Origin of the sequence: Burkholderia sp. SRS-25 (assembly GCF_004343765.1) — a bacterium.
Classification (GTDB): Bacteria; Pseudomonadota; Gammaproteobacteria; order Burkholderiales; family Burkholderiaceae; genus Burkholderia; species Burkholderia contaminans.
Genome location: NZ_PTXM01000026.1, coordinates 1 through 57,032 on the forward strand (window position 1 = coordinate 1; position 57,032 = coordinate 57,032).

General features: G+C 65.3%; 49 protein-coding genes, 1 tRNA gene and 1 rRNA gene (1 of these 51 running past the window's edge). 36 read left to right on the forward strand and 15 right to left on the reverse strand.

Annotation, left to right across the window (positions count from 1 at the left end):
* The 3 genes from rrf to C5O79_RS31565 form a co-directional block, all read left to right on the forward strand.
* A 5S ribosomal RNA gene (rrf, locus tag C5O79_RS31555) occupies nt 1-100 on the forward strand; the annotation flags it as partial.
* A gap of 437 nt (nt 101-537) precedes the next feature.
* A complete protein-coding gene (locus tag C5O79_RS31560) occupies nt 538-2,613 on the forward strand; it encodes a molybdopterin oxidoreductase family protein (RefSeq protein WP_131932030.1) in 2,076 nt (691 codons plus the stop codon).
* Between the two features lie 136 nt (nt 2,614-2,749).
* On the forward strand, nt 2,750-4,423 hold the full coding sequence (locus tag C5O79_RS31565) for a long-chain fatty acid--CoA ligase (protein WP_046544865.1): 1,674 nt from the start codon (nt 2,750-2,752) through the stop codon (nt 4,421-4,423).
* A 277-nt stretch (nt 4,424-4,700) separates the two neighbouring features.
* On the opposite strand, the gene C5O79_RS31570 is transcribed toward C5O79_RS31565, so the two are convergent.
* Nucleotides 4,701-5,852, reverse strand: coding sequence for a porin (locus C5O79_RS31570; RefSeq protein ID WP_131932032.1), 1,152 nt, complete (start codon nt 5,850-5,852; stop codon nt 4,701-4,703).
* A gap of 276 nt (nt 5,853-6,128) precedes the next feature.
* On the opposite strand from C5O79_RS31570, the gene coq7 reads away from it, so the two are divergent.
* From coq7 to lpxC, 18 genes are all read left to right on the forward strand, one after another.
* On the forward strand, nt 6,129-6,755 hold the full coding sequence (gene coq7, locus C5O79_RS31575) for a 2-polyprenyl-3-methyl-6-methoxy-1,4-benzoquinone monooxygenase (RefSeq protein ID WP_046544867.1): 627 nt from the start codon (nt 6,129-6,131) through the stop codon (nt 6,753-6,755).
* A gap of 386 nt (nt 6,756-7,141) precedes the next feature.
* Nucleotides 7,142-7,570 (forward strand): division/cell wall cluster transcriptional repressor MraZ, encoded by a 429-nt coding sequence (gene mraZ / locus C5O79_RS31580; protein WP_006487094.1) that lies wholly within the window; start codon nt 7,142-7,144, stop codon nt 7,568-7,570.
* A 23-nt stretch (nt 7,571-7,593) separates the two neighbouring features.
* Nucleotides 7,594-8,535, forward strand: coding sequence for a 16S rRNA (cytosine(1402)-N(4))-methyltransferase RsmH (rsmH, locus tag C5O79_RS31585; RefSeq protein WP_011350832.1), 942 nt, complete (start codon nt 7,594-7,596; stop codon nt 8,533-8,535).
* Entirely contained in the window at nt 8,532-8,873 is a 342-nt protein-coding gene (gene ftsL, locus C5O79_RS31590) for a cell division protein FtsL (protein WP_009694564.1), read from the forward strand. Before rsmH ends, ftsL begins: the two co-directional genes overlap by 4 nt.
* Entirely contained in the window at nt 8,870-10,717 is a 1,848-nt protein-coding gene (locus tag C5O79_RS31595) for a penicillin-binding protein 2 (RefSeq protein WP_046544868.1), read from the forward strand. The genes ftsL and C5O79_RS31595 overlap by 4 nt, the downstream gene beginning before the upstream one ends.
* Nucleotides 10,714-12,252, forward strand: coding sequence for a UDP-N-acetylmuramoyl-L-alanyl-D-glutamate--2,6-diaminopimelate ligase (locus tag C5O79_RS31600; RefSeq protein ID WP_122473546.1), 1,539 nt, complete (start codon nt 10,714-10,716; stop codon nt 12,250-12,252). The genes C5O79_RS31595 and C5O79_RS31600 overlap by 4 nt, the downstream gene beginning before the upstream one ends.
* Nucleotides 12,249-13,655 (forward strand): UDP-N-acetylmuramoyl-tripeptide--D-alanyl-D-alanine ligase, encoded by a 1,407-nt coding sequence (gene murF / locus C5O79_RS31605; protein WP_122473547.1) that lies wholly within the window; start codon nt 12,249-12,251, stop codon nt 13,653-13,655. The genes C5O79_RS31600 and murF overlap by 4 nt, the downstream gene beginning before the upstream one ends.
* Nucleotides 13,656-13,671: 16 nt before the next feature.
* A complete protein-coding gene (gene mraY, locus C5O79_RS31610) occupies nt 13,672-14,841 on the forward strand; it encodes a phospho-N-acetylmuramoyl-pentapeptide-transferase (RefSeq protein WP_006477019.1) in 1,170 nt (389 codons plus the stop codon).
* A gap of 28 nt (nt 14,842-14,869) precedes the next feature.
* The gene (gene murD, locus C5O79_RS31615; RefSeq protein ID WP_047851646.1) at nt 14,870-16,384 is read left to right on the forward strand and encodes a UDP-N-acetylmuramoyl-L-alanine--D-glutamate ligase; all 1,515 of its coding nucleotides are present in this window, start codon (nt 14,870-14,872) and stop codon (nt 16,382-16,384) included.
* Nucleotides 16,381-17,664, forward strand: a complete 1,284-nt coding sequence (gene ftsW, locus C5O79_RS31620; protein WP_046544872.1) for a putative lipid II flippase FtsW — start codon at nt 16,381-16,383, stop codon at nt 17,662-17,664. The genes murD and ftsW overlap by 4 nt, the downstream gene beginning before the upstream one ends.
* 121 nt (nt 17,665-17,785) lie before the next feature.
* Nucleotides 17,786-18,889 (forward strand): undecaprenyldiphospho-muramoylpentapeptide beta-N-acetylglucosaminyltransferase, encoded by a 1,104-nt coding sequence (gene murG / locus C5O79_RS31625; protein ID WP_122473548.1) that lies wholly within the window; start codon nt 17,786-17,788, stop codon nt 18,887-18,889.
* Entirely contained in the window at nt 18,886-20,283 is a 1,398-nt protein-coding gene (gene murC / locus C5O79_RS31630; RefSeq protein WP_047851645.1) for a UDP-N-acetylmuramate--L-alanine ligase, read from the forward strand. Before murG ends, murC begins: the two co-directional genes overlap by 4 nt.
* 1 nt (nt 20,284) lies before the next feature.
* On the forward strand, nt 20,285-21,226 hold the full coding sequence (locus C5O79_RS31635; RefSeq protein WP_039353151.1) for a D-alanine--D-alanine ligase: 942 nt from the start codon (nt 20,285-20,287) through the stop codon (nt 21,224-21,226).
* 19 nt (nt 21,227-21,245) lie between these two features.
* A complete protein-coding gene (locus C5O79_RS31640; protein ID WP_011350842.1) occupies nt 21,246-21,998 on the forward strand; it encodes a cell division protein FtsQ/DivIB in 753 nt (250 codons plus the stop codon).
* 26 nt (nt 21,999-22,024) lie between these two features.
* Nucleotides 22,025-23,257 carry a cell division protein FtsA gene (gene ftsA, locus C5O79_RS31645; protein WP_046544874.1) on the forward strand — a complete coding sequence of 411 codons (1,233 nt, stop codon included), beginning with the start codon at nt 22,025-22,027 and terminating at the stop codon, nt 23,255-23,257.
* A gap of 193 nt (nt 23,258-23,450) precedes the next feature.
* Complete coding sequence (ftsZ, locus tag C5O79_RS31655; RefSeq protein WP_011350843.1) at nt 23,451-24,647, forward strand: cell division protein FtsZ; 1,197 nt, start codon at nt 23,451-23,453, stop codon at nt 24,645-24,647.
* A 188-nt stretch (nt 24,648-24,835) separates the two neighbouring features.
* A complete protein-coding gene (locus C5O79_RS31660) occupies nt 24,836-25,342 on the forward strand; it encodes a peroxiredoxin (RefSeq protein WP_046544875.1) in 507 nt (168 codons plus the stop codon).
* Between the two features lie 240 nt (nt 25,343-25,582).
* Nucleotides 25,583-26,500 (forward strand): UDP-3-O-acyl-N-acetylglucosamine deacetylase, encoded by a 918-nt coding sequence (gene lpxC / locus C5O79_RS31665; RefSeq protein ID WP_011350845.1) that lies wholly within the window; start codon nt 25,583-25,585, stop codon nt 26,498-26,500.
* 88 nt (nt 26,501-26,588) lie between these two features.
* On the opposite strand, the gene C5O79_RS31670 is transcribed toward lpxC, so the two are convergent.
* Nucleotides 26,589-27,065, reverse strand: a complete 477-nt coding sequence (locus C5O79_RS31670; protein ID WP_039353137.1) for a DUF721 domain-containing protein — start codon at nt 27,063-27,065, stop codon at nt 26,589-26,591.
* 256 nt (nt 27,066-27,321) lie between these two features.
* Between C5O79_RS31670 and secA the strand changes: the two genes are divergently transcribed.
* The 4 genes from secA to C5O79_RS31690 all read left to right on the forward strand — a co-directional run bounded on the left by secA (nt 27,322) and on the right by C5O79_RS31690 (nt 32,835).
* On the forward strand, nt 27,322-30,120 hold the full coding sequence (gene secA, locus C5O79_RS31675) for a preprotein translocase subunit SecA (RefSeq protein WP_046544877.1): 2,799 nt from the start codon (nt 27,322-27,324) through the stop codon (nt 30,118-30,120).
* A 144-nt stretch (nt 30,121-30,264) separates the two neighbouring features.
* Complete coding sequence (gene argJ, locus C5O79_RS31680; protein ID WP_122473549.1) at nt 30,265-31,506, forward strand: bifunctional glutamate N-acetyltransferase/amino-acid acetyltransferase ArgJ; 1,242 nt, start codon at nt 30,265-30,267, stop codon at nt 31,504-31,506.
* A gap of 19 nt (nt 31,507-31,525) precedes the next feature.
* On the forward strand, nt 31,526-32,395 hold the full coding sequence (locus C5O79_RS31685; protein WP_046544878.1) for an ATP-binding protein: 870 nt from the start codon (nt 31,526-31,528) through the stop codon (nt 32,393-32,395).
* Nucleotides 32,392-32,835, forward strand: coding sequence for an NUDIX domain-containing protein (locus C5O79_RS31690; protein ID WP_039353126.1), 444 nt, complete (start codon nt 32,392-32,394; stop codon nt 32,833-32,835). The genes C5O79_RS31685 and C5O79_RS31690 overlap by 4 nt, the downstream gene beginning before the upstream one ends.
* A 60-nt stretch (nt 32,836-32,895) precedes the next feature.
* On the opposite strand, the gene C5O79_RS31695 is transcribed toward C5O79_RS31690, so the two are convergent.
* The 9 genes from C5O79_RS31695 to C5O79_RS31735 all read right to left on the reverse strand — a co-directional run bounded on the left by C5O79_RS31695 (nt 32,896) and on the right by C5O79_RS31735 (nt 40,774).
* On the reverse strand, nt 32,896-33,096 hold the full coding sequence (locus tag C5O79_RS31695; RefSeq protein WP_039353122.1) for a DNA gyrase inhibitor YacG: 201 nt from the start codon (nt 33,094-33,096) through the stop codon (nt 32,896-32,898).
* Between the two features lie 25 nt (nt 33,097-33,121).
* Nucleotides 33,122-33,877 (reverse strand): cell division protein ZapD, encoded by a 756-nt coding sequence (gene zapD, locus C5O79_RS31700; protein WP_039353119.1) that lies wholly within the window; start codon nt 33,875-33,877, stop codon nt 33,122-33,124.
* Between the two features lie 109 nt (nt 33,878-33,986).
* A complete protein-coding gene (gene coaE / locus C5O79_RS31705) occupies nt 33,987-34,595 on the reverse strand; it encodes a dephospho-CoA kinase (protein ID WP_122473550.1) in 609 nt (202 codons plus the stop codon).
* 1 nt (nt 34,596) lies between these two features.
* Complete coding sequence (locus C5O79_RS31710) at nt 34,597-35,508, reverse strand: A24 family peptidase (protein ID WP_047851643.1); 912 nt, start codon at nt 35,506-35,508, stop codon at nt 34,597-34,599.
* A 44-nt stretch (nt 35,509-35,552) separates the two neighbouring features.
* Nucleotides 35,553-36,764: a type II secretion system F family protein gene (locus C5O79_RS31715; protein WP_122473551.1), complete on the reverse strand. Its 1,212-nt coding sequence runs from the start codon at nt 36,762-36,764 to the stop codon at nt 35,553-35,555.
* Complete coding sequence (locus C5O79_RS31720; RefSeq protein WP_046544882.1) at nt 36,761-38,035, reverse strand: ATPase, T2SS/T4P/T4SS family; 1,275 nt, start codon at nt 38,033-38,035, stop codon at nt 36,761-36,763. Before C5O79_RS31720 ends, C5O79_RS31715 begins: the two co-directional genes overlap by 4 nt.
* A gap of 83 nt (nt 38,036-38,118) precedes the next feature.
* A complete protein-coding gene (locus C5O79_RS31725; protein ID WP_046544883.1) occupies nt 38,119-39,411 on the reverse strand; it encodes an HlyC/CorC family transporter in 1,293 nt (430 codons plus the stop codon).
* Nucleotides 39,412-39,552: 141 nt separating this feature from the next.
* Nucleotides 39,553-39,629 (reverse strand) — tRNA-Pro (locus tag C5O79_RS31730).
* Between the two features lie 149 nt (nt 39,630-39,778).
* Nucleotides 39,779-40,774, reverse strand: a complete 996-nt coding sequence (locus C5O79_RS31735; RefSeq protein WP_122473552.1) for a polyprenyl synthetase family protein — start codon at nt 40,772-40,774, stop codon at nt 39,779-39,781.
* A gap of 210 nt (nt 40,775-40,984) precedes the next feature.
* Here C5O79_RS31735 and rplU point away from each other — a divergent pair, with 210 nt between their 5' ends.
* The 4 genes from rplU to proB all read left to right on the forward strand — a co-directional run bounded on the left by rplU (nt 40,985) and on the right by proB (nt 44,094).
* The gene (gene rplU / locus C5O79_RS31740) at nt 40,985-41,296 is read left to right on the forward strand and encodes a 50S ribosomal protein L21 (protein WP_006025184.1); all 312 of its coding nucleotides are present in this window, start codon (nt 40,985-40,987) and stop codon (nt 41,294-41,296) included.
* 24 nt (nt 41,297-41,320) lie between these two features.
* The gene (rpmA, locus tag C5O79_RS31745) at nt 41,321-41,584 is read left to right on the forward strand and encodes a 50S ribosomal protein L27 (RefSeq protein WP_006476999.1); all 264 of its coding nucleotides are present in this window, start codon (nt 41,321-41,323) and stop codon (nt 41,582-41,584) included.
* Between the two features lie 188 nt (nt 41,585-41,772).
* Complete coding sequence (gene obgE / locus C5O79_RS31750; RefSeq protein WP_131932034.1) at nt 41,773-42,885, forward strand: GTPase ObgE; 1,113 nt, start codon at nt 41,773-41,775, stop codon at nt 42,883-42,885.
* Nucleotides 42,886-42,975: 90 nt separating this feature from the next.
* Nucleotides 42,976-44,094 carry a glutamate 5-kinase gene (proB, locus tag C5O79_RS31755; RefSeq protein ID WP_039353092.1) on the forward strand — a complete coding sequence of 373 codons (1,119 nt, stop codon included), beginning with the start codon at nt 42,976-42,978 and terminating at the stop codon, nt 44,092-44,094.
* Nucleotides 44,095-44,187: 93 nt separating this feature from the next.
* Here proB and C5O79_RS31760 read toward each other — a convergent pair whose 3' ends face one another.
* Together C5O79_RS31760 and C5O79_RS31765 are read right to left on the reverse strand one after the other, a co-directional pair.
* On the reverse strand, nt 44,188-44,796 hold the full coding sequence (locus C5O79_RS31760) for a CNP1-like family protein (RefSeq protein WP_131932036.1): 609 nt from the start codon (nt 44,794-44,796) through the stop codon (nt 44,188-44,190).
* A 13-nt stretch (nt 44,797-44,809) separates the two neighbouring features.
* Nucleotides 44,810-45,457 (reverse strand): RNA pyrophosphohydrolase, encoded by a 648-nt coding sequence (locus tag C5O79_RS31765; RefSeq protein ID WP_039353086.1) that lies wholly within the window; start codon nt 45,455-45,457, stop codon nt 44,810-44,812.
* A gap of 218 nt (nt 45,458-45,675) precedes the next feature.
* On the opposite strand from C5O79_RS31765, the gene C5O79_RS31775 reads away from it, so the two are divergent.
* Both C5O79_RS31775 and C5O79_RS31780 read left to right on the forward strand, forming a co-directional pair.
* The gene (locus tag C5O79_RS31775) at nt 45,676-47,412 is read left to right on the forward strand and encodes a proline--tRNA ligase (protein WP_122473553.1); all 1,737 of its coding nucleotides are present in this window, start codon (nt 45,676-45,678) and stop codon (nt 47,410-47,412) included.
* A 21-nt stretch (nt 47,413-47,433) separates the two neighbouring features.
* Nucleotides 47,434-48,036: a MarC family protein gene (locus tag C5O79_RS31780; protein ID WP_011350864.1), complete on the forward strand. Its 603-nt coding sequence runs from the start codon at nt 47,434-47,436 to the stop codon at nt 48,034-48,036.
* 92 nt (nt 48,037-48,128) lie between these two features.
* On the opposite strand, the gene C5O79_RS31785 is transcribed toward C5O79_RS31780, so the two are convergent.
* A complete protein-coding gene (locus C5O79_RS31785) occupies nt 48,129-48,680 on the reverse strand; it encodes a hypoxanthine-guanine phosphoribosyltransferase (protein WP_046544886.1) in 552 nt (183 codons plus the stop codon).
* 94 nt (nt 48,681-48,774) lie between these two features.
* On the reverse strand, nt 48,775-50,142 hold the full coding sequence (gene ffh, locus C5O79_RS31790; RefSeq protein ID WP_089424440.1) for a signal recognition particle protein: 1,368 nt from the start codon (nt 50,140-50,142) through the stop codon (nt 48,775-48,777).
* 89 nt (nt 50,143-50,231) lie between these two features.
* Here ffh and ccsA point away from each other — a divergent pair, with 89 nt between their 5' ends.
* From ccsA to C5O79_RS31820, 5 genes are all read left to right on the forward strand, one after another.
* Nucleotides 50,232-51,125, forward strand: coding sequence for a cytochrome c biogenesis protein CcsA (gene ccsA / locus C5O79_RS31795; protein ID WP_046544887.1), 894 nt, complete (start codon nt 50,232-50,234; stop codon nt 51,123-51,125).
* Nucleotides 51,126-51,138: 13 nt separating this feature from the next.
* The gene (locus C5O79_RS31800) at nt 51,139-51,459 is read left to right on the forward strand and encodes a PP0621 family protein (RefSeq protein ID WP_122473554.1); all 321 of its coding nucleotides are present in this window, start codon (nt 51,139-51,141) and stop codon (nt 51,457-51,459) included.
* Nucleotides 51,456-52,046 carry a 1,6-anhydro-N-acetylmuramyl-L-alanine amidase AmpD gene (ampD, locus tag C5O79_RS31805; RefSeq protein WP_046544889.1) on the forward strand — a complete coding sequence of 197 codons (591 nt, stop codon included), beginning with the start codon at nt 51,456-51,458 and terminating at the stop codon, nt 52,044-52,046. Before C5O79_RS31800 ends, ampD begins: the two co-directional genes overlap by 4 nt.
* A gap of 451 nt (nt 52,047-52,497) precedes the next feature.
* Nucleotides 52,498-55,491, forward strand: coding sequence for a ribonucleoside-diphosphate reductase subunit alpha (locus tag C5O79_RS31810; RefSeq protein WP_047851642.1), 2,994 nt, complete (start codon nt 52,498-52,500; stop codon nt 55,489-55,491).
* A gap of 365 nt (nt 55,492-55,856) precedes the next feature.
* Nucleotides 55,857-57,032 carry the 5' portion of a ribonucleotide-diphosphate reductase subunit beta gene (locus C5O79_RS31820; RefSeq protein ID WP_039353057.1) on the forward strand. Its footprint extends 36 nt past the window's final position, so the window shows 1,176 of its 1,212 coding nt (coding positions 1-1,176); its start codon is at nt 55,857-55,859; the stop codon falls past the right edge of the window.

The window sequence follows — 57,032 nt, forward strand, 5'->3', positions numbered from 1 at the left end:
GCGAGTCGGTCCCACCCCTTCCCATCCCGAACAGGACCGTGAAACGACTCTACGCCGATGATAGTGCGGATTCCCGTGTGAAAGTAGGTAATCGTCAGGCTCCCTAAGCCAAGAACCCCCGCCCGAAAGGCGGGGGTTTTTGCATTGGCGCGACGGAAATACGCGGAGGTGCGGGATGACGGCCTGGCTGGGGTTTCCATATCACCTCTCCCAAGTACAACCACTCGCAGCTCTCTGCACGCCAATTGGCCTAGTATCATCCGCGATCGCTTGGCCTATTGCTCCTATCTCCGTTCAAAGCTCCAATTCCTCTCCCGGCGTATCGGTTTGCGCTGTCGTGCGCGAACTGCTTCCCAACGCCGACAAGATTGTCGGGTTGGCAATGCAAGCCCTCCCGCAGCAAGCGTACCGAACCACCGAACTTCGCTGCTGCCTGACATCGCTTTTCGGCCAAATATCTCGGAACCGTACGAAATGAACGCTTTATTCGGCGTGTCCACGTAAAATTTGCGAATCCCCACCTCTGCACACAAAACGATGAACGCCGCCATTCAGGTAGCTCGGGCCGTTTGCCCGCATGATTGTCCAGACACGTGCGCAATGCGTGTGACCGTCGAAAATGGCAAGGCGATCAAGGTCACGGGCGATCCCGACCATCCGCCGACACAAGGCGTGTTGTGCACGAAAGTCAGCCGATACGCTGATCGCGTTCATCACCCTGACCGCCTCACCGTCCCGCTCAAGCGCATCGGTGCGAAAGGGGATGGGCATTTCGTACCGATCAGCTGGGACGAGGCGTTCGACGAGATCGGCCGTCGTCTCGGTGAAATTGCGGCGCGCGAACCGGAAGCGATCGTGCCGTACAGCTATGCGGGGACGATGGGGCTCGTGCAGGGGGAGGGCATCGCCCAGCGATTCTTCCACAAGCTCGGCGCCTCGCGACTCGAGCGCACGATCTGCGCGGCGGCCGGTGCAGCGGGGTTACGTTACACCTATGGCGGCAGCCTCGGCATGCACCTCGAGCATTTCGAGGAAAGCGAGCTGATCCTGATTTGGGGAGCAAACCCGATCGCATCGAGCCTGCACTTCTGGACGCGTGCGCAGGAAGCGAAGCGCCGAGGCGCACGTCTTGTCGCCATCGATCCGTACCGTTCGCTGACAGCGGAGAAATGTCATCAGCACATCGCGTTGAGACCCGGTACCGACGGCGCGTTCGCACTCGGCATGATGCACGTGCTGATTACCGAAGACCTGCTCGATCACGATTACATCGCCAGCCATACGCTCGGCTTTGACGCGCTAAAGGAGCGGGCGATGTCCTATCCGCCGGAACGCGTTGCGCAGATCTGCGGCATCGACGCGTTCGAGCTGATCGACCTTGCGCGTCGTTACGGTGCCACCCGCAAGGCGTCGATCCGCCTCAACTACGGCATGCAGCGTGTTCGCGGCGGTGGCAATGCCGTACGCGCGATCGCAAGCCTGCCGGCGCTGACGGGCGCCTGGCGAGATCGGGCCGGCGGGTTTTTGCTCTCGTCCTCGGAGTCCGCGCCCGTCAACCAGGCTGCGCTGCTTCGCCCTGATTTGATGCCGGGCTGGCCGCACAAGCTACCGCGCATCATCAACATGAATGCGATCGGCGACGCGCTGCTGCACCCGGGCGATGCAGCCTTCGGGCCGAAGGTCGAGGCGGTGATCGTGTACAACTCGAACCCGGTGGCTGTCGCGCCCGATTCATCGAAGGTCGCGGCAGGGTTCGCTCGTGACGATCTGTTCACGGTCGTTCTTGAACATTTCAAGACAGATACCGTTGATTTCGCCGACATTGTGTTGCCGGCCACCACGCAGCTCGAGCATCTGGACATCCACAAATCGTACGGTCACACCTACGTAATGGCGAACTTGCCGTCGATTCCTCCGGTGGGAGAGGCGCGGCCGAATACGGAAATCTTCCGCGGCATCGCGCGCAGCATGGAGCTCGACGAACCGGCGCTGTATCACAGCGACGAAGAGGTCGCGCGCGCGGCGCTCCGCTGGGACGATCCGGTGCTCGCCAGCGATTGGGAGACGCTGAAGCGCGCCGGCTGGCTGAAGCTCAAGCTGCCGGAGGCGCCGTTCGCGAACGGTGGTTTCCGTACGCCGTCCGGCAAGTGTGAGTTTTACAGCCCGAGACTCGAGCAGATGGGCGCGGATCCCGTACCCGACTACCTGCCGCCGTTCGAGTCGGCCGAGGCCGCACCCGAGCTCGCCGCACGCTATCCGCTCGCGATGATCTCGCCGCCGGCTCGCCACTTCCTGAACAGTACGTTCGTGAACGTCGACAGCCTGCGTCATACCGAAGGCGAGCCGCATCTCGACATCCACCCGTCTGACGCCGATGTGCGCGGTATCGCCGAAGGTGACGTCGTTCGCATCTTCAACGACCGCGGATCGATGCAGGCGGTCGCGAGAGTTACCGATCGCGCACGCGCGGGGCTCGTCGTCGGGCTGTCGATCTGGTGGAAGAAGCTATCGCCGGACGGCAGAAACGCGAACGAAGTGACGAGCCAGGCGCTCACCGACCTTGGCAATTCGGCGACGTTCTACGATTGTCTCGTGGAAGTTGAGCGCATTTGATCGGATATCACCGTATGATCAGACGAATTTCCACGGAAGTTCGAAGTGGACATCTAACCCTGTTGTCTCGGAACGAGCGAGCCGTTACGATGCGTTTTAGCACGACCATTCGAAAATATGTGAGGAGACGCGCAGTATGGATAAAATTTGGCTGAAATCGTACCCACCCGGCGTTCCAGCCGAAATCGACGCGTCTCCTTATCCCTCAGTCCCCGACCTGCTCGACGAAAGCTTCCGGCAGTATCGTGACCGCACGGCATTCGTCTGCATGGGCAAGGGCATCACGTACGGCGAACTCGACAAGCTGTCGCGCCAGTTCGGCGCGTGGCTGCAATCGCGTGGGCTTGCGCGCGGGGCGCGTGTCGCGATCATGATGCCGAACGTGCTGCAGTACCCCGTGGCGATCGCCGCGGTACTGCGCGCGGGCTACACCGTCGTCAACGTCAATCCGCTCTATACGCCGCGCGAGCTCGAGCATCAGCTGAAGGACAGCGGTGCGGAGGCGATCGTCATTCTCGAGAATTTCGCGTCGACGCTGCAGGCCGTCATCGCGAATACGGGCGTCAAGCACGTCGTCGTCGCATCGATGGGCGATCTGCTGGGCATCAAGGGATGGCTCGTCAACTACGTCGTGCGCAACGTGAAAAAGATGGTGCCTGCCTGGCAGCTGCCGTCGTTCACGCGCTTCAAGGCCGCACTGTCCGAAGGTGCGCGCCACGCATTCAAGGCGCAGAAAATCGGCCCAGATGACGTCGCGTTCCTGCAATACACGGGCGGTACGACCGGCGTGGCGAAGGGGGCGACGCTACTGCACCGGAACATTGTGTCTAACGTGTTGCAGGCGGGCGCCTGGCATCATCCGGCCCACGAGAAGTTCCCGGAAGTGAAACAGTTCGTGACTGTTGTCGCGCTGCCGCTATATCACGTGTTCGCGCTGACCGTCTGCGGATTCCTGACGATGCGTACCGGTGGCATGGGCATCCTGATCCCGAATCCGCGCGACATCGCCGGCATGATCAAGGAACTGAAGGGCTACCAGATCTCGACGATCCCGGCGGTCAACACGCTGTACAACGCACTGCTGAACCACCCGGAATTCAATCAGCTCGACCTGTCGAAGCTCGTGATCGCCAACGGCGGCGGCATGGCGATCCAGGAGGGCGTCGCGAAACGCTGGTATGAAAAGACCCATACCGCAATCATCGAAGGTTACGGGTTGTCCGAAACGTCGCCGGTAGCGACCTGCAACCCCGTGACCGCGACCGAGTACAGCGGGACGATCGGCTTGCCGCTGCCGTCGACCGAAGTGGCGATTCGCGACGACGCGGGCAACGACGTTGCGCTCGGCGAACCCGGCGAGATCTGCATCCGCGGGCCGCAGGTGATGGCCGGCTACTGGAACCGGCCGGACGAAACCGAGAAGGTCATGTTCGCGGACGGCTTCTTCAAGACGGGTGACGTCGGCGTGATGGATGCGCGGGGTTACGTGAAGATCGTCGACCGGAAGAAGGACATGATTCTCGTGTCGGGCTTCAACGTGTACCCGAACGAAGTCGAGGACGTGGTGGCGTCGCATCCGGGCGTGTTCGAGGTGGCGGCGGTCGGTGTGCCCGACGAGCATTCCGGCGAAGCCGTGAAGCTGTTCGTCGTGAAGAAGGACCCGGCGCTCACCGACAAGGACATCCTTGCCTACTGCAAGGAGCGACTCACCGGCTACAAGCGGCCGAAGCTGGTCGAGTTCCGCACGGAGCTGCCGAAAACGAACGTCGGCAAGATCCTGCGGCGCGAACTGCGCGACGGACGCGCGTAACGGCGCGGTCGATCGTATTGGAAAGCCCGGCGTGTGCCGGGCTTTTTTGTTTGCCGCGTGGCCCGGCGAGGCTGTTTTTCGAACGACGCGTCTACCGGAGTGGGCTGGCGGTGGCGGCAGCGCGTTTCGACGCAGCAGGGGCGGCACGGCACCCCCGAGACCAGTCTGTCGCAGCCGGGACGATTCGCCACGCTCCGGCTTTGCGGCTGCATTGGCCGGAAAAGAAAAAGGCGCCCGAAGGCGCCTTCAATATGCTGCGGCTTGTCAGGCAAGCTGATTAGAACTTGTGACGGATGCCGACGCGTGCTGCGACCTGGTTGGCCGAGCTCGAGCCTGCGAGACCGTTGATCGCTGCCGTCGCCTTCAGGACGTCGCCGTTCGAGTCGAGCACGTTGCCCGATGCGTGCTGGTACACGCCGATTGCGTACACGTCCGTACGCTTCGACAGGAAGTAGTCGACGCCCAGCGAGCCTTGGTGGTACTTGGCTGCCGAGTTGCCGTCGATCTTGCTGCCTTGCGTGTAGTCGTACGCTGCGCCGAGAATCAGCGCCGGGGTCAGCTGATACTTGAAGTTGATTTCGCCGTTGTTGAACGTCGCGGTCTGGTTCACGAACGGGCCTGCGGAGAAGCCCTTGAACTTCGTGTTCGAGTACGTCGCGCCGATCGTCGCTGCGCCGAACGTGTAGGCGCCGCCGGCACCGATGACCTGGTACGTGTTCGCGTTGTTCGCGTACGCGCCGTAGATCGGCGACGAGACCGACGAAGACGCAGAGCCGTTGTTGAACATGCCGCCGAACTGGTTCGGCGTACGTGCGTTCAAGTAACCGACGCCCAAGACCAGCGGGCCGTTGTTGTAGCCTGCGCCGAGCGACCAGACCTGGTTCTTCGAGAACTGGCCTGCCTGACCGCCGAAGCTGTACAAGCCGCCGAACGAGAAGCCGCCGTAGTTCTGGCTCGTGAACTTGACTGCGTTGTTCACGCGATACGCGTTGTTGAAGTTGTCGAGGTCACCCGGGTGAGCGGCGATGTAGCCACCCCACTGGTCGCCTGCCTCGAGCGGGCCGACGAAGTCGACGACGGAGTCGTATTGACGACCCAGCGTGACCGTACCGTACTGGCTCGACAGGCCGACGTAAGCCTGACGACCGAACATCAGGCCGCCCTGACCGAGCTTGCCGCTGTTCACGTCGAAACCGTTTTCGAGGGTGAAGATCGCCTTCAGACCGCCACCGAGGTCTTCGGTGCCGCGCAGGCCGAAGCGGCTGCCTTGCATCACGCCGCTGGCCATGCTGTACAGGTGTTTGCCGCCTGCGTTGTTGTTGAAGAGCAGGCCTTCATCGATGATGCCGTAAAGCGTCACGCTGCTTTGCGCTTGGGCAGCGCCAGCGAACGCGCCCAGCGCGACGAGCGCGAGAAGCGACTTTTTCATTAACGGATCTCCAAAATTCACTGAATTTTTCTGGCGGGGCGGATAGTTATGTTCTGTTGACGAGCCCCATCAACTTCGCAAGAAGTCGCACGTAATGTAGCAAAACCGTTTTTTGCCACAAAGCGAAATGCCGCAGCTCAAGGTCGCCATGTTTCCTTTATGCAACAATGGTTAAAATCACGGGTTAACCGCAATTTCCGCTGAATAATCAAGTCGGTTACGCAGCGGACTCGTGCCCTTGCCGCTCGCGGCAGCACCTGCAGCCAGGAGAACAGGATGGTGTTTGATGAACTGATCAGCGAATTCGATCGCGGCCTGCGATCGCTGGCCGGCATTAGCCGGATGAGCCGGCCGGTGCCCGCGCCGGCAGAGGCGCCGGCCGTCGAGCTGACGCCTGCGGAGCGTACGCATGCCGCCGGGCTGATGCGCGTGAACCACGTCGGCGAGGTCTGCGCGCAGGCGCTGTATCAGGCGCAGAAACTCACGGCGCGCACCGCGTCGGCGAAGGCGATGTTCGAAGAGGCCGCGCGGGAGGAGGAGGACCACCTTGCGTGGACCGCGCATCGCCTGAAAGAGCTCGACTCGCGCCCGAGCCTGCTGAACCCGCTCTGGTATGCGGGTTCGCTCGCGATCGGCGTGGCGGCCGGCGCGCTCGGTGACAAGGTCAGCCTCGGCTTCATGGCCGAGACCGAACGGCAGGTCGAGAGCCATCTCGAAGGTCACATGTCCGAGTTGCCCGCGGCCGATACCGCGTCGCGTGCGATCGTCGACCAGATGCGTATCGACGAGGTGAAGCACGGCAAGGCTGCGGCCGACGCAGGCGGGATCGAGCTGCCGCTGCCCGCGCGAATGCTGATGCGCGCCGCATCGAAAGTCATGACGAGCACTGCATACTATCTGTGAGATTCCTTCCGGGCGATGCGTGACGTCGCCCCGGATTTCCCGCCGCCGATACCGCCCGTTTATTCCTCGTTTTCCCGCCCCCGAAAGCCCCGTCCGCACACCCGTCTGGCCCGTCTTTCTCACGTATCACCTTCACAAGTTGCACTAGCTCATTCATTTATAACGGTTTTTAGAATGAGGGGCCGCATGAGCATGTGCGCGTAAGTCCTTGTTCTAACTAACAAAATTCGTCAAAAAAGCGGGCCGCTCCCTTGACCGTGCCACACCCTTCCTCTAAAGTGGGAGACAGTGTGAGAAAGTGTATTTTTGTGTGATTTGGCGGGCTATTCCGGCTAAATTCTGAGCATTGAGCGGGTGCTTCGGTGCCCTGAACGGGAGAGCGGAAAGTGTTCCAAGGGGCGTCGGCGCTGACGCTCGATGCGAAAGGGCGGATGTCGGTGCCGGCTCGCTATCGCGAAGCGCTGCAAGGACAGGCAGAAGGACGGGTGACTGTGACCAAGCACCCGGACGGCTGCCTGTTGCTGTTTCCGCGCCCCGAATGGGAAGTATTCCGCGCCAAGATCGCCGCGCTGCCGATGGACGCGCACTGGTGGCGGCGCATTTTTCTCGGCAATGCGATGGATGTCGATCTCGACAGCGCGGGCCGGATTCTCGTATCGCCCGAGCTGCGCATGGCAGCCGGACTGGAAAAGGAAGTCATGTTGTTGGGAATGGGTAGTCACTTCGAGCTGTGGGATTCGCAGACCTACAACGCGAAGGAGCAGGCAGCGATGGCGCAGGGCATGCCCGATGCGCTGAAGAATTTCACGTTCTGATTGCGGTGACGGAGACGCCCGCGATGGGAAACGAATTGCAGCATCGGACCGTGTTGTTGGACGAAGCGGTCGAATCGCTCGTGACGCGACCGGACGGCATTTATGTCGACGGCACGTTCGGCCGCGGCGGCCATAGCCGCGCGGTGCTCGCGCGGCTGGCGCCGGGCGGGCGGCTGATCGCGTTCGACAAGGATCCAAGGGCGATCGAGACGGCGCAGGGCATCGAGGATGCGCGCTTCTCGATCGTGCATGACAGCTTTGCATCGATGCGCGACGCGCTTGCGGCGCGCGGCGTCGAGAAGGTGTCGGGTGTGTTGCTCGACCTGGGCGTGTCCTCGCCGCAGGTGGACGATCCGGCGCGCGGCTTCAGCTTCCGCGCCGATGGTCCGCTGGACATGCGGATGGATCCGACGCGCGGCGAGTCGGCGGCGGAATGGCTCGCACGGGCTTCGGTGCAGGAATTGACGGAGGTGATACGGGATTATGGGGAAGAACGGTTTGCTTTTCAGATTGCAAAGGCGCTTGTTGCTCGCCGGGCAGAGTCCGACCGTCTTGGGCCTCTCGACACCACGGGCGAGCTTGCCCAAATCGTGGGTCACGTCGTCAAAACCCGTGAGAAGGGCAAGGATCCGGCAACCCGCACCTTTCAGGCTATACGGATTCACGTCAATCAAGAGCTTGCGGACCTGCAAGTCGTACTAGACGCGGCACTGTCGTTGCTGGAGCAAGGGGGGCGGCTGGTGGTCATCAGCTTTCATTCACTCGAGGACCGGATCGTCAAGCGATTCATGCAGGCGCACGCGAGTGCGCCTGCGGTCGATCGTCGCCTGCCGATCCGCGCCGTCGACCTCCCGAGCCCGCCGCTCAAGATCATCAGCCGCCAGTTCCCAAGTGAAGCGGAAGTCGCTGCGAATCCGCGCGCCCGCTCGGCCGTGATGCGCATTGCGGAGCGCGTCACGCCATGAGCCGCTTCAACATCTTCCTGCTGATCATCGTGATGGGTTGCGCGCTGTCGGTCGTCAATTCGACGAACCAGCAGCGCCAGATCTTCATCCAGTTGCAGCGTGCGCAGTCGCAGGAGCGTCAGCTCCAGCAGGACTACGCGCAGCTTCAATATCAGCAGAGTGCGCTGTCGAAGACGTCGCGCATCGAGCAGCTCGCGAACGATTCGCTGAAGATGCAGCCGATCACGACCGGCCGCACGCAATACCTGACGCTGCCGCCGGGCGCCGCGAAGGCGATCGATGCGCCGATCCCGGCTTCGGCGGACACGGCAGGAAAGGGCAAGGGAGGCGCGCGATGAAGCCGTCCCAGCAGCGCCAGAACGTGAAGTTCTCGTCGAGCCCCGTGCTGGGCGTGCATCTGCCGATGTGGCGCTCGAAGCTCGTCGTGTTCCTGCTGTTCATGGCGTTCGTCGCGCTGGCCGCGCGCGCTTTCTGGATCCAGGGGCCCGGCAACGCGTTCTATCGGAAGCAGGGCGAAAGCCGTTACCAGCGCACGCTCGATCTGCCGGCCACGCGCGGCAAGATTCTCGACCGTAACGGGCTCGTGCTCGCGACGAGCCTGCCCGTGCGCGCGATCTGGGCGATTCCCGACGCGGTGCCGGACGATCTCGATGCCGACAAGGTCAACCAGCTCGGCAAGCTCCTCGGCATGACGTCGAAGGAACTGCGCGTGAAGCTGTCGGAAGACAAGGGTTTCGTCTACGTGAAGCGCCAGGTGCCGATCGACGTCGCGGACAAGGTCGCCGCGCTCGACATTCCCGGCATCTACCAGCGCAACGAATACAAGCGCTTCTATCCGGAAGGCGAGATTACCGCTCACCTGATCGGCTTCACGAACGTCGAGGACGAAGGGCAGGAGGGTGTCGAACTGGGTGACCAGAAGCTGCTGTCCGGCACGTCGGGCGTGCGTCGCGTGATCAAGGACCGGATGGGGCACATCGTCGAGGACGTCGCCGAGCAGATCCCGCCGCACAACGGCACCGACGTCGACCTGTCGATCGACAGCAAGATCCAGTACATCGCGTACGCGAACCTGAAGGCCGCCGTGGAGAAGTTCAAGGCGAAGGCCGGCGCGGCGATGGTCGTCGACGTGCGCACCGGCGAGGTGCTCGCACTCGTCAACTACCCGACGTACAACCCGAACGACCGCTCGCGCATGACGGGCGAGCAGTTGCGCAACCGGATCATGACCGACGTGTTCGAGCCGGGCTCGATCATGAAGCCGTTTACGGTGTCGCTTGCGCTCGACCTGCACCGCGTGACGCCGAACACGCTCGTCGAGACGGGCAACGGGCATTTCGTGCTCGATGGCGCACCGATCACCGACGATGCGGGTTTCGGCACGCTGACGGTCGGCGGCGTGATCCAGAAGTCGAGCAACATCGGCGCGACGAAGATCGCGATGACGATGCGGCCCGAGGAAATGTGGAATATGTATACGAGCATCGGCCTCGGTCAGGCGCCGAAGGTCGGATTCCCGGGCGCGGTGGCCGGCCGCCTGCGTCCGTGGAAGAGCTGGCGCCGCATCGAGCAGGCGACGATGTCGTACGGCTACGGCCTGTCGGTGTCGCTGTTCCAGCTCGCGCGCGCCTACACGGCGATCGCGCATGACGGCGAGCTGATGCCCGTGACCATTTTCAAGACCGACCCCAACCAGCCGGTCGTGGGCACGCAGGTGTTCAACCCGACCACCGCGCGCGAAGTGCGCGCGATGCTCGAGACGGTGGTGGCGCCGGGCGGCACGTCGCCCGATGCGGCCGTGCCGGGTTATCGCGTCGGCGGCAAGAGCGGTACCGCGTACAAGCATGAAGGTCACGGCTACACGCGCAAGTACCGCGCGTCGTTCGTCGGGATGGCGCCGATGCCGAATCCGCGTATCGTCGTCGCCGTGTCGGTCGACGAGCCGACCGCCGGCAGCCACTTCGGCGGCCAGGTGTCCGGCCCCGTATTCTCGGCGATCGCCGGCGACACGATGCGTGCGCTGAACGTGCCGCCGAACATGCCGATCAAGCAGCTCGTCGTGTCTGACGATTCGCCGGCAGCACCTTCCGCGACGGGGCCGCAAAAGCTGGCCGCGGGTGGCGGTGCGAAGCATATGATCGTGTCCAGCACGACGCGTAATTCACCAGGAGTTGTTCGATGAGCGCCGCTCGCAGTTCCCATCCGGCGCATCAGCAGATCGCAGCCGCGCTTGCGTGGCTGCGTCAGCATGTGGCCCCCGCAGCGCAACTGCATGCCGACACGCGCAGCCTCAAGGCGGGCGACGTGTTTCTTGCGTATGCGGTCGACGGGGCCGACAACCGCATATTCATTGCCGAAGCCGTCGCGCGCGGTGCGGCCGCCGTGCTGTATCAGCCGGAAGGGCTGGACGCTGCGCCGGCGGTGCCCGTCTCACTGGCCGTGCCGGCGCTCGACCAGCTCGCCGGCGAGATCGCCAGCGGCTGGTACGGCGATCCGAGCGACAGCCTGCTCGCGGTGGGGGTGACCGGCACGAACGGAAAGACCTCGTGCACGCAGTGGATCGCCACCGCGCTGACGGCGCTGCACCAGCCGTGCGCGGTGATCGGCACGCTTGGCAGCGGGATGCCCGGCCAGCTCGTGCCGACGGGTTTCACGACCCCCGACGCACCGCAACTGCAGCGCAGCCTCGCGCAATTGCGCGACGCGGGCGCGAAGGCCGTGGCGATGGAGGTGTCGTCGCACGCGCTGCACCAGGGGCGCGTGAACGGTACGGCCTTCGACATCGCGGTGTTTACGAACCTCACGCAGGATCACCTCGACTATCACGGCACGTTCGATGCATACGAGGCCGCGAAGGCGAAGCTGTTCGCGTGGCGCGGCCTGCGCGCGGCGGTCGTCAACCGCGACGACGCAGCCGGACAGCGCCTGCTCGAGAAACTGGCCGGCCGCGTGCGTACGATCGCGTACGGGATCGGCGACGCACCGGCGCCGGACGCCGATCGCGAACTGGTCGCGCTCGACGTGCGCGCCACCACGACCGGCACGGCGTTCCGCTTGCGTTCGTCGTGGGGCGACGCGGACGTCGAGGTCGGCACGCTCGGTACCTTCAACGTCAGCAACCTGCTCGCGGTGCTCGGTTCGCTGCTCGCGGCCGACGTGCCGTTCGACGCGGCGCTCGCCGAGATCGCACGGCTCGAGTCCGTCAACGGCCGGATGCAGCGGCTCGGTGGCCGGCTGCAGAACGACGAACCGCTGGTCGTGATCGACTATGCACACACGCCCGACGCGCTCGAAAAGACGCTCGACGCGCTGCGCCCGATCGCTACGGCGCGCGGCGGGCGGCTCGTCTGCATGTTCGGCTGCGGAGGCGATCGCGATGCGACGAAGCGCCCGCTGATGGGCGCGATCGCGGAGCGGCTCGCCGACGAAACCGTCGTCACGAGCGACAACCCGCGCAGCGAGGATCCGCAGCGCATCATCGACCAGATCGTCGCGGGCATGACCGCGCCCGATCACGCACGCCGTATCGAGGATCGCGCGAGCGCGATCCTGCAGGCCGTGCGCGGCGCGGCACGCGAGGATGTCGTCGTGCTGGCCGGCAAGGGCCACGAGGCCACGCAGGAAATCATGGGCAAGAAGCGTACGTTCTCCGACCAGGATCACGCGCGGCTCGCGCTGGCAGCGCGCGCGACGCACGGCAAGGGAGGCGCCGAATGACGATGCTCAGTCTCGGCGAAGCCGCCCGCCTGATCCCCGGCGCGACCGTCCGCGGCGACGCGGGCGTCACGTTCGACCGCGTGTCGACGGACAGCCGCACGGCTGGCCCCGGCGACCTGTTCGTCGCATTGAAAGGCGAGCGCTTCGATGCGCACGACTTCCTCGGCGATGTCGCCGCGCGCGGTGCTGCCGCGGCGCTGGTCGCGCACGTGCCGGCGGGCGTCACGATGCCGGCGATCGAAGGTGGTGAAACGCGTGCCGCACTCGGCGCACTCGCGCATGGCTGGCGCAAACGATTCGCGCTGCCGCTCGTCGCGGTGACGGGCAGCAACGGCAAGACGACCGTCAAGGAAATGATCGCGTCTATCTTCGCGGCGGCGGTCGGCGCCGACGCGCGGCTCGCGACGGCCGGCAACCTGAACAACGATGTCGGCCTGCCGCTGACGCTGCTGCGCCTGTCGGCCGCGCATCGTCTCGCGGTGATCGAGATCGGGATGAACCACCCGGGCGAGACCGAAGTCCTCGCGCGCCTCACGGCGCCGACGGTCGCGCTCGTCAACAACGCGCAGCGCGAGCACCAGGAGTTCATGGCGACGGTCGAAGCCGTCGCGCTCGAACACGCGGCCGTGATTCACGCGCTGCCACCGGACGGCGTCGCGGTGTTCCCGGCCGACGATGCATACGCGGGCATCTGGCGTGTCGCGGCGACCGGCAACCGGATCCTCGATTTCGCGCTGCACGATGCCGAACGGCAGAGCGACGCGCAAGTCACGGGCCGCCTTAACGGCGGCGAACTCGCGATCGACACGCCCGCGGGCGCTGTCACGGTGCGGCTGCGCGCGCTCGGCGAGCACAACGCGCGCAACGCGCTCGCCGCCACGGCAGCGGCGCTGGGCGCCGGCGTTGCACTGTCTGCGATCAAGCAGGGCCTCGAATCGTTCGAACCGGTCAAAGGCCGGCTGCAGGTGAAGCAGGCGATCGCAGGCAGCCTCGCGGGGGCAACGGTCGTCGACGATACGTACAACGCGAATCCCGATTCGATGCGTGCCGCGATCGACGTGCTCGCCGCACAAGCGGCGCCGCGCGTGCTGGTGATCGGCGACATGGGCGAGGTCGGCGACGAAGGGCCGGCTTTCCATCGCGAGGTCGGTGCCTACGCGCGCGAGCGCGGGATCGACGCGCTGTTCGCGCTCGGCGACGCGTCGCGCGATGCCTGCACGGCATACGGCGATACGGCCCGCCATTTCGGCGACGTCGGCGCGCTGGTCGAGGCATTGCTCGCAGCGGGCTACGGCGCGCAGGCGACGCTGCTCGTGAAGGGCTCGCGGTACATGAAGATGGAGCGCGTGGTCGACGCGCTGACGAACCAACCCGCGGCGGGCACGGCGCCCGCTGCACACTGAGTAGAAGGAAGGAAGCATGCTGCTGGCGCTGGCGCAATGGCTGCAAGGAGACGCAAGCTTTTTGCGCTTGTTCACGTACCTCACGTTCCGTGCGGTGATGGCCACCATCACCGCGCTCGGGATCGGGCTCGTGTGCGGACCGTGGGTGATCCGCAAGCTGACGCAAATGAAGGTCGGTCAGGCCGTGCGCAAGGACGGCCCGCAGACCCACCTGGTCAAGTCCGGTACGCCGACGATGGGCGGCGTGCTGATCCTGATCGGCATCGCGGTCGCAACCTTGCTGTGGGGCGACCTGACGAACCGTTTCATCTGGATCGTGATGCTCGTCACGTTCGGTTTCGGCGTGATCGGCTGGGTCGACGATTACCGAAAGGTCGTCCACAAGGACCCTCGCGGGATGTCGTCGCGCGAGAAGTATTTCTGGCAATCGGTGATCGGGCTGTTCGCGGCCGTTTACCTCGCCTTCAGCGTGTCCGAGGCGAACAACGTGCGCGTGTTCGACCTGTTCATGGCGTGGGTGAGGAGCGGTTTGTCGATGGGGCTGCCGGCACGCGCCGACCTGATGCTGCCGTTCCTGAAGTCGATCAGCTACCCGCTCGGCGTGTGGGGCTTCATCGTGCTGACGTACTTCGTGATCGTCGGCGCGAGCAACGCGGTGAACCTGACCGACGGCCTGGACGGCCTCGTCATCATGCCGGTCGTGCTGGTCGGTGCATCGCTGGGTGTGTTCGCGTACGTGATGGGCAGCGCGGTCTATTCAAAATACCTGCTGTTCCCGCACATTCCGGGCGCGGGCGAACTGCTGATCTTCTGTTCCGCGATGGGTGGGGCAGGGCTCGCGTTCCTCTGGTACAACACGCACCCCGCGCAGGTGTTCATGGGTGACGTCGGCGCGCTGGCGCTCGGCGGCGCGCTCGGCACGGTCGCGGTGATCGTGCGCCAGGAAATCGTGCTGTTCATCATGGGCGGCATCTTCGTCGCGGAAACGCTGTCGGTGATGCTGCAGGTTTCGTGGTTCAAATACACGAAGAAGCGCTACGGCGAAGGGCGGCGCCTGCTGAAGATGGCGCCGCTGCATCACCATTTCGAATTGTCCGGCTGGAAGGAAACGCAGGTGGTCGTGCGTTTCTGGATCATCACGCTGATGCTGTGCCTGTTCGGTCTGACCACCCTCAAGCTGCGGTAAAGGAAAGGTAACAAGGATGTCTGGCGAGATGTTTGGAGATCGGCAACGGCCGATGGTGCTCGTACTGGGGCTCGGGGAATCGGGTCTCGCGATCGCGCGATGGTGCGCGAGGCACGGGTGCCGGCTGCGTATTGCCGATACCCGCGAGGCGCCGCCGAACCTTGCCGCGCTGCAGGCCGAAGGCATCGATGCGGAATTCGTCGGCGGGGCATTTACGCCTGCGCTGCTCGACGGCGGCGTAGAGCTCGTCGGGCTGAGCCCCGGGCTGTCGCCGCTCGAACCGGCGCTCGCGGCGCTGGTCGCGGCCGCGAACGAGCGCGGCGTCGCGGTGTGGGGCGAGCTGGAATTCTTCGCGCAGGCGCTGCGAGCGCTCGGCACGAGCGGCTACCAGCCGAAGGTGCTCGCAATCACGGGCACCAACGGCAAGACCACGACGACGAGTCTCACGGGCCTGCTGTGCCAGCGCTCGGGCAAGAAGGTCGCAGTCGCGGGCAACATCAGCCCGGCGATGCTCGACCGGCTTGCGAACGCGATCGACGAAACCGCGCTGCCTGACGTCTGGGTGCTCGAGCTGTCGAGCTTTCAGCTCGAAACCGCGCGCACGTTCGCACCCGATGCGGCCGCGATTCTCAACATCACGCAGGATCACCTCGACTGGCACGGCAGCTTCGACGCGTATGCGGCGGCGAAGGGCCGGATCTTCGGCGCGACGACGACGCGCGTGCTGAACCGCGACGATGCGGCCGTGATGAAGTTCGCGCCGGCAGCCGGCGCGGCCGATGCGCCGCGCACGGTCACGTTCGGCCTGAACGAACCGGTGCAGGACGGCGACTACGGCCTGTCACGCGACAACGGCATCGCGTGGCTGGTCGAAGCGGTCGATCGCGACGCCCCGGATGAAACCGCGACGACGACCCGTCGGCGCAAGCGCGATGCCGCGCATACGCCCGACATCGCGCAGAAGCGCCTGATGCCGGCCGATGCGCTGCGTATCCGCGGGCTGCACAACGCGGCGAATGCGCTGGCCGCGTTCGCGCTCGCACGCGCGATCGACCTGCCCGCCGCGCCGCTGCTGCACGCGCTGCGCGAGTATCGCGGCGAGGCGCATCGCGTCGAAGTGATCGCGACGATCGACGACGTCGACTACGTCGACGACAGCAAGGGCACGAACGTCGGCGCGACGGTTGCCGCGCTCGACGGGCTTGCGCAGAAGATCGTGCTGATCGCCGGCGGCGACGGCAAGGGGCAGGATTTCGCACCGCTGGTCGCGCCGGTCGCGCGCTGGTGCCGTGCAGTGATGCTGATCGGCCGCGATGCGCCGGCGATCCGCGACACGCTCGCCGAAACGGGCGTGCCGCTCGCCGATCACGCGACGCTCGAAGGCGCGGTGCACGCGGCGGCCGAGCTGGCCGAGCCGGGCGATGCGGTGCTGCTGTCGCCCGCATGCGCGAGTCTCGACATGTTCAGGAACTACGCCCATCGCGCGGATGTGTTCCGCGCGGCGGTCGACGAAATCGCCATCGACAAAGGAGCGACGCCATGAGCTGGTCCGATCGCCTCGTCTCCCGTTTCAACGATCGTCGCGACACCGGCGGCAATGCCGCGGGCGGCCGCGTCGCGTCCGCCACGCGCGCCGCGACGGGCGGCCTCTCGAGCGTCGTCAACGGCGTGCGCCCGAGCCGTTCGCGGATGCTCGACTTCGACTACTCGCTGTTGTGGGTCGCGATCGCGCTGCTCGGGCTCGGCGTCGTGATGGTGTATTCGGCGTCGATCGCGATGCCCGATTCGCCGAAATACGCGTCGTATCACGATTACGCGTTCCTGATGCGCCACTGCATCTCGCTCGCCGTCGCGTTCATCGCGGCGGTGATTGCGTTCCGTGTGCCGGTGTCGACGTGGGACAAATACGCGCCGCAACTCTTCCTGATCGCGCTCGTCGGCCTCGTGATCGTGCTGATCCCGCACGTCGGCAAGGGCGTGAACGGTGCGCGCCGCTGGATTCCGCTCGGCATCACGAACATGCAGCCGTCGGAAATCATGAAGCTCGCGGTGACGATCTACGCGGCGAACTACACGGTGCGCAAGCAGGAATACATGCAGAGCTTCGCCAAGGGCTTCTTGCCGATGGCGTTCGCGGTCGGCCTGGTCGGTGCGCTGCTGCTGCTCGAGCCGGACATGGGCGCGTTCATGGTGGTCGCGGCGATCGCGATGGGCGTGCTGTTCCTCGGCGGCGTGAACGGCAAGCTGTTCGGCGGCCTCGTCGCGACCGCGATCGGCACCTTCACGATGCTGGTGTGGCTGTCGCCGTGGCGTCGCGAGCGGATCTTCGCGTACCTCGATCCGTGGGACGAGCGTTACGCGCAGGGCAAGGCGTATCAGCTCACGCACTCGCTGATCGCATTCGGCCGCGGCGAGTGGTTCGGCGTCGGCCTCGGCGGCAGCGTCGAGAAGCTGAACTACCTGCCGGAAGCGCATACCGACTTCATCCTCGCGGTGATCGGCGAGGAGCTCGGTTTCGTCGGCGTGCTGGTCGTGATCCTGCTGTTCTACTGGATCGTGCGCCGCGCGTTCGAGATCGGGCGTCAGGCGCTGGCACTCGATCGCACGTTCGCGGGCCTGATGGCGAAGGGTATCGGCATCTGGTTCGGCGCGCAGACCTTCATCAACATGGGTGTGAACCTCGGGCTGCTGCCGACCAAGGGCCTGACGCTGCCGCTCGTGAGCTATGGCGGCTCGGGCATTCTGCTGAACTGCGTCGCACTTGCGGTGCTGCTGCGGGTCGACTACGAAAATCGCGTACTGATGCGGGGAGGGAAGGTATGACCTCCCCGCGGCAGTACGCGATTTCGGTGAAGGCTAACTTCGTGCGCGAAGCGCGCGAAGTTAAGCGAAGCGGCCGTAGCCAAAACATTCGTTCACTCTTGCTGATGCGGGGAGGGAAGGTATGACCGCGTCGCAACGCACGCTAATGGTGATGGCAGGCGGCACCGGGGGCCACGTGTTCCCGGGGCTTGCGGTCGCTCACCGGATGGAAGCGGCGGGCTGGCGCGTCGTGTGGCTCGGCAATCCGGCCGGGATGGAAGCGACGCTCGTGCCGAAGCACGGCATTCCGATGGAATACGTGCGGTTCGGCGGGCTGCGCGGCAAGGGCCTGAAGACCAAGCTGACGCTGCCGTTCAACCTGCTGCGCGCATGCGGGCAGAGTCTCGCCGCGCTGCGCCGCGTGCGGCCCGACGTCGTGCTCGGGATGGGCGGCTACATCACGTTCCCGGCGGGCGTGATGACCGCGCTGTCGGGTCGTCCGCTCGTGCTGCATGAACAGAATTCGATCGCGGGCCTGACGAACAAGGTGCTCGCGAAATTCGCGAAACGCGTGCTCGTCGCATTCCCCGGTGCGCTGCCGCACGCGGAATGGACGGGTAACCCGATTCGCGCGGAACTTGCCGGCACGGAAGCGCCCAAAGCACGCTATGCATCGCGCAGCGGCCCGCTGAACGTGCTGGTCGTCGGCGGCAGCCTCGGGGCGGCCGCGCTGAATGAAGTCGTGCCGTGCGCGCTGGCGATGCTGGCGCCGGGCGAACGCCCGCGCATCGTGCACCAGGCCGGCGCGAAGCACATCGAAGCATTGAAGGCGAATTACGAGGCGGCCGGTTTCGCGGCCGGCGAAGACGTGCGGCTCGTGCCGTTCATCGACGACATGGCGGCCGCGTATGCGGCGGCGGATCTCGTGATCTGCCGGTCGGGCGCGATGACGGTGTCGGAGATCGCGGCGGTGGGCGTGGCGGCGCTGTTCGTGCCGTTCCCGTACGCGGTCGACGATCATCAGACGAGCAACGCCGCGTTCCTCGCCGATGCGGGGGCGGCCGTACTGGTGCAACAACGCGACCTGTCGGCGGAACTGCTCGCCGACTGGCTGCGCGGCCAGTCGCGGGCATCGCTCGCGGACATGGCGGAACGTTCGCGCTCGCTGGCGAAGCCCGAAGCCACCGACGAAGTCGCGCGCGTGTGCGCGAAGGCGGCCGGCGCGAACCTGGAAGAACTGCAATGAAACACATCGTCAAACACATTCATTTCGTCGGGATCGGCGGCGCGGGCATGAGCGGCATCGCCGAAGTGCTCGTCAACCTCGGCTACGAGGTCAGCGGCTCGGACCTGTCGCGCAACGCGGTGACGGATCGTCTGCAGGCGCTCGGCGCCCGGATCGCGATCGGCCACGACGCGGCGAACATCGAGGGCGCGAACGCGGTCGTCGTATCGACGGCCGTGCGCTCGGACAACCCGGAAGTGCTGGCCGCGCGCGCGCAGCGCGTGCCGATCGTGCAGCGCGCGGTGATGCTGGCGGAGCTGATGCGCCTGAAGCAGGGCATCGCGATTGCGGGCACCCACGGCAAGACCACGACGACGAGCCTCGTCGCGAGCGTGCTCGCGGCGGGCGGGCTCGATCCGACCTTCGTGATCGGCGGGCGGCTGATCAGCGCCGGCGCGAACGCGCGGCTCGGCACGGGCGACTTCATCGTCGCCGAGGCCGACGAGTCCGACGCGTCGTTCCTGAACCTGTATCCGGTGATCGAAGTCATCACGAACATCGACGCCGACCACATGGACACCTACGGCCACGATTTCGCGCGGCTCAAGCAGGCGTTCATCGAATTCACGCAGCGCCTGCCGTTCTACGGCAGCGCGGTCGTGTGCGTCGACGATCCGAACGTGCGGCAGATCATCCCGTTCATCTCGAAGCCGGTCGTGCGCTACGGGCTGTCGCCGGACGCGCAGGTGCGCGCCGAAGACATCGATGCGCGCGACGGCCGCATGCATTTCACGGTGATCCGCGAAGGGCGCGCGCCGCTGGCGGTCGTGCTGAACATGCCGGGCCTGCACAACGTGCAGAACGCGCTCGCGGCGGTCGCGATCGCGACCGATCTCGGCGTGTCGGACGACGCGATCCAGCTGGCGCTGGCGGAATTCAACGGTGTCGGCCGGCGCTTCCAGCGCTACGGCGAAGTGCCGACCGCGGACGGCGGCCACTACACGCTGATCGACGACTATGGCCATCACCCGGTCGAGATGGCCGCGACGATCGCGGCCGCGCGCGGCGCGTTTCCGGGCCGCCGCCTCGTGCTGGCGTTCCAGCCGCACCGCTACACGCGCACTCGCGACTGCTTCGACGATTTCGTCAACGTGCTGTCGACGGTCGACGCGCTGGTGCTGACGGAAGTCTACGCGGCGGGCGAGGCGGCGATCTCGACCGCCAACGGCGACGCGCTGTCGCGTGCGCTGCGCGCGGTCGGGAAGGTTGACCCGGTGTTCGTCGCGACGGTCGACGACGTGCCGGACGCATTGGCGAAGGTCGCGCAGAACGGCGACGTGGTGATCACGATGGGCGCGGGTTCGATCGGCGGCGTGCCGGCGAAGGTTGCGCAGCACACTCAACAGAAGGCATGACATGAGCGGGATTGATCCGAAACGTTTCGGCAAGGTGGCGGTGTTGTTCGGCGGTGAGTCCTCGGAGCGCGAGGTGTCGCTCACGTCGGGCAAGCTCGTGCTGCAGGGCCTGCGCGACGCGGGCATCGACGCGCACCCGTTCGACCCGGCCGAGCGCCCGCTGTCGGCGCTGAAGGACGAAGGGTTCGTGCGCGCGTTCAACGCACTGCACGGCGGCTACGGCGAGAACGGCCAGATCCAGGGCGCGCTCGATTTCTACGGCATTCGCTACACGGGCAGCGGCGTGCTCGGATCGGCGCTCGGCCTCGACAAGTTCCGCACGAAGCTCGTGTGGCAGCAGACGGGCGTGCCGACGCCGCCGTTCGAGACGGTGCTGCGCGGCGACGACCTCGCGGCGCGCGCGACGGACATCGTCGCGAAGCTCGGCCTGCCGCTGTTCGTGAAGCCGGCGAGCGAAGGCTCGAGCGTGGCGGTGCTGAAGGTGAAGACGGCCGACGCGCTGCCCGCTGCGCTCGCGGAAGCCGCAAAGCACGACCCGATCGTGATCGTCGAGAAGAGCATCGAGGGCGGCGGCGAGTACACCGCCTGCATCGCCGGCGATCTCGACCTGCCGGTGATCAAGATCGTGCCGGCCGGCGAGTTCTACGACTATCACGCGAAGTACGTCGCCGACGACACGCAATACCTGATTCCGTGCGGGCTGCCCGCCGACAAGGAGGCGGAGCTCAAGCGCGTCGCGCGCCGGGCGTTCGACGTGCTCGGCTGCACCGACTGGGGCCGCGCGGATTTCATGCTGGATGCGGCCGGCAATGCGTATTTCCTGGAAGTGAACACGGCCCCCGGGATGACCGACCACTCGCTGCCGCCGAAGGCCGCGCGCGCGGTCGGCATCAGCTATTCGGAGCTGGTCGTGAAGGTGCTGTCGCTCACGCTCAACGACTGACGCAGGAACGGAACGACGTATGTGGAACAACGTTCGCCAACTCAACCTTGCCGCCAGCGCGCTGTACGCGCTGTTGCTGCTCGTGTTGGCGGCGGCCGGTTGCTACTGGCTGATCCAGCGCCCGACGTTCGCGCTGCGGGAAATCCGGATCGACGGCGACACCGAGCACATCAATTCACCGACGGTGCGCGCGGGCGTGGTCGGCCGGCTGAAGGGCAATTTCTTCACGGTCGATCTCGACGCCGCGCGCGCCGCGTTCGAGCAGATGCCCTGGGTGCGCCATGCGAGCGTGCGCCGGGTGTGGCCGAATGCGCTGGCTGTCACGCTCGAGGAGTACAAACCGCTCGGGACCTGGGGCAGCGACCAGCTCGTGAGCGTCGATGGCGAGCTGTTCACCGCGAACCAGGGCGAGCTGGAGCAGGAACTGCCGGCGTTCGACGGCCCGGAGGGTAGTGCGAAGGAAGTCGTCACGCGGTATCGCGACTTCGGGAAATGGTTTGCGCCGCTGAAGGCGGCGCCGGAAGAAGTGACGCTGTCGGCGCGGTACGCGTGGACGGTGAAGCTGTCGAACGGCATGCAGGTCGAGCTGGGCAAGGAACGCAACAGCGAGTCGCTGCATGACCGGAGCCAGCGCCTGGTCGCCGCATGGCCGGCCGTCACGGAGCGCTGGGGCAACGACATCGAGTACGCGGACCTGCGCTATCCGAACGGATTCGCGATTCGCGCGGCAGGCATGCGGTTCCTGACCGATACCGACAAGCGCAAGAAGTAACGAGAGATCACACGCAAGAGCACTTTATGAGCAAAGACTACAAGGATCTGCTGGTTTCCCTCGACATCGGCACGTCGAAGGTGGTGGCCATCGTCGCCGAGCTGAAGGGCGAAGGCCACTATGAGGTGATCGGTCTCGGCCAGAGCGAGTCGAAGGGTCTGAAGAAAGGTGTGGTGGTCAACATCGAGGCCACCGTGCAGTCGATCCAGCGCGCGCTCGAGGAAGCCGAGCTGATGGCCGACTGCAAGATCACCAACGTGTTCACGGGGATCGCGGGCAGCCACATCCGCAGCTTCAACTCGAGCGGGATGGTCGCGATCAAGGACAAGGAAGTCACGCAGACGGACGTCGCGCGCGTGATCGAGACCGCGAAGGCGATCAATATCCCGACCGACCAGCAGGTGCTGCACATCCTCACGCAGGAATTCATCATCGACGGCCAGGAAGACGTGCGCGAGCCGATCGGCATGAGCGGCATCCGGCTGGAAGTGAAGGTGCACATCGTGACGGGCGCGGTGAGTGCCGCGCAGAACATCGTCAAGTGCGTGCGCCGCTGCGGGCTCGAAGTGAACGACCTGATCCTGCAGCCGCTCGCGTCGTCGCTGGCCGTGCTGACGGAGGACGAGAAGGATCTCGGCGTGGTGCTGGTCGACATCGGTGGCGGCACGACGGATATCGCGATCTTCGCCGAAGGCGCGATCCGCCACACCGCGGTGATTCCGATCGCCGGCGACCAGATCACGAGCGACATCGCGATGGCGCTGCGCACGCCGACACCGGATGCGGAAGACATCAAGGTCGGCTACGGGATCGCGAAGCAGGCGCTCGCCGATCCGGACGAAATGGTGGAAGTGCCTGGCCTCGGCGAACGCGGCCCGCGCACGCTGTCGCGCCAGGCGCTGGCAGCCGTGATCGAGCCGCGCGTCGAGGAGCTGTTCTCGCTCGTGCAGCAGGTCGTGCGCGAGTCGGGATACGAAGAACTCCTGAGCTCCGGCGTGGTCATTACCGGCGGCGCTTCGATGATGCCGGGCATGGTCGAGCTCGGCGAAGACATTTTCCTGAAACCGGTGCGCATCGGCGCGCCGGAATATGCAGGCGGCCTTTCCGACGTCGTGCGCAATCCGCGCTACTCGACGGCGATGGGGCTGCTCGTCGAAGGCAGTGCCCAGCGCACACGCGGCCGCAAGGTCGCCGTGCAGTCCGGCAACGCGGGGCAGGTGTTCTCGCGGATGAAGGAATGGTTCCTGAGCAATTTTTGAGTACCCCCGCGGCTCGGCACGCCGAGCCTGCCCCCCGAGGGGGCCAAGAAAACCTGGGGCGGCCCGGCGTTTTCTTGGGGACGAACCGAATCGAAATTCGCGCTGGTGCCGGCGGCTGGCGCGCGACAGGGGGTTGCCCGATCTCCTGCCGAATAACGGCCGAGTAGCAGTAATTCTCTTGACGGAGGCAACAATGGAATTCGAAATGCTGGAAACCGAGACCAACGGCACCATCATCAAGGTGGTCGGCGTTGGCGGCGCTGGCGGCAATGCCGTCCAGCACATGATCAACCGCGGCGTGCAGGGCGTCGACTTCATCGTGATGAACACGGATGCACAGGCGCTGTCGCGTTCGCGCGCATCGTCGGTGATCCAGCTCGGCAACACGGGCCTGGGCGCCGGTGCGAAGCCGGAAATGGGCCGTGCGGCAGCGGAAGAAGCGCGTGAGCGCATCGCCGACGCACTGCGCGGCGCGCACATGGTGTTCATCACGGCCGGCATGGGTGGTGGCACGGGTACAGGCGCGGCGCCGGTGGTCGCGCAGATCGCGAAGGAGATGGGCATCCTGACGGTGGGTGTCGTCAGCAAGCCGTTCGAATTCGAAGGCGGCAAGCGCATGCGCGTCGCTGAAGCCGGTTCACAGCAACTGGAGGATCACGTCGACTCGCTGATCGTCGTGCTGAACGACAAGCTGTTCGACGTGATGGGCGACGACGCCGAGATGGACAAGTGCTTCCAGTGCGCGGACGACGTGTTGAACAACGCGGTCGCGGGCATCGCTGAAATCATCAATGTCGATGGCCTCGTGAACGTCGACTTCGAAGACGTGAAGACGGTGATGGGCGAGCAGGGCAAGGCGATGATGGGCACGGCGACGGTCGCCGGCGTCGATCGCGCACGCCTCGCGGCGGAACAGGCCGTGGCGAGCCCGCTGCTCGAAGGCGTCGATCTGTCGGGCGCGCGCGGCGTGCTGGTCAACATCACGTCGAGCCGTTCGCTGCGCCTGTCGGAAACGCGCGAAGTGATGAACACGATCAAGAGCTACGCCGCGGAAGATGCGACGGTGATCTTCGGTGCGGTGTACGACGACGCGATGGGCGATGCACTGCGCGTGACGGTCGTGGCGACGGGTCTGGGCCGTGCGGCGAAGAAGCAGCAGTCGGCACCGATGACGCTGCTGCGCACGGGTACGGACAACCAGCCGGTCAGCGCGGTTTCGCACGGCTATGCTCCGACGCATCACGTCAGCACGGCAGACTACGGTGCGCTCGATACGCCGGCGGTGTGGCGCAATTCGCGCGAAACCGCGGCATCGCACGTGCAGGCGCTGCAGGAGAAGGGTGTCGACACGTACGACATCCCGGCTTTCCTGCGCAAGCAGGCTGACTGACGCAAACACAGGCGAAGCCGCGGCGAATCTGCCGCGGTATCGCCGGCGTGACGGATGCTACGGACCACGACAGGCCGCGTCGGCTGCGACGCCGGGCCGGGAAACGTGCCCTCTCCGCACAAGCGGGGCGGGATGGACCGTGCTGTCCGCGACACGCTGAAAAACCGTATCGCTATGAGGGACCAGCCATGATTCAAGTGGGCGACGCGCTGCCCGACGCGCAACTGTTCGAGTACATCGACGATGCGCGCGAAGGGTGCACGCTGGGGCCGAACGCCTGCAGCGTGCGCGATCAGGTTGCGGGAAAGCGGGTGGTGATCTTCGGATTGCCGGGCGCTTTCACGCCGACCTGCTCGGCGCAGCATGTGCCGGGCTACGTCGAACACGCCGGGCAATTGCGCGCGGCGGGCATCGACGAGATCTGGTGCGTGTCCGTCAACGACGCATTCGTGATGGGCGCATGGGGACGTGATCTGCACACCGCGGGCAAGGTGCGCATGATGGCGGACGGCAGCGCGGCTTTCACTCATGCGCTGGGGCTGACGCAGGATTTGTCCGCGCGTGGCATGGGAATTCGTTCCCTGCGCTACGCGATGGTGATTGACGGCGGTGTGGTCAAGACGCTGGCCGTCGAGGCGCCGGGCAAATTCGAAGTGAGCGATGCGGCGAGTGTTCTCGCGACGTTGACGTCCTGATCGTGCGGTGCGCCGTTGCCTTCCGGCAACGCTGCTCACCGGCCTCAGGGCAGTTGTAACACGGGCTGATGACCGGAAACGCCTCCGTTCCGGGCATCGGCCCGTCCCGTATCGGCGCGGGTAAACAGTCGAAACAGATTGATACGCAGTTTCAAACAACGCTGAATAGGGAATTACGCTATAATCTGCCCTATCGAATATAACTCCTGATTGATATCTTCAATCACGACGAAGAACATCATGCTGAAGCAGCGCACCATCAAATCCATCGTGAAGACCGTGGGTATCGGTGTCCACTCGGGCCGCAAGATCGAGCTGACGCTCCGTCCTGCCGCGCCGGGCACGGGCATCGTCTTCTCGCGCGTCGACCTTCCCACGCCCGTCGACATTCCCGCCGCGGCGACGTCGATCGGCGATACGCGGCTCGCGTCGGTGTTGCAGAAGGATGGCGTGCGCGTGTCGACCGTCGAGCACCTGATGTCGGCATGTGCCGGCCTCGGTATCGACAACCTCTATGTCGACGTGACGGCCGAGGAAATCCCGATCATGGACGGCAGCGCGGCGACCTTCGTGTTCCTGATCCAGTCTGCCGGGATCGAGGAGCAGAACGCGCCGAAGCGCTTCGTCAAGGTGAAGAAGACGGTCGAAATCCGTGATGGCGACAAGTTCGCGCGTCTCGATCCGTACTTCGGTTTCAAGCTGAAATTTTCGATCGACTTCCGTCACCCGGCCGTCGACAAGACCGGCCAGGAGCTCGAGGTCGATTTCGCGAATACCTCGTATGTGCGCGAGATCGCGCGTGCACGCACGTTCGGCTTCGCACATGAAGCCGAGATGCTGCGCGAGATGGGTCTCGCCCGTGGCGGCAGCATGGAAAATGCGATCGTGCTCGACGAGTACCGCATCCTGAACAACGACGGGCTGCGCTACGACGACGAGTTCGTGAAGCACAAGATGCTCGACGCGATCGGCGACCTGTACGTGATCGGCCATCCGTTGCTGGCGTCGTACACGGCGTACAAGTCGGGCCACGGCCTGAACAACGCGCTGCTGCGCGAATTGCTCGCGAACGAAGATGCGTACGAGATCGTCACGTTCGACGATCCGCAAGCCGCACCGAAGGGCTTCGCGTTCGACATGCAGACGGCCTTCGCCTGACCTGGGTTCCGCGCAAGCAATAAAAAAGCAGCCTTCGGGCTGCTTTTTTGTTGGCCGGGCCACCTGGCGCTGCCGGCGGTGCGCGCCGTCAGCGCGGCTTCGCGCCATGCCGGGCCGCCATCCGCGCGAGCGCGTCCTGCAGCGGTGACGGTTCGAGATGATCGGCCAGGTCGCGCAACGCGGCCGCGCCGACCGACGTCATCCGCGCCTGCTTCACGTGGGGCGGCTCCGGCGCATCCTTCGGGCGCACGCGTACGCGCAGCGTCGAGACCGGCCAGCCCCGTTTTTGCAGATCGCCGAGCAACCGCGGTTCGACCTGTCGCAGCCGAGCGGCCAACGCGTTGTGCGCAGCAAAGAGGGTCAGGGTGCCGTCCTTGATGAAGCCCGGTTCGACATGATTCGCAAGATAGTCTGGCAGGAGCGCGGCAAGGTCGCGCTGCAGCGACGCGATCTGTTCGACGCCGGCGCGCAGCGCCGCGAACGCGTCGGTGCGGCCGAGCACTTCGGATACGGGTTGCGGGCGATATGGGGCGAGCGGGCCGAAACGCTTGGAAAATCGGTTCATCGAGACATTCTTCGGGCGCGCACGCGCGCGGACGTTGACGCCGATTGTACCCGCGCGGGCCCGTGCACGGGCGGCTTTCGCCCCGTTGGCCCGGCCGTCGGCGCGCAGTGCCCGTCCGCCCGAGACACGGGCGCACGCTTCCCCGCGTGCTAAAATTCCTCGTTTGAGTCCACTAATTCGCTAAGCCGCCGAGGCTCGGGCGCCGGGGCGCGCAACACGCGCCGGGCGCCGGTGCTGCGACGCAGGATCCGATCCGATGACAACCGGTTTTCTCCAGAAAATTTTTGGCAGCCGCAACCAGCGGCTCGTCAAGCAATACCAAAAGACCGTCACGACGATCAATGCGCTCGAAACGCAGATCGAGAAGCTGACGGACGACCAGTTGCGCGGCAAGACGGACGAATTCCGCCAGCGGGTCGCGGCCGGCGAGTCGCTCGACAAGCTGCTGCCCGAGGCCTTCGCGGTCTGTCGCGAGGCCAGCCGTCGCGTGCTGAAGATGCGGCACTTCGACGTGCAGATGATCGGCGGCATGGTGCTCCACTACGGCAAGATCGCGGAAATGCGCACCGGCGAGGGCAAGACGCTCGTCGCGACGCTGCCCGTGTACCTGAATGCGCTGGCCGGCCGCGGCGTGCACGTGGTGACCGTCAACGATTACCTCGCGCAGCGTGACGCCGAATGGATGGCGCGCCTCTACAACTTCCTCGGTCTGTCGGTCGGCATCAACCTGTCCGGCATGGAGCACGACCAGAAGCAGCAGGCTTACGCGGCAGACATCACGTACGGCACGAACAACGAATTCGGCTTCGACTACCTGCGCGACAACATGGTCTACGAGACCGACGCGCGCGTGCAGCGGGCCCTGAATTTCGCGGTCGTCGACGAAGTGGACTCGATCCTGATCGACGAGGCGCGTACGCCGCTGATCATTTCGGGCCAGGCCGAGGATCACACCGAGCTGTACGTGCGGATGAACGCACTGCCGCCGCTGCTCGAGCGCCAGATCGGCGAAGAGAAGGCCGACGGCACGGGCGTCGAGAAGCCGGGCGACTACACGCTCGACGAGAAGGCGCGCCAGGTGTTCCTGACGGAATCGGGCCACGAGAAGGCCGAGCGCCTGCTCGCCGAATGGGGCCTGATCGGCGAGGGCGAGAGCCTGTACGCACCGCAGAACATCACGCTGATGCACCACGTGTACGCGGCGCTGCGCGCGCACACGCTGTTCCACAAGGATCAGCACTACGTCGTGCAGAACGGCGAAGTGGTCATCGTCGACGAATTCACGGGCCGCCTGATGGCCGGCCGTCGCTGGTCCGACGGCCTGCACCAGGCCGTCGAGGCGAAGGAGCACGTGAAGATCCAGAGCGAGAACCAGACGCTCGCGTCGATCACGTTCCAGAACTACTTCCGGATGTACGCGAAGCTGGCCGGCATGACCGGTACCGCCGATACCGAAGCGTACGAGTTCAACGAGATCTACGGCCTCGAGACGGTCGTGATCCCGACCAACCGCCCGCCGAAGCGGATCGACAAGCAGGACCAGATCTACAAGACGGCCAAGGAGCGCTACGACGCGGTGATCCGCGACATCCGCGACTGCTACGAGCGCGGCCAGCCGGTGCTGGTCGGCACGACGTCGATCGAGAACTCCGAACTGCTGTCGCACCTGCTGAAGCAGGCCGGGCTGCCGCACGAAGTGCTGAACGCGAAGCAGCACGAGCGTGAAGCGGCGATCGTCGCGGAAGCCGGCCGTCCGCAGCGCGTCACGATCGCAACCAACATGGCCGGTCGCGGTACCGACATCGTGCTCGGCGGCAATGCCGAGAAGCAGGCTGCGTTCATCGAGGCCGACGAGGCAATTCCGGCCGACGAAAAGGCGCGCCGCATCCAGAAGCTGCACGACGAGTGGGAAACGCTGCACGAGCAGGTGAAGGCCGCGGGCGGCCTGCACATCATCGGCACCGAGCGCCACGAATCGCGCCGGATCGACAACCAGCTGCGCGGCCGTGCGGGCCGCCAGGGCGATCCGGGTTCATCGCGCTTCTACCTGTCGCTCGACGATCCGCTGCTGCGCATTTTCGCGGGCGACCGCGTGCGCTCGATCATGGATCGCCTGAAGATGCCGGAAGGCGAGGCGATCGAGGCCGGCATCGTCACGCGCTCGATCGAGTCCGCGCAGCGCAAGGTCGAAGCGCGTAACTTCGACATCCGCAAGCAACTGCTCGAATACGACGACGTGTCGAACGACCAGCGCAAGGTGATCTACCAGCAGCGTAACGAGCTGCTCGAAGCGCACGACATCACCGAGACGATCACCGCGATGCGTCATGGCGTGGTTACCGAAGTCGTCCGCCAGTTCGTGCCGGAAGGCAGCATCGAAGAGCAGTGGGACGTGCCCGAGCTCGAGGAAGCGCTGCGCAACGACTGGCAGCTCGACCTCGCGATCCAGGAAATGGTGAACGAGTCCTCGTCGATCACGGCCGAGGAAATCCTCGACGCGGTGATGACGGCCGCCGATGAGCAGTACGAGGCGAAGGTCGCAATGGTTGGCCGCGAATCGTTCAGCGCGTTCGAGCGCTCGGTGATGCTGCAGACGGTCGACCGCCTGTGGCGCGAGCACCTCGCGGCGCTCGACCACCTGCGCCAGGGCATCCATCTGCGCGGCTATGCGCAGAAGAATCCGAAGCAGGAATACAAGCGCGAAGCGTTCGAACTGTTCGCCGCGATGCTCGAGGCGATCAAGCAGGAAGTCACGCGCGTCGTGATGAACGTGCAGATCCAGTCGCCGGAACAGCTCGAGGAGGCCGCCGAGCAGATCGAGGAGCGTGGCGGTCATCTCGAGAACGTCGAGTACCAGCACGCCGATTACGCGGAAGCCGGTGCGCCGGTGGCCAACGTCGCGGCTGCCGCGGCGGCCACGGCAACCGCCGACATGGTCGGCAGCGCGATGACGCACAGCGGCCCCGGCGGCGAAATGCCGAAGGTCGGCCGCAACGACCCGTGCCCGTGCGGTAGCGGCAAGAAGTACAAGCAATGTCACGGGAAGCTGTCATGATCGACGGCGGCGCGCATCGCGCGTGCCGCTTCGTTCGCAGCTTCGCGTGAGTGATGTGAGTTGCGGCGGCCTGCGCGTGCGGCCGCTGGTTCTTCCAATCGATGCCGGCGCATGCCGGCATTTTCCATCCGGCAGGTGTGCCCCATGGCTGTCAATTTTCCGTCGATCGATCCCGCCCAACTGCATCCCGTCGCCGGCGTCACGCTCGGCTGGGCGGAAGCGAACATCCGCAAGCCGAATCGCAAGGACGTGCTGGTCATCTCCGTCGACGAAGGCGCGACGGTCGCGGGCGTGTTCACCGAAAACCGTTTCTGCGCCGCGCCGGTCACCGTCTGCCGCGAGCACCTGGCGAAGGTGCGCGCGGGCGGCGCGGGCATTCGCGCGCTCGTCGTGAATACGGGCAATGCGAACGCGGGTACCGGCGAACCGGGCCTCATGAACGCACGTGAAACCTGCACGGAACTCGCGCGCCTCGCGGGCATCGAGCCGGCGCAGGTGCTGCCGTTCTCGACCGGCGTGATCCTCGAGCCGCTGCCGATCGATCGCCTGAAGGCCGGCCTGCCGGCCGCGCTCGCGAATCGCAAGGCCGCGAACTGGTTCGACGCCGCGCAGGCGATCATGACGACGGACACGCTGCCGAAGGCCACGTCGCGCCAGGTGACGATCGACGGCCATGCGGTCACGCTGACGGGCATCAGCAAGGGCGCGGGCATGATCAAGCCGAACATGGCGACGATGCTCGGCTTCCTCGCGTTCGACGCGAACGTCGCGCAGCCGGTGCTCGACACGCTCGTGAAGGAAGTCGCCGACCGCTCGTTCAACTGCATCACGATCGACGGCGATACGTCGACGAACGACTCGTTCATCCTGATCGCGTCGGGCAAGAGCACGTTGCCGCCGATCACGTCGACCGATTCGCCGGCCTATGCGGCGCTGCGCGATGCGGTGACGGAAGTCGCGCAGGTGCTGTCGCAACTGATCGTGCGCGACGGCGAAGGCGCGACGAAATTCATGACCGTGCAGGTCGAAGGCGGCAAGAGTGTCGCGGAATGCCGCCAGATCGCTTACGCGATCGGCCATTCGCCGCTCGTGAAGACGGCCTTCTACGCATCCGACCCCAACCTCGGCCGGATTCTCGCGGCGATCGGCTATGCAGGCGTCGCGGATTTGGACGTCGACAAGATCGACCTTTATCTCGACGACGTGCTCGTCGCGAAGGCGGGCGGCCGCAACCCGGCTTACCAGGAAGAAGACGGCCAGCGCGTGATGAAGCAGAGCGAAATCACGATCCGCGTGCTGCTCGGCCGCGGCGACGCGCAAGCCACCATCTGGACGTGCGACCTGTCGCACGACTACGTGAGCATCAACGCGGATTACCGCTCCTGACCGGGAGCGCTCGAACGACATGGACAAGCTTGAACAGTTTCTGACGCGTGCCGAGGCGCTGCTCGGCCGTCTCGAGGGGATGCTGCCGCCCGCGCCGGCAGCGGTCGACTGGAATGCCGCTCACGCGTTCCGCTGGCGCCAGCGCCAGGGGCGCGGCTATCTGCAGCCGGTGCCCGCCGTGTCGTCGATCGCGCTCGACGATCTGCACAACATCGATCGCCAGAAAGGGCTGATCGAACAGAACACGCGGCAGTTCGTGCAGCGGAAGCCGGCCAACAACGTGCTGCTGACCGGCGCGCGCGGTACCGGCAAATCGTCGCTGATCAAGGCGTGCCTGAACGCATATGCGAACGACGGCCTGCGCCTGATCGAAGTGGACAAGGACGACCTGCACGATCTCGGCGACATCGTCGACCTGATCTCGCAGCGTCCCGAGCGCTTCATCGTGTTCTGCGACGACCTGTCGTTCGAGGAGGGCGAGTCGGGCTACAAGGCGCTGAAGGTCGCGCTCGACGGTTCGATCGCCGCGCAGTCGGACAACGTGCTGATCTACGCGACGTCGAACCGCCGCCATCTGCTACCCGAGTACATGAGCGACAACGAGTCGTACAAGCATCTTCCGGATGGCGAGATTCACCCCGGCGAAGTCGTCGAGGAAAAGATCTCGCTGTCGGAGCGCTTCGGCCTGTGGGTCAGCTTCTATCCGTTCAAGCAGGACGACTACCTCGACATCGTCGGGCATTGGCTGCGTCATTTCGGCTGTCCGGATGCGGAGATCGAATCCGCACGCGGCGACGCGCTCGTGTGGGCGCTCGAGCGCGGTTCGCGCTCGGGGCGCGTCGCGTGGCAGTTTGCGCGTGACTGGTCGGGCCGCAAGGAGCAGGCATGAGCGCGGATCTCGCACAAGGCGCGGTGCGCGCGCCCGACGGCCGCAAGGTGACGGAAGTCGCGGTCGGCGTGATGGTGCAGCCGGACGGAAGCTACCTGCTCGCGCAGCGCCTGCAAGGCAAGCCGTATGAAGGCTACTGGGAGTTTCCGGGCGGCAAGCTGGAGGCCGGCGAAAGCGTCGAGGACGCGCTTGCGCGCGAACTGCACGAGGAGCTCGGCATCGAAGTCACCGCCAGCCACCGCTGGCACACGCTCGAGCACGATTATCCGCATGCGTACGTGCGGCTGTATTTCTGCAAGGTGACGGGCTGGACGGGCGAGCCGCACAGCAAGGAAGGGCAGGCGTTCGTGTGGCAGCAACTGCCGGTCGCCGTCGCGCCGCTGTTGCCGGCCGCGCTGCCGGTGCTCGAACTGCTCGAGAAGGAAGCCGCGTCGAACTGACGCCATGATGGCCTGCCGGAAAGGCGGGCCATATCACTAGCAGGCTGCGCTGCGCGCCGCTCAGCTGTCGCGGCGGCTGTCCGTGCCGTCTTCTTCCGACGAGGGGCCCTCGTCGGAAGATCCACCGATCCGGTACTTTTCCGCGGCCCATGCGCCGAGGTCGAGCTGCTTGCAGCGGGCCGAGCAGAACGGGCGGAACTGATTTTCGGGCGTCCAGCGCACTTCGGCGCCGCACGACGGGCATTTCACAACGGTAGTCATACGAAAGCGATCCGGCCCGCGGCCGTTACAGATTGCACAGTGTCAGATGGAACGGCACGTCGATGTCCACCGCGCGCGGCCGCACATCGCCGTCCTGCATGGTGAACCGTACCCACAGCATGTATTTGTTCGCGCTCGCTTCCGGAATGACGCGCAACTCCGGCGGCACGCGCACCTGCATCAACTGGTAGGTGCGGCCGGACAGCATCTGCTGGTAGCTGCCCTGCATCGCCATGACCTTCGACGCCTGGCCCGATTCGCGCGCGAGCCGCAGCACGATCGTCACCGCGTCGCGCAGCGGCAGCATCGGCAGGATCCACTTCGCGATGTCCTGGCGCCGCTGCTCGGCGGGCCACTGCTGCCATGCGTAGTATGACGGCAGGTCGAACTTGCACGTGCCGCCGGGAATCACCGCACGGCTGCGGATGCTGGCGAGCCACTCGTTGTCGACGAGGTGCTGCCCGGTCTTGCCCTGCATCTGCGCGAGATTCGCGAGTGTCTGCTCGATTTCGCCGAGCACGGCCTCGAGCGCATTCTGCTCGATGCCCGGATTGCCGCGAAAGGGGGCGAGCGTCTGGCGCTGACGTTCGAGCTCCTTCATCAGATCCGATTTCAGGTCCGCGCGGCCCGTTACCTCGGCGATTTCGAACAGCGTCGTCAGTGCGACGTGGTGTTCACGCGGGTCCTCCTGAGCCAAAAAGAACGCGAAGCGCTCGAAGAGATCTTCGAGGCGCAACAGCGTGCGAATTCGCTCGTTGAACGGATACTCGTAAAGAATCAAGCGCGCTCGCCTCTTGGGTAGGGATTGAAACAATGCAGGACATTCTAATGCTCACTCTCTACCCTAGCAACGCGCCAATTTCGTACACCATCACGATTGGGCGCGAGGTTCAGCGCGCGGCGGCCGCAAACCCGAGATAGCGTTGGTGCAGTGCATCGACCTGTGCGGCGAGCGCGTCGGGTTTCGTCGCGTCGTTGACGATCACGTCGTCGGCCGCCGCGAGGCGGGCCTCGCGTGTTGCCTGTTTCGCGATGATCGCCTCGACCTGCTCGCGCGTGAAGCCGTTGCGCTGCATCACGCGTGCGATCTGTGTTTCAACCGGGCAATCGACGACGAGGACGCGATCGCAGCGCGCCTTCCAGTTGCCTGACTCGACGAGCAGCGGCACGACGAATATCACGTACGGGCCTTGCGCTTCGCGTGCTTCGCGATCGGTCTCCGCGCGGATCAGCGGATGCGTGATCGCTTCGAGGCGCCGGAGAGCGGCGTCGTCGCTGAAGATCAGTGCGCGCATCTTCGCACGGTCGAGCGAGCCGTCGGCGGCAACGAAGCTGCGACCGAATGCCTGTTCGATCGCGGGCATTGCAAGACCGCCTGGTGCGGTGATGCGATGGGCGATCAGGTCGGTATCGACCAGGGACGCGCCGCGGGCGCCGAACAGGTCGGCGACGGTCGTCTTGCCGCTGCCGATGCCGCCGGTGAGTCCAATTGCGAACATGTCAGCCTCCGAGCGCCGAATAGAACGGGGTGCCGAAAAACAGCGTCGCGACGCCGCCTGCCGCGAGGAACGGGCCGAACGGAATCGGCTCCTCGAAGCGCATGCGGCCGCGCCAGGTTGCAATGAGCCCGACGATCGCGCCCGTCACCGCGGCGAACAGCACGACCTGCGGCAATGCGGCCCAGCCCATCCATGCGCCGAGCGCGGCGAGCAGCTTCAGGTCGCCGAAACCGATGCCCTCGATGCCGCGCAGCCATTTGAACAGCCAGTAGATTGACCACAGGAACAGGTAGCCGGCCACGGCCCCGATCACTGCCGAGCGCAGCGACGTGAACGTGCCGCCGAGGTTCAGCACGAGCCCGGCCCAGAGGAGCGGCAGCGTCATCGAGTCGGGCAGGTAGCCCGTCCGGATATCGATCGCGCTCATCGCGAGCAGCGCGGCGCACAGGGCGAACGCGGCAAGCGCGGCGGCGGTCGGGCCGAATGCCGCGAGTGAGCCGGCGGCGAGCAGCGCGCACGCGAGCTCGACGAGCGGATATACGATGCCGATCGCGTGGCCGCAGCGTCGGCAGCGCCCGCGCAGCATCAGGAAGCTGACGAGCGGGATGTTTTCCCATGCGCGCAGCACGTGGCCGCAATGCGGGCAGGCGCTGCGCGGGCGCCACAAATCGTAGCGCGGCGGGTAGCCGTCGTCGGGCGGGGCGCTCGTGTTGCCGGTCGCTTCATCGATCTCGGCCTGCCACGCACGCTGCATCATCACGGGCAGCCGGTGGACGACCACGTTCAGGAAGCTGCCGATGCAAAGGCCGACGGCGACCGCGAACGCATACTGCAGCGCGGGCGGCAGCATTGCCAGCGCGAGCAGCGTGCTCTCGGGCGAATCGGTAACGGAGTACAGGGGCGCTGGCGTCATGAGCTCAAGGTTCGGACTAAAAGGCGACAGAATCGGTTGCGATGCTACACCACGTTGCCGAGCTGAAGGATGGGCAGGTACATCGCGATCACGAGGCCGCCGACGAGTGCGCCCAGTACGATCACGATCAACGGTTCGCCGAGCGCGGCGAGGGCATCGAGACGCGCGTCGAGCTGGCGTTCGCACAGCGCGGCGATGTCGGCAAGCATCGTGTCGAGCGCACCGGATTCCTCGGCGACGGCGATCGGCTGCACGACGTCGTCCGGAAAACAGCCGGCCGACTGCATCGCGTCCGCGAGGCGTGCGCCGCGCAGCACGCGGGCTGCGATGTGCGCAGTGGCGTGCTCGAACACCGGATGGCCGGCGGTGCGCTCGAGCGTGGCAAAGGCGTCGGCGAGCGGCACGCCGGCGCCGAGCAGTGTCGCAAGCGAGCGGCACCAGCGTGCGGCCGCGTACCGGCTGAGCGCGTTACCCGCGAGCGGCGCATGTAACAGGCGCCGCGCGACAGCATGGCGCAGCGGTGCCGACCGCCGCAGCGCGTGATGCGCTGCCAGCCCGACTGCCGCCGTACCGGCAGCGAGCCCACCGCCCCACGCCGACAGCGCGGAGGACAGTGCGAGCAGCGCGCGGGTTGGCGCTGGTAGTGCGGCGCCGAACCCGTCGAAGATCTGGCGGAACGTCGGGACCACCCACACCATCAGTGCGGCCGAGATCGCGAGCCCGAACAGGATGACGGCCGCCGGGTACGCGAGCGCAGCCCGCAGCTTGCGCCACTGCGCGTCGGTGCGCTCGCGGTGTTCCGCGACCCGCGTCAGCACGATGCCGAGCGAGCCGGACGCTTCGCCGACCTCGATCAACTGGCGATACAGCGTGCCGAACTGGGATGGATAGCGTGCGAGCGCATCGGCGAAGCGCCGGCCGCCGACGATCTCGCGGGCGAGACCCGCCGCGATGCGCGGCAAGCCATCGTGTGGCCGCGTGCGCGCGAGCATCTCGAGCGACGGCGCGAGCGGCAACCCGGCCTGCAGCAGGCTCGCGAGCTGGCGCGTGAAGCGCGTGACGTCTCGCGCGCTGGCCGTTGGCGGCCGGGCCGGCCCGCGGACGTCGAGCGACAGTACGGCGATGCCGTCGCGTGCGAGCGCGGCACGTGCGCTCGCGGCGTCGAATGCGATGAGGGTCCCGCGGCGCAACGTGCCGTCGCGACTGCGGCCGCGCCACGCGAAGCGGGTTTCGCGCGGCGGCTTGCGCAAGCTCATGCGGCAGGTGTCGCGGCGAGGGCTTCCGCGATGCTCGTCGTGCCGTCACGGACGCGTGCGAGCGCCGCGTCGCGCAGATTGCGCACGCCTTCGGCCGCCACGCATTGCGCGAGTTCGCCAACACTCGCCCGTGCGACGATGCGTTCCGCCAGCCCGGACGATACCGGCATCGTCTGGTGCAGGCCGACACGGCCGCGATAGCCGATGCCGTGACAGGCCGGACAGCCTCGGGCGACGAACGGCCGCCATCCGGTTGCGAGGGCAGCCGGGTCGCAGCCGGCTTCGCGCAGGACGGGCACAGGTGCATCCGAGTGAACGCGGCAGGCGGTGCACAGCCGCCGGACGAGGCGTTGCGCGGTGACGAGGTGCAGCGCGGCTGCGAGGTTGTACGGCGCGACACCGATGTCGAGCAGCCGCGCGACGGCGGCCGGTGCGTCGTTCGTGTGCAGCGTCGACAGCACGAGATGGCCGGTCTGCGCGGCCTTGATCGCGACGTCGGCCGTCTCCGCATCGCGAATCTCGCCGACCATGATGATGTCTGGATCCTGCCGCAAGAGCGCGCGCAGTGCAGTCGCGAACGTGAGCCCGGCCTTTTCGGCGACACCGACCTGGCTGATGCCGTCGAGCTGGATTTCGGCGGGATCCTCGACCGTGCAGACGTTGTGCGCGTCGCGATCGAGCATTTGCAGCGCGCAGTAGAGCGACAGTGTCTTGCCGCTGCCGGTCGGACCCGTGACGAGTACGAGGCCATGCGGTGCGCGTATCGCGGCCTCCATCGCGGCCGCCTGCTGCGCGTCGAAGCCGAGGCGGGTGAGCGTGAGGTCCGGTGGCATGGTTTCGAGCCGCCGCAGCACCAGCTTTTCACCGAACAACGTCGGTAGCGAGCTGACGCGGTAGTCGCCGCGCGTACCGCCGTCGATCGCGATGCGAAGCCTGCCGTCCTGCGGGAGCCGCCGCTCGGCGATGTCCATGCGCGCGAGCACCTTGATCCGTGTGACGAGCGCGTCGCGCAGATGAAGGGGCGGCCGCGCATGTTCGTGCAGCACGCCGTCGATGCGCAGGCGGATGCGCCAGCCGGCTTCGAATGGTTCGACGTGGATGTCGGATGCGTCGCGTATGCGAGCCGCATGAAGCGTATCCGTCAGCAGCCGCACGGCTGGCGCATCGTCGAGCTGAGCCGCGTCGAGCGCGTGCGGTGCGGCGGCGGGCGACGCATCGGAGTGGGCGGGCGGCTGCATGCGCAGCGGCGCGCCGGTAGGAGGGAAATGCATGTGAGCCGGCACGCTGGCCGCCTGTTGACCGTGACCAGCAGATGGTCGCGCGTCGCGGGCGGTGCCGGCAGTCAGCCGTTCGGCTAGCGCCTGGTGGCGCGTGCGGTGCGCGAGCCGCGCGGCTTGAAGAGCTTGACGGTGCGCACGGCCTGATCGTCGCTGCGCATCACTTCGAGCATCACGTCACCGATTTTCAGGCACACGTCGTCTTCCGGGATTTCCTCGAGGATTTCGAGCACCAGGCCGTTCAGCGTCTTCGGCCCATCGGTAGGCAGCTTCAGGTGCAGCCAGCGATTCAGTTCGCGCAGCGGCATGCTTGCCGAGACGATGCATTCACCGTTCTCGTCCCAGCCGCCCGCGCGTTCGCTGCGCGGCATCGACGTCGTGAATTCGCCGATCAGCTCCTCGATGATGTCTTCGGGCGTGACGAGCCCTTCGAGCTCGCCGTACTCGTTGACGACGAGCGCGGTTCGCTGCCGCGTTTCCTGGAAAAACTGGAGCTGCTGCACCACCGGCGTCCCGGACGGCACGTAGTACGGTTCGGCGAGCAGCGTGCGCAGCGTCTCGCGGTCGAACTCCTGGTTGTGCAGCGCGGTCAGCGTCTTGCGGACGTGCAGCACGCCGAGCACCTTGTCGATGTCGCCTTCGTAGACGACGAGCCGGTTGTGATAGCAGGTCTCGATCTGGTGCAGGACGTCGTCGAGCGGCGCGTAGAAGTTGAGCGACTCGATCTGTCGGCGCGGCACCATCACGTCGTCGACCGTGATGTTCTCCAGGTCGAACAGATTGAGCAGGATGCTGCGGTGCTTGGTCGGCATGAAACTGCTCGACTCGAGCACGATGGCGCGCAGTTCGTCAGCCGACATTCGCTGGTCGCGACCCTTCTTCGTGTTGATGCGCAGCACCCACAGCACGCCGTTCGCGAGTGCGTTGACGAACCAGACGACGGGCTTGAACACGCGCATCAGCGGCGCGATCACGAGGCTCGCGGGTAGCGCGATGCGTTCGGGGAACGTCGCGCCGACGATTTTCGGCGCGATTTCGGCGAACACGATGATCAGGAAAGCGACGATGCCGGTCGCGATCGACAGCGCGACGTTGTTGCGGCCGAACGTATGCAGTGCGAGCGACGTCGTCAGGACCGGGATGATCGTGTTGAACAGGTTGTTGCCGATCAGGATCACGCTGAGCAGCAGGTCAGTGCGCGTGAGCAGGCCTTGCGTGGTTTTCGCGCCGAGTGCGCCCTGGCTGGCGAGATGCTTCAGCCGATGGCGGTTGAGCGCCATCATCGCGGTCTCGGAAATCGAAAAGAAGCTGGAACAGAGGAGAAGCAGGAAGACGGCGCCGATTTGCGCCCATAAGGGAATTTGGTCCACGCGTTGGAGGGGCAGTGAAGGACTGGGATGGAAGGAATATAGCAGAGGCCGGCGACCGCGATGTGTCGTGCGCGACACAAGGGGCCTGCGGCGGCCGGGCAAAAAAAAACCGTGCACGGAGTGCACGGTTTTTTAAAAATCTGGTCGGGGTGAGAGGATTCGAACCTCCGGCCTCTACGTCCCGAACGTAGCGCTCTACCAGGCTAAGCTACACCCCGATTTTTGCTCTTCGGACTTCGCCGTCTTCGTTAAGAATCGCTGCGTCGTCACAAGCAAGAACGTAACTATAACGATGTTTTTTCTAAAAGGGAATACTTTGATGAAGAAAATTTTCGAGACAAGGCATCGCTTCGCGTTCGCGGCGTGTTTACGATTGCCGCGACGTCGAGTATGAGCACAACCCGAGCAGGCTTTCCTTGTAGATCGAATCGGGGAACGCGGCGATCGCCGCGGCTGCCGCCTGCGCTTCCTGGCGTGCGCATTCGAGCGTGTGATCGAGCGCACCCGAACGCGTGATCGCTTCGAAAATCGTGTCGAAGCGATCGGTGCCGCCCTGTTCGATCGCCTCGCGTGCCAGCGCCGACTGTTCGGGCGTGCCACGTTCGATCAGATAGATGAGCGGCAGCGTCGGCTTGCCTTCACGCAGGTCATCGCCGGCATTCTTGCCCATTGCCTCGGCCGTGCCCGCATAGTCGAGCCAGTCGTCCATGATCTGGAACGCGGTGCCGATCCGGCGGCCGTATTCGGCGGCGGCGGCCTCGGTCGGCGCATCGGCGCCCGCGAGCACCGCGCCCAGGCGCGCCGACGCCTCGAACAGCTTGGCCGTCTTGTAGCGGATCACCTGCATGTAGCGCGTTTCGTCGACGTCCGCGTCGTGCATGTTGAGGAGCTGCAGCACCTCGCCTTCCGAAATGATCGTCGTCGCTTCGGACAGGATCTCCATCACGCGCATCTTGCCGACGCCGACCATCATCTCGAACGAGCGCGAGTAGAGGTAGTCGCCTACCAGCACGCTCGCCGCGTTGCCGAACAGCGCATTGGCGGTCTGGCGGCCGCGGCGCAACTCGGATTCGTCGACGACGTCGTCATGCAGCAGCGTGGCCGTGTGGATGAACTCGACGACGGCGGCCAGCACGTGCCGCTGGTGCGACGTCTCGCCGAGCGCGCCGGCGACGAGCAGCAGCAATGCCGGACGCAGCCGCTTGCCGCCCGCGCCGATGATGTACTCGGCGATCTGGTTGATCAGCAGCACCTCGGACGCGAGACTTTGCCGGATAACGCGATTCACCTGCTCCATGTCGCTGGTGATCGGGGCGAGCAGGTGGGCGGCGCTGAGGGTGGGGGAGGCGGTGGACGACGACATGATGATGGAATTGGGTGATGCCGCGGATTATAAGTCGAATCCGCGATATGCCGGTCTGTCAGACGTACCAGCGGCGCGATTTTGGCCGTCCGGCAGAGGCCCGCGCGCGGCAATCGTCAATCGGCTTTGACTTGGGTGCTAACCCCATGTATAATCACGTGTTTTCCGCGCGTGGTGTGCGGAAAAATTGGATCCAGAGTGAGGTTCTCAATGTACGCGGTCATAAAAACCGGCGGCAAGCAGTACAAGGTTGCCGTTGGCGAAAAACTCAAAGTAGAACAGATACCGGCTGACATTGACGCTGAAATCACGCTCGACCAGGTTCTCGCAGTGGGCGAAGGCGAATCGATTAAGTTCGGTACGCCGCTGGTCAGTGGGGCTTCCGTCAAGGCCACCGTTGTGTCGCACGGTCGTCATGCCAAGGTCACCATCTTCAAGATGCGTCGCCGGAAGCACTACCAAAAGCACGGCGGCCACCGCCAGAACTACACTGAGCTGCGCATCGACGCGATCAACGCGTAAGCGCCTCGGTAAAGGAGCAATCAGATGGCACACAAAAAGGCAGGCGGCTCTTCCCGGAACGGCCGCGACTCCGAGTCGAAACGTCTCGGCGTGAAAGTGTACGGCGGCCAGGCAATCAATGCCGGCGGCATCATCGTGCGTCAGCGCGGTACGCGCATGCACGCAGGCGAGAACGTCGGCATGGGCAAGGATCACACCCTGTTCGCGCTGGTCGACGGTCACGTCAAGTTCGCGACGAAGGGCGCGGACAAGAAGCATCTGGTCATCGTTGTCCCGGCGGCTGCCTAAGTTCAGGCACCCACGGGCTTCGTAGCCGAAAGGCCCCGCAGTCTTCGCGGGGCCTTTTTTTATTTGGCCGCCGGGCGCATGTACGCTCGGGCGGCCATCGCGCAACCGGCGTACGATCGGCCGAACGGCAGATTGTTCAAGCGCGCCGGCGCGCGGCACAATAGCGGAAATACTGGGCGGAGTGACGAATGAAGTTCATTGACGAAGCACGAATCGAAGTCATCGCCGGAGACGGAGGCGATGGCAGTGCGTCGATGCGCCGCGAGAAATTCGTCCCGTTCGGCGGGCCGGACGGTGGCGACGGCGGCCGGGGCGGTAGCGTATACGCGATCGCCGACCGCAACATCAACACGCTGATCGACTACCGTTACGCGAAGAAGCACCTTGCGCGCAACGGCGAAAACGGGCGCGGATCGGATTGCTACGGCAAGGGCGGTGACGACGTCACGCTGCGCATGCCGGTCGGCACGATCATCAGCGATATGGATACCGGCGAGCTGATCGCCGACCTGACCGAGCACGACCAGCAGGTGATGCTCGCCCAGGGCGGCGCCGGCGGGCTCGGCAACCTGCATTTCAAGTCGAGCACGAACCGTGCGCCGCGCCAGAAGACGGACGGCAAGCCCGGCGAGCGTCGCATGCTGAAGCTCGAGCTGAAGGTGCTCGCCGACGTCGGCCTGCTCGGCATGCCGAACGCGGGCAAGTCGACGTTCATCTCGTCGGTGTCGAACGCGCGGCCGAAGATTGCCGACTACCCGTTCACGACGCTTGCGCCGAATCTCGGCGTGGTGCGCGTCGGTCCGAGCAAGAGCTTCGTGATCGCCGACATCCCGGGGCTGATCGAGGGCGCCGCCGAAGGCGCGGGCCTCGGCCATCAGTTCCTGCGCCACCTGCAGCGCACCGGCGTGCTGCTGCATCTGGTCGATCTCGCGCCGTTCGACGAAAGTGTCGATCCGGTGGCGGAAGCGACGGCGATCGTCGGCGAGCTGCGCAAGTACGACGAGGCGCTCTACGAGAAGCCACGCTGGCTCGTGCTCAACAAGCTCGACATGGTGCCGGAAGACGAACGCAAGGCACGGGTCGAGGATTTCCTCGAGCGCTTCGAGTGGGACGGCCCGGTGTTCGAGATCTCGGCATTGACGGGCCAGGGTTGTGAAGCGCTGTGCTACGCGATCTACGACTACCTCTCCGAGCATTCGGACGCGCATCGCGTCGCGGAGGCGGAAGATCTCGCGGCAGACGTGCGTTTCCGCGATGCTCCGCCTGCCAAGGGCGATGCAGCGCCGGGCGACGACGCCTGAGCGATTCCGGAACGCGCCGGGCGTGCCGCCCGGCGCCGGCGTTCAATCGCGCCCGGTCGGAAAGGCAGCAGATACAGGAGACAGTGCAGGATGCGTTCGATCATCGCGGATTCGAAGCGATTGGTGGTGAAGGTGGGCTCCAGCCTCGTGACCAACGATGGCAAGGGGCTCGATCATGCGGCAATCGGCCGTTGGGCGGCTCAGATCGCCGCGCTGCGCGCCCAGGGCAAGGAAGTCGTGCTCGTCAGTTCGGGCGCGATTGCCGAAGGGATGCAGCGGCTCGGCTGGAGCAAGCGACCGCGGGAAATCGATGAGTTGCAGGCTGCCGCCGCAGTCGGCCAGATGGGGCTCGCGCAGGTCTATGAAAGCCGCTTCACCGAGCACGACATCCGCACCGCGCAGATCCTGCTGACGCATGCTGACCTGGCCGACCGCGAACGTTACCTGAATGCGCGTTCGACGATGCTGACGCTGTTGCGGCTTGGCGTCGTGCCGATCATCAACGAGAACGACACGGTCGTTACCGACGAAATCAAGTTCGGCGACAACGACACGCTCGGCGCGCTCGTTGCAAACCTGATCGAAGGCGATGCCCTGATCATCCTGACCGACCAGTCCGGGCTATTCACGGCCGATCCGCGCAAGGACCCGAATGCGACGCTCGTTGCGGAAGCCAATGCAGGCGCGCCGGAACTCGAGGCGATGGCTGGCGGCGCGGGCTCGAGTCTCGGCCGTGGCGGGATGCTGACGAAGATCCTCGCGGCGAAGCGCGCCGCGCACAGCGGCGCGAACACCGTGATCGCGAGCGGCCGGGAGGCCGACGTGCTCGTGCGTCTGGCGGCCGGTGAGGCGATCGGCACGCAATTGATCGCACGTACCGCGCGGATGGCGGCGCGCAAGCAGTGGATGGCCGACCATCTTCAGGTGCGCGGCCATGTCGTGATCGATGCGGGCGCGGTCGAGAAGCTGACGGCCGGCGGCAAGAGCCTGCTGCCGATCGGTGTGATCGACGTGCAGGGCGCGTTCGCGCGCGGCGAAGTCATCGCATGTGTCGGCCCCGACGGGCGCGAAGTGGCGCGCGGGCTCACGAACTACAGCAGTGCGGAGACGAAACTGATTCACCGCAAGCCGAGTGGTGAGATCGAATCCGTGCTCGGCTACATGCTGGAGCCTGAATTGATCCATCGCGACAACCTGGTGCTGGTGTGACCATTCGAGCCGGTTCCGGCCGTCAAACGAAAAAGCCCGCGTGATGCGGGCTTTTTCATGCGACGAACGGTACGCGGCGGGCGCCGCGCGCCGTCAGCGCAACTGGCTCATCGCGGTGCGGTGAAACCGGATGTTTTCCAGGATCTGCGCGGTCGAGCCCTGCGGCATCTTGTTCGCGCAGAAGTAGTCCTGATAGAGCGCCGAATGGTAGGCATTCAGCTCGCCGTTCTCGATGCGCCGCCAGTCGTTCTCGACGGTGCGGTCCCAGCCGTCGTGTTCCGAATTCAGGCCGGCATACTGGCGCCATTCGTAGGTGTCGCAGCGGATGCCTTCGTAGTTCACGTTGCGCGCGCCGGTCGGGCTCGTGATGACGACCGCGTAGCGCACGACGCCATCGGTGCCGACCGCGAGCGACTTCGCATCGACGAAGAACTTGAGCGGCGTGTTCTGCGATACGTTGAACGGTAGCAGGTCGCCCGTCTGCGGCAGCGGCGGCAGCGAGTCGACCGTGTTTTCCTTCCACGTGCCCTGGCGGTCCAGCAGATACACGAACTCGCTGTCATCCTTGTTGGTGGGTGTCTTCGAATTCGCGCAACCTGCCAGCGTGGCGACCGCGGCAATCGATGCGAGCGCGAGAGCAATCGCTTTCAATATGCATTCCTCGTAAAAAAAGGGCGCGACACCAAGGTCGCGCCCGGTCATGCAGTTCGATTCGTCATTTGCCGACGATCACGTGGGGCGGCATCTCGTCGAGCGTGCCCGCTTCCACTTCGATCTCCGAACAGACTACCGATGTGTCGACAATCGTCAGCGTCTGCTGGGCCTCTACGCCAATGACGCGCGGATAGCGCGACAGACGCGGCCCACGCGGCTTCTCGGCTCGCTGCGCCGGGCGGCGCAGGAAGCGCGACAGTTCCGTCAGCGCCAACTGATAGACATCCCGCTTGAACTCGATCACCGCATCGAGCGGCACCCAGTACTCGTTCCAGCGCCACGCATCGAACTCCGGGTGGTCGGTCGCGCGCAAGCAAATGTCGCAATCGCGTCCAACCATCCGCAGCAGGAACCAGATCTGCTTCTGGCCGCGGTAATGACCGCGTACTTCGCGTTTAATGAACTTGTCAGGCACCTCGTAACGCAACCAGTCGCGTGTGCGACCGATTATCTTGACGTGTTCCGGATGCAGGCCCGTTTCCTCGTGCAGTTCCCGGTACATCGCCTGCATGGGGGTCTCGCCGTACTTGATCCCACCTTGAGGAAACTGCCAGGAATGCTCGCGGAGCCGCTTGCCCCAAAACACCTCGTTGCGCGCGTTCAAGAGGATGATGCCGACGTTCGGGCGAAAGCCTTCACGATCCAGCATACAACCACCTTCGAATCCTTTAAAATTGCTTTGATTATAAACAGATAACGGGCGCTGCGCACCGTGACGGAGCGAATCCGCGCGGGGCACACCGGCTGAATTGTCCCTGATTAGTCTGCTACGTCGTCTGCGCCATCGTCGTTCGTCGCGCGCAGCTTTTTCACCTTGAAACTTTTTCGGGCGCCCCGCCTGGGGGCGCCGTTTTTGGAACCGTCCGCATGAAAGCTTCCCGTTTCTTTATCGGCACCCTGAAAGAAGCACCCGCCGACGCAGAGATCGTCAGCCACAAGCTGATGGTGCGCGCCGGCATGATCCGTCGCGTCGCCGGCGGCATCTATAACTACCTGCCGGTCGGCCTGCGTTCGATTCGCAAGGTCGAGGCGATCGTGCGCGAGGAAATGAACCGGGCGGGCGCCATCGAGCTGCTGATGCCGGCCGTGCAACCCGCCGAACTGTGGCAGGAATCGGGCCGCTGGGAGCAGTACGGCCCCGAGCTGCTGCGCTTCAAGGACCGCAAGGACAACGACTTCGTGATCGGGCCGACGCACGAGGAAGTCATCACCGACATCGCGCGCAACCAGATCAAGAGCTACCGGCAGATGCCGGTGAACTTCTACCAGATCCAGACGAAGTTCCGCGACGAGATCCGTCCGCGCTTCGGCGTGATGCGCGGCCGCGAATTCATCATGAAGGACGCGTACTCGTTCGACAAGGATGCGGCCGGCCTGAACGAGTCGTATCGCAAGATGTACGACGCGTACGTGCGCATCTTCACGCGCCTCGGCCTCGAGTTCCGCGCGGTCGCGGCCGACAGCGGCTCGATCGGCGGCAACTTCTCGCACGAATTCCATGTGATCGCGGACACCGGTGAAGACGCGATCGCGTACTGCCCGACGTCCGAATTCGCGGCGAACATCGAGGCGGCCGAAGCGTTGCCGCTGATCGCCGAACGCGCGGCGCCGGCCGAAGCGATGGAGAAGGTCGCGACGCCCGGCAAGGCGAAGTGCGAAGCCGTCGCCGAACTGCTGGCCATCCCGCTCGAGCGCACGATCAAGTCGATCGTGCTCGCGACCGACAACGAAGGCGCCGAGCCGACCATCTGGCTCGTGATGCTGCGCGGCGATCACGACCTGAACGAGATCAAGGTGTCGAAGCTGCCGGGCCTGAAGAACCACCGCTTCGCGACCGAGCAGGAAATCGTCGAGTGGTTCGGCACGCCGCCGGGCTATCTCGGCCCGGTCGGCACGAAGAAGCCGGTGAAGGTGATCGCTGACCGCACGGTCGCGAACATGAGCGACTTCGTCGTCGGCGCGAACGAGGTCGACTACCACATCGCTGGCGTGAACTGGGGCCGCGACCTGCCCGAGCCGGATGTCGCCGACGTGCGCAACGTGAAGAAGGGCGACCCGTCGCCGGACGGCAAGGGCGAGATCGACATCTGCCGCGGTATCGAAGTCGGCCACGTGTTCCAGCTCGGCACCAAGTATTCGGAAGCGATGGGGGCGACGTTCCTCGATGAGTCGGGCAAGCCGCAGCCGATGCTGATGGGCTGCTACGGCGTCGGCGTCACGCGCATTCTCGGCGCGGCGATCGAGCAGAACTTCGACGACCGCGGCATCATCTGGCCCGAGTCGATCGCGCCGTTCGAAGTCGTGCTGTGCCCGATGGGCTATGACCGCAGCGACATGGTGCGCGAGACCGCCGACAAGCTGTACGCGGAACTCGTCGCAGCCGGCATCGACGTGATCCTCGACGATCGCGGCGAGCGCCCGGGTGTGATGTTCGCCGACTGGGAGCTGGTCGGCGTGCCGCATCGCCTCGTGATCGGCGAGCGCGGCCTGAAGGAAGGCAAGATCGAGTATCAGGGCCGCCGCGACGCCGAAGCGACGCTGCTGCCGGCCGACGCGGCTGCGGCGACGGTCGCGGAGAAGATCCGCGCCGCGCTCGCGCGCTAAGCGCACCGACCGGGGAACGCGGTGGAATACACCTTCCTGTCGGCCACCGTGCTCCTGGTGCTGATCACCGATCCGCTCGGCAACATCCCGCTGTTCATTTCGGCGATGCGGGATGTGCCGCGCGAGCGGCGCGTGAAGCTGATCCTGCGTGAAGTGGGGATCGCGTTCGTGATCCTGCTGTTCTTCATGCTGGTCGGCGACCGCTTCCTGCGGATGATGAGCCTCACCGACCTGTCGCTGCGGCTCGGCGGCGGCATCGTGCTGTTCCTGATCGCGCTGCGGATGATCTTCCCGCATCCGGACGGTGCGCTCGGCAACGATCCGCGCGCAGGCGGCGAGCCGTTCATCGTGCCGCTCGCGATTCCGGCGCTCGCGGGGCCGTCCGCGCTCGCGACGGTGATGCTGCTGACGTCGCAGGGGCCCGGCAAGATGCTCGAGTGGGTCGGCGCGCTGACGGTCACGATGATCGTCTGCGCGGTGACGCTGGTGCTGGCCGAGCGGATCCAGCAATGGATCGGCGAGCGGACCGTCGCGGCGTTCGAGCGGCTGATGGGCCTCGTGCTCGTCGCGATTTCGGTCGAGATGATGCTGGGCGGCGTCCGCGCGTTCGTGCACCAGCTGTAGGGCGCAGGCGGCGCACATCCAAGATGCCGAAAAAGCGGCGCTCCGGGAAACCGGAGCGCCGCTGTCTATTTATATAGTGCGGAGCGGGGCGATCAGACGTTCGCGGTCAGCGCGCGGATCGTCGGCAGATTGCGCCAGTAGCCCTTCGCGTCCATCCCGCAGCCGAACACGTAGCGGTCCGGCACCGCGAAGCCGCAGAAGTCGGGGTGCAGCGGCTTGGCCTTCGCGAGCGTCTTCTCGCACAGCACGGCCGACATGAAGCGCTTGGCGCCCATGTCGAGGATCCGGTCGCGGATCGCGGCCATCGTCTCGCCTTCGTCGAGGATGTCGTCGAGCACGAGCACGATCCGGTCCTTCACCGATTCGCGCGGCGCGACGCGCCAGTGCATTTCCGGGCTGCCCTGCGTCGTATTGCGGTAGCGGGTCAGGTGGATGTAATCGAATTCCAGCGGGAAATCGAGATGCGGCAGCAGCATCCCGGTAAACACCGCGGCGCCGCCCATCACCGAGAGAACGAGCGGGAACGCGTCGCCGATCTCGGCGCGGATCGCGTCGGCCATCTTGGAGATCGACGCGTTGACGGCGTCCGCCGAGACGATCTCTTCGGAGTGGTTGAAAATGTGGAGGGCTTCTTCGCGGTTCATGTGTTCTGGCGGGCAGTCGGTATACAAATAAGAATGAAGCAGAACGGCGGGCGCGCGCTACAGCAAAAACCCGCGCGCCGGCCGATGGGCGGAATCAGCGCATGCCGGGCATCATGCCCTTCAGGCCGCGCATCATCTTCTGCATGTTGCCGCCCTTCAGCTTCTTCATCATCGTACGCATCTGATCGTACTGGTTCAGCATCCGGTTGACTTCCTGCACCGGCACGCCCGCGCCGGCTGCAATGCGGCGCTTGCGCGTCGCCTTGATGATCTCGGGTTTTGCGCGCTCGGCCGGCGTCATCGAGCTGATGATGCCTTCCATCCGGCGGATCGACTTCTCGGCCTGGCCCATGTCGGCGCCGGCCGCCGCCTGCTGGAACTGCGCGGGGAGTTTATCCATCAGCGACGACAGGCCGCCCATGTTCTTCATCTGCGAGATCTGCGCGCGGAAATCGTTCAGGTCGAAGTCGCCGCCTTTCTTGACCTTGTCGGCGAGCTTCTGCGCGGCCTGCACGTCGACACCGCGCTGCGCCTCCTCGACGAGTGCGAGGATGTCGCCCATGCCGAGGATCCGGTTCGCCATCCGGTCGGGGTGGAACACCTCGAGGCCGTCGAGCTTCTCGGCCACGCCGACGAACTTGATCGGCTTGCCCGTGACGTGACGCACCGACAGCGCGGCGCCGCCGCGCGAATCGCCGTCGAGCTTGGTCAGCACGACGCCGGTGAGCGGCAGCGTGTCGTTGAACGCCTTCGCGGTATTGACCGCGTCCTGGCCGAGCATCGCGTCGACGACGAACAGCGTTTCGGCCGGCTTCAGCGTGCCGTGCAGCGCGGCGATTTCCTGCATCATCGCCTCGTCGATGCCGAGGCGGCCGGCCGTATCGACGATCAGCACGTCATGGTAGTGGCGCTTCGCCCAGTCGACGGCCGCGATCGCGATGTCGACGGGCTTCTGGTCCGGCGTGGACGGGAAGAAGTCGGCGCCGACCTGTTCGCTCACCGTTTTCAGCTGCATGATTGCGGCCGGGCGATACACGTCGCACGACACGGTCAGCACCTTCTTCTTGTACTTCTCGCGCAGCAGCTTCGCGAGCTTGCCGGCGGTCGTGGTCTTGCCCGCGCCCTGCAGGCCGGCCATCAGGATCACGGCGGGCGGCGTGACCGCGAGGTTCAGCTCGGCGGCCTTGCCTTCGTAGTCGCCGCCGATCACGGCGGTCAGTTCCTTCTGGACCACGCCGACCAGCGCCTGACCCGGCGACAGGCTGCTGATCACTTCTTCGCCGAGCGCCTTTTCCTTGACCTTGGCGATGAATTCGCGGACGACCGGCAGCGAGACGTCGGCCTCCAGCAGGGCGAGACGCACCTCGCGGAGCATCTCCTGCGTGTTCGCCTCGGTGAGCCGGGCCTCGCCGCGCAGCGTCTTGACGACGCGCGCCATCCGTTGAGTGAGATTGTCGAGCATGGGGAGCGATGGACAGTGGGGCCCGAAGGCGCGGCGGAACCGAACAAAGGGAGCCGTCGCGGGAAGGGGGCCTAGTGTAAACTTCGAACATGGATATTGTACTGTATGCCCTCACCGCATTCCTGTACGGCGGTCTCGCCGTCGCAGGCTGGCGCACGCACCGCCAGGGCGCGACGCCGCTCGTCGCGAGCGTGCCGGCCGTGCCGGTTCCCGCGTCGGCCGCGTCCGGGATGAGCGGGGCCGGCCGCGCGCTGCTGTTCGCCGCGCTGGTCGCGCACGGCGTGCTGCTCCACATGACGATCTTTCCGAACGACTCGATGGTGTTCGGCTTCGCGTTCGCGCTGTCCGCGATGTTCTGGCTCGGCGCCGGCATCTACTGGATCGAGAGCTTCTTCTTCCCTCTCGACAGCCTGCGCCTGCTGGTATTGCCGCTCGCGTGCGGCGCCTCGCTGCTGCCGCTCGTGTTCGGTGGCGTGCGGGTGCTTCCTTATGCCGCAGCGCCGCTGTTCAAGCTGCATTTCCTGATCGCGAACATCGCATACGGCCTGTTCGCGATCGCGGCGCTGCACGCGATCCTGATGCTGATGGTCGAGCGGCGCCTGCAGTCGCTGAGGAGCGGCGGGCGCGACGGCTCGACGGGCTGGATCGCGAGCTGGCTCGAGACGCTGCCGCCGCTGCTCACGCTCGAGAAGCTGCTGTTCCGCCTGATCGGCGCCGGCTTCGTGCTCCTCACGCTGACGCTCGCGTCGGGCATCCTGTTCAGCGAGCAGGTCGACGCGCGCGCGCTGCGCCTCGACCACAAGACGGTATTCGCGATCCTGTCGTGGCTGATGTTCGGCGGCCTGCTGGTCGCCCGCAAGACGTCGGGCTGGCGTGGCCGTGGTGCCGCGCGCTGGGTGCTCGTGTCGTTCGCCGCGCTGCTGCTCGCGTATGTCGGCAGCCGGTTCGTTTTCGAGGTGCTGCTGCACCGTTCCGTGGTTTGAACGCAGGTTTCCGATGCGACAGATTCTTCTCCTGATTCTTCTCTTCTTCGCGGGTTCGTGGATCGCGCGCAAGCTGCGCCAGGCCCAGGAGCACGCGCAGGCGCGCACCGGCCGCGGCGCCGGTTACGACGGTACGCCCGGCGCCGGCGCCGGCGCGGGTTCGGGGCGCCCGAACCGCGACGCGCGGGCGCTGCCCGAGCCGATGGTGCGCTGCGCCGAATGCGGCGTGCATGCGCCGAAGGGCGACGCCGTCGCCGCGGGCGGCGAATACTTCTGCAGTGCCGAGCACGCGCAGAGCCACGCCGCGCGTACGAGCGGTCAAGACGCACGATGAGCGACGCGCGGTTGCTGTCGGTCGATGCGGGCGGCTGGGTGCGCGAAGCGCGCCATGCGCCGTCGCCGAACTTCGAGGTGCGGCCCGCGGGTGCGGTGCCGACGCTCGTGGTCGTCCACAACATCAGCCTGCCGCCCGGCGAATTCGGCGGTGACGCGATCGAGGCGCTGTTCCTGAATCGTCTCGACTGCGATGCGCACCCCTATTACCAGAGCCACCTGCGCGACGTGCGCGTGTCCGCGCACTTCCTGATTCGCCGCAACGGCGAACTCGTGCAGTTCGTGTCGTGCGACGAGCGCGCGTGGCATGCGGGCTCGTCCGAGTTCTTCGGCCGGGCGCGCTGCAATGATTTCTCGATCGGCATCGAGCTCGAAGGCGCGGACGACGTGCCGTTCGACGACGCGCAGTATGCGATGCTCGCGGCGCTCTCCCGTGCGCTCGCGGCACGCTACCCGGTCGACGCATTCGCGGGGCACTCGGACGTCGCGCCGGGCCGCAAGACCGACCCGGGCCCGCATTTCGATTGGCAACGCTTCGCGAGCGATGCCGGTTTTTCCGCCGAATACTTTCCTTTCCGTCAGCACTGATCGCGGGGTTTTTTGACCGGAGAAAGTTTTTTCTCCGACCAATGCCTTGTCGTGTCTGCGCGTGAGCGATGTCAAGACCTCCATCGCAAATTATCCGTTTGGACGTCCTCCGAATGTCCACTATACTTGGTGCCAGTTGAGCAGTTCCGCACTAGATATAGTGTGTGTCGCAGGGGAAACCCGAGCGGCACCGGCCGGCGGGCAACGCCGGCAGACAGGGTTCTCAGGGCGGCGCGTCAGGCCGGGCGGTCCGGGCGTCGCAATCAGCGCAGCGAACATCGACGGGGCAGGGTACACATGACGAAGCACACGACCGGATCGGTTGTCGCGCATCGACCGAACCGGCTCCCCCGGCGCATCGCTCGCCTCTTACCGCTCGCGCACCGCGTTGCGCAGCGTTCGTTTTAATCCGCGGTTCTCTCCGCACCATCCAACACCAGGAGCTTTGCACATGCAAACCACCGACAACGCGACGTCCCAGTACGAGAGCGCCTCGAGCCGTCCGCTCGGCGGGACCGAACAGGGCGCGAAGGCGCTCGCGCCGCAGGCCACGTTCGCCGACTACAAGGTGATCCGCCGCAACGGCAGCGTCGTATCGTTCGAACCTTCGAAGATCGCGATTGCGGTGACCAAGGCTTTCCTGGCCGTCAATGGCGGGCAGGGCGCGGCATCGGCGCGCGTACGCGAGCAGGTCGAGCAACTGACGCACAACGTCGTGCGCGCGCTCGTGCGTAGCCGCCCGAATGGCGGTACGTTCCATATCGAAGACATCCAGGATCAGGTCGAACTCGCGCTGATGCGCGGCGGCGAGCACAACGTTGCGCGCGCGTACGTGCTGTATCGCGAGAAGCGTCACCTCGAGCGCCAGCATGCGGGCGAGGAAGCAGCGGCAGCCGGCGGCGAGGCGAGCACCGGCATCAACGTCGTCGACAACGGCGTCACGCGTCCGCTCGACCTGAACGCGCTGCGCGCGCTGATCGTGTCGGCATGCGACGGCCTCGGCGCTGCGGTTAACCCTGACCCGATCGTCGCCGAAACGGTGAAGAACCTGTACGACGGCGTGCCGATGAGCCAGGTCTACGACTCGGCGATCCTGGCTGCGCGCACGATGATCGAAAAGGATCCGGCATACAGCCAGGTCACGTCGCGCATCCTGCTGCACACGATCCGTCGCGAGATCCTTGGCGAGGAAGTGGTCCAGGCCGAGATGTCGACCCGTTACGCGGAATACTTCCCGCAGTTCCTGAAGCGCGGCGTCGACGCCGGCCTGCTCGACGACAAGCTGCTGCAGTTCGACCTGAAGCGCCTCGGCGAAGCGCTCGACGCGAACCGCGACCTGCAGTTCGGCTACCTCGGCCTGCAGACGCTGTACGACCGCTACTTCCTGCACGTCGAGGGCACCCGCATCGAAATGCCGCAGGCATTCTTCATGCGCGTCGCGATGGGCCTGTCGCTGAACGAGATCGACCGCGAAACGCGCGCGATCGAGTTCTACAACGTGCTGTCCAGCTTCGACTTCATGAGCTCGACGCCGACGCTGTTCAACTCGGGCACGCACCGCTCGCAGCTGTCGTCGTGCTACCTGACGACCGTCGCGGACGATCTCGACGGCATCTATGAAGCGCTGAAGGAAAACGCGCTGCTGTCGAAGTTCGCCGGCGGCCTGGGCAACGACTGGACGCGCGTGCGTGCACTCGGCTCGCATATCAAGGGCACGAACGGCAAGTCGCAAGGCGTGGTCCCGTTCCTGAAGGTCGTCAACGACACGGCCGTCGCGGTCAACCAGGGCGGCAAGCGCAAGGGCGCGGTCTGCGCGTACCTCGAATCTTGGCACCTCGACATCGAGGAGTTCCTGGAGCTGCGCAAGAACACGGGCGACGATCGCCGCCGTACGCACGACATGAACACGGCGAACTGGATTCCCGACCTGTTCATGAAGCGCGTGATGGAAGGCGCCGACTGGACGCTGTTCTCGCCGTCGACCTGCCCGGACCTGCACGACAAGTTCGGTGCGGAATTCGAGGCGGCTTACACGGCTTACGAAGACAAGGTCGCGCGCGGCGAGATCAAGCTGTTCAAGAAGATCCCGGCGCAGCAACTCTGGCGCAAGATGCTCGGCATGCTGTTCGAGACGGGCCACCCGTGGATCACGTTCAAGGATCCGTGCAACGTGCGCTCGCCGCAGCAGCACGTCGGCGTCGTCCACTCGTCGAACCTGTGCACGGAAATCACGCTGAACACGAGCGACACCGAAATCGCGGTGTGCAACCTCGGCTCGGTGAACCTCGTCGCCCACCTGGTGAAGCAGGCCGACGGCAGCTACGCGCTCGACCACGACAAGCTGAAGCGTACGATCAGCGTCGCGATGCGCATGCTCGACAACGTGATCGACATCAACTACTACGCGGTGCCGAAGGCGCGTAACTCGAACCTGAAGCACCGCCCGGTCGGCATGGGCATCATGGGCTTCCAGGACTGCCTGCACCTGCTGCGCACGCCGTACGCGTCGGAAGCGGCGGTCGAGTTCGCCGATCGTTCGATGGAAGCGGTCTGCTACTACGCGTACTACGCGTCGACCGAGCTGGCCGAAGAGCGCGGCCGCTACTCGAGCTACCGCGGCTCGCTGTGGGATCGCGGCATCCTCCCGCAGGACACGCTGAAGCTGCTGACGGAAGCACGCGGCGGCTACGTCGAGGTCGACACCTCCGAATCGCTCGACTGGACGTCGCTGCGTTCGCGGATCGCCTCGCACGGCATGCGCAACTCGAACTGCGTCGCGATCGCGCCGACGGCGACGATCTCGAACATCATCGGCGTGTCGGCCTGTATCGAGCCGACCTTCCAGAACCTGTATGTGAAGTCGAACCTGTCGGGCGAATTCACGGTGGTGAACGAGTACCTGGTGCGCGACCTGAAGGAACGCGGCCTGTGGGACGAAGTGATGGTCGCCGACCTGAAGTACTTCGACGGCATGCTTTCGCGCATCGACCGCATCCCGGCCGACCTCCGCGCGATCTACGCGACCGCGTTCGAAGTCGACCCGACGTGGCTGGTCGAAGCGGCATCGCGTCGCCAGAAGTGGATCGACCAGGCGCAGTCGCTGAACATCTACATGGGCGGCGCGTCGGGCAAGAAGCTCGACGAGGTCTACAAGCTCGCATGGCTGCGTGGCCTGAAGACGACCTACTACCTCCGCACGATGGCGGCGACGCACGTCGAGAAGTCGACGGTCGCACACGGCGCGCTGAACGCTGTGCCGACGAGCGGCGGTTCGAGCAGCGGCGGCGCGCAAGGCGCGGCTGGCGGCTTCGGTGCGGCAGGCGGCGATGCGTCGTCGGGCGCGGTCAACGCGGCACCGGCACTCGCACCGGTCGAGGCAGATGGTCCGGTGTGCACGATGCGTCCGGGCGATCCTGGCTTCGACGAATGCGAAGCGTGCCAGTAACGCGGTGCGCCTGACCTGAGAAGCAGGTCAGCGCGGCGCATACCACGACCGATCGAGGTTGAAGTGTGCGCCGCTCTCAACTAAAAAAATGATAAGGAATCTGTAACGCGGCACCTGCGTTGCAGGCAGTGACAAGCGATCGAAACATCCCCGACGACGTCGCGTTTCGATCAGCGTTCGATGCGTCGAGCGCACCTCGCGATACACGCGCGACACACGTCGCGCGCTGCATGAACGACGATGCGTTGCTCAAAGTGTTGTATCGAGGTCGCAACGCGAATCGAAAAAAGGATTTTTCGTGAGCGAACCCTTTTATCGCTCAGGAAAAGATGGTACAAACCGTTCTAAATTGATGGTGAGAATTTATGCTCAACTGGGATGAAGAGAAGACTGCCGTAACTCCCGCGAGCGGAGCGCAGCAAAACGCGATGCGCACCTCCGCAGGAACGGCTGTCGGACTGCAGGCTGCAACGCCTGCCGCCCATCAGGTCCGCGACATTTTCGAAGGCGATCTTGCGGTGCCCCCGCAAGCATCGGCTGTTCCCGCCGGCGGTTCGGAAGCGCGGGTCAATGTCGCCGACAAGCGCATCATCAACGGCCAGACTGACGTCAATCAGCTGGTGCCGTTCAAGTACAAGTGGGCGTGGGAAAAGTATCTGGCCGGTTGCGCGAACCACTGGATGCCGCAGGAAATCAACATGTCCCGCGACATCGCTCTGTGGAAGGACCCGAACGGTCTGACCGAGGACGAGCGCCGCATCGTGAAGCGCAACCTCGGCTTCTTCGTGACGGCCGATTCGCTCGCGGCAAACAACATCGTGCTCGGCACGTACCGCCATATCACGGCGCCCGAGTGCCGGCAGTTCCTGCTGCGCCAGGCGTTCGAAGAGGCGATCCACACGCACGCGTACCAATACATTGTCGAATCGCTCGGTCTCGACGAAGGCGAGATCTTCAACGCGTACCACGAGGTCACGTCGATCCGCGCGAAGGACGAATTCCTGATCCCGTTCATCCACACGCTGACGGATCCGGCCTTCAAGACCGGCACGCTCGAAGCGGATCAGAAGCTGCTGAAGTCGCTGATCGTGTTCGCCTGCATCATGGAAGGCCTGTTCTTCTATGTCGGGTTTACGCAGATCCTCGCACTCGGCCGCCAGAACAAGATGACGGGTGCTGCAGAGCAATATCAGTACATCCTGCGCGACGAGTCGATGCACTGCAACTTCGGCATCGACCTGATCAACCAGATCAAGCTCGAGAATCCGCATCTCTGGACCGCCGAATTCCGCGCCGAGATCCGCGAGCTGTTCAAGCAGGCTGTCGAACTCGAATACCGCTACGCCGAGGACACGATGCCGCGCGGCGTGCTGGGTCTGAACGCGTCGATGTTCAAGAGCTATCTGCGCTTCATCAGCAATCGTCGTTGCCAGCAGATCGGCCTCGATCCGCTGTACCCGAACGAGGAAAACCCGTTCCCGTGGATGAGCGAGATGATCGACCTGAAGAAGGAACGCAACTTCTTCGAGACGCGTGTGATC

What these genes read in the sequence shown, in the direction of transcription:
- C5O79_RS31560 (WP_131932030.1), top strand. Translation starts at nt 538, where the DNA reads ATGAACGCCGCCATTCAGGTAGCTCGGGCCGTTTGCCCGCATGATTGT.
- C5O79_RS31565 (WP_046544865.1), top strand. Translation starts at nt 2,750, where the DNA reads ATGGATAAAATTTGGCTGAAATCGTACCCACCCGGCGTTCCAGCCGAA.
- C5O79_RS31570 (WP_131932032.1), bottom strand. Translation starts at nt 5,852, where the DNA reads ATGAAAAAGTCGCTTCTCGCGCTCGTCGCGCTGGGCGCGTTCGCTGGC.
- coq7 (WP_046544867.1), top strand. Translation starts at nt 6,129, where the DNA reads ATGGTGTTTGATGAACTGATCAGCGAATTCGATCGCGGCCTGCGATCG.
- rsmH (WP_011350832.1), top strand. Translation starts at nt 7,594, where the DNA reads ATGGGAAACGAATTGCAGCATCGGACCGTGTTGTTGGACGAAGCGGTC.
- ftsL (WP_009694564.1), top strand. Translation starts at nt 8,532, where the DNA reads ATGAGCCGCTTCAACATCTTCCTGCTGATCATCGTGATGGGTTGCGCG.
- C5O79_RS31595 (WP_046544868.1), top strand. Translation starts at nt 8,870, where the DNA reads ATGAAGCCGTCCCAGCAGCGCCAGAACGTGAAGTTCTCGTCGAGCCCC.
- C5O79_RS31600 (WP_122473546.1), top strand. Translation starts at nt 10,714, where the DNA reads ATGAGCGCCGCTCGCAGTTCCCATCCGGCGCATCAGCAGATCGCAGCC.
- murF (WP_122473547.1), top strand. Translation starts at nt 12,249, where the DNA reads ATGACGATGCTCAGTCTCGGCGAAGCCGCCCGCCTGATCCCCGGCGCG.
- mraY (WP_006477019.1), top strand. Translation starts at nt 13,672, where the DNA reads ATGCTGCTGGCGCTGGCGCAATGGCTGCAAGGAGACGCAAGCTTTTTG.
- murD (WP_047851646.1), top strand. Translation starts at nt 14,870, where the DNA reads ATGTTTGGAGATCGGCAACGGCCGATGGTGCTCGTACTGGGGCTCGGG.
- ftsW (WP_046544872.1), top strand. Translation starts at nt 16,381, where the DNA reads ATGAGCTGGTCCGATCGCCTCGTCTCCCGTTTCAACGATCGTCGCGAC.
- murG (WP_122473548.1), top strand. Translation starts at nt 17,786, where the DNA reads ATGACCGCGTCGCAACGCACGCTAATGGTGATGGCAGGCGGCACCGGG.
- murC (WP_047851645.1), top strand. Translation starts at nt 18,886, where the DNA reads ATGAAACACATCGTCAAACACATTCATTTCGTCGGGATCGGCGGCGCG.
- C5O79_RS31635 (WP_039353151.1), top strand. Translation starts at nt 20,285, where the DNA reads ATGAGCGGGATTGATCCGAAACGTTTCGGCAAGGTGGCGGTGTTGTTC.
- C5O79_RS31640 (WP_011350842.1), top strand. Translation starts at nt 21,246, where the DNA reads ATGTGGAACAACGTTCGCCAACTCAACCTTGCCGCCAGCGCGCTGTAC.
- ftsA (WP_046544874.1), top strand. Translation starts at nt 22,025, where the DNA reads ATGAGCAAAGACTACAAGGATCTGCTGGTTTCCCTCGACATCGGCACG.
- ftsZ (WP_011350843.1), top strand. Translation starts at nt 23,451, where the DNA reads ATGGAATTCGAAATGCTGGAAACCGAGACCAACGGCACCATCATCAAG.
- C5O79_RS31660 (WP_046544875.1), top strand. Translation starts at nt 24,836, where the DNA reads ATGATTCAAGTGGGCGACGCGCTGCCCGACGCGCAACTGTTCGAGTAC.
- lpxC (WP_011350845.1), top strand. Translation starts at nt 25,583, where the DNA reads ATGCTGAAGCAGCGCACCATCAAATCCATCGTGAAGACCGTGGGTATC.
- C5O79_RS31670 (WP_039353137.1), bottom strand. Translation starts at nt 27,065, where the DNA reads ATGAACCGATTTTCCAAGCGTTTCGGCCCGCTCGCCCCATATCGCCCG.
- secA (WP_046544877.1), top strand. Translation starts at nt 27,322, where the DNA reads ATGACAACCGGTTTTCTCCAGAAAATTTTTGGCAGCCGCAACCAGCGG.
- argJ (WP_122473549.1), top strand. Translation starts at nt 30,265, where the DNA reads ATGGCTGTCAATTTTCCGTCGATCGATCCCGCCCAACTGCATCCCGTC.
- C5O79_RS31685 (WP_046544878.1), top strand. Translation starts at nt 31,526, where the DNA reads ATGGACAAGCTTGAACAGTTTCTGACGCGTGCCGAGGCGCTGCTCGGC.
- C5O79_RS31690 (WP_039353126.1), top strand. Translation starts at nt 32,392, where the DNA reads ATGAGCGCGGATCTCGCACAAGGCGCGGTGCGCGCGCCCGACGGCCGC.
- C5O79_RS31695 (WP_039353122.1), bottom strand. Translation starts at nt 33,096, where the DNA reads ATGACTACCGTTGTGAAATGCCCGTCGTGCGGCGCCGAAGTGCGCTGG.
- coaE (WP_122473550.1), bottom strand. Translation starts at nt 34,595, where the DNA reads ATGTTCGCAATTGGACTCACCGGCGGCATCGGCAGCGGCAAGACGACC.
- C5O79_RS31710 (WP_047851643.1), bottom strand. Translation starts at nt 35,508, where the DNA reads ATGACGCCAGCGCCCCTGTACTCCGTTACCGATTCGCCCGAGAGCACG.
- C5O79_RS31715 (WP_122473551.1), bottom strand. Translation starts at nt 36,764, where the DNA reads ATGAGCTTGCGCAAGCCGCCGCGCGAAACCCGCTTCGCGTGGCGCGGC.
- C5O79_RS31720 (WP_046544882.1), bottom strand. Translation starts at nt 38,035, where the DNA reads ATGCATTTCCCTCCTACCGGCGCGCCGCTGCGCATGCAGCCGCCCGCC.
- C5O79_RS31735 (WP_122473552.1), bottom strand. Translation starts at nt 40,774, where the DNA reads ATGTCGTCGTCCACCGCCTCCCCCACCCTCAGCGCCGCCCACCTGCTC.
- rplU (WP_006025184.1), top strand. Translation starts at nt 40,985, where the DNA reads ATGTACGCGGTCATAAAAACCGGCGGCAAGCAGTACAAGGTTGCCGTT.
- rpmA (WP_006476999.1), top strand. Translation starts at nt 41,321, where the DNA reads ATGGCACACAAAAAGGCAGGCGGCTCTTCCCGGAACGGCCGCGACTCC.
- obgE (WP_131932034.1), top strand. Translation starts at nt 41,773, where the DNA reads ATGAAGTTCATTGACGAAGCACGAATCGAAGTCATCGCCGGAGACGGA.
- proB (WP_039353092.1), top strand. Translation starts at nt 42,976, where the DNA reads ATGCGTTCGATCATCGCGGATTCGAAGCGATTGGTGGTGAAGGTGGGC.
- C5O79_RS31760 (WP_131932036.1), bottom strand. Translation starts at nt 44,796, where the DNA reads ATGACCGGGCGCGACCTTGGTGTCGCGCCCTTTTTTTACGAGGAATGC.
- C5O79_RS31765 (WP_039353086.1), bottom strand. Translation starts at nt 45,457, where the DNA reads ATGCTGGATCGTGAAGGCTTTCGCCCGAACGTCGGCATCATCCTCTTG.
- C5O79_RS31775 (WP_122473553.1), top strand. Translation starts at nt 45,676, where the DNA reads ATGAAAGCTTCCCGTTTCTTTATCGGCACCCTGAAAGAAGCACCCGCC.
- C5O79_RS31785 (WP_046544886.1), bottom strand. Translation starts at nt 48,680, where the DNA reads ATGAACCGCGAAGAAGCCCTCCACATTTTCAACCACTCCGAAGAGATC.
- ffh (WP_089424440.1), bottom strand. Translation starts at nt 50,142, where the DNA reads ATGCTCGACAATCTCACTCAACGGATGGCGCGCGTCGTCAAGACGCTG.
- ccsA (WP_046544887.1), top strand. Translation starts at nt 50,232, where the DNA reads ATGGATATTGTACTGTATGCCCTCACCGCATTCCTGTACGGCGGTCTC.
- C5O79_RS31800 (WP_122473554.1), top strand. Translation starts at nt 51,139, where the DNA reads ATGCGACAGATTCTTCTCCTGATTCTTCTCTTCTTCGCGGGTTCGTGG.
- ampD (WP_046544889.1), top strand. Translation starts at nt 51,456, where the DNA reads ATGAGCGACGCGCGGTTGCTGTCGGTCGATGCGGGCGGCTGGGTGCGC.
- C5O79_RS31810 (WP_047851642.1), top strand. Translation starts at nt 52,498, where the DNA reads ATGCAAACCACCGACAACGCGACGTCCCAGTACGAGAGCGCCTCGAGC.